Source organism: Candidatus Paracaedibacteraceae bacterium (assembly GCA_019636055.1).
GTDB lineage: Bacteria > Pseudomonadota > Alphaproteobacteria > Paracaedibacterales > Paracaedibacteraceae > Paracaedibacter.
The window spans coordinates 57,672-115,342 of the sequence record JAHBYH010000004.1 but is presented as its reverse complement, the minus strand read 5'-3'; the positions used below and the strand labels follow the sequence as shown (position 1 = coordinate 115,342).

Genomic DNA, 57,671 nt, shown 5'->3' with positions numbered 1-57,671 from the left:
GACAAAGTCGCAATTGTCTTTTTGATTTTCACATCAGGCAGCAAATCTAAAAATACTTCAAAGGCAACCACTGGGAAATCAACATCCATATCTTTGAGGACCCGAGGATGAAGCTCCCCGAAATAGCCCAAGATCCGATTCCCTTGACGGATCGTTCCACTACGCCCCGGATGATAATAAGATATGGCTGATTGCTCAATTTGCACAGAAGACTCAGATAAACCAAGAGATGCCATCACAGCAAAAGCATCGGCCTTTGCATCGAACGCATCAACATCACGAACGCTATCCTGCCAATGACGGTCATGGTTTTTGTGGCTACGAACACCTGTTGCCATCAAGAACTGACCTTTATCCGAAAATTGATTCGCAACTTCAAATAAACGACTATTTTTTAAATCTCGGTTATGATTGCGAAGCGCTGCTTCAACTAAGTTGGGTACGATACTCGGGCGCATGACTTTGAGTTCAACACTAATGGGATTTTCCAAGACCAAGTGATTCGCTTGGCCGCCAAATAAATCAGCCTTAGCATCCGAGACAAACGCCCATGTTTGGCATTCATTCAATCCCCGTGCAGCCAATGCGCGTTGCACCACATATCGCTTACTCGGCACCATTGGCTTTGAGGCAACTTGTGGTAATGGAACGGCCGGAATATTGTCATAACCAATAATTCTGAGAATTTCTTCGATCAAATCAGCACTACCGTCAACATCAGGACGCCAAGAGGGAGCTATTGCTTCCAAAGCATCTGTTTTTACGGACACAGAAAAGCCTAGAGATGTTAAAATATCAGCAGCTTGAGTCATCGGCACATCAAATCCAGCCAATGATTTTAGGCGACTTTGAGTCAGTTGAATCGTTGGTTGAGGTAAGGCTGCAGGCGCCCCATTCTTGTGAGTTGCCACCACACGATGACTAACCTCACCACCACACCAATCCAAGATCAAGGCAACCGCAGCATCAAGACCAAAGCCTTGACTCTCTGGATCTACTCCTCTTTCAAAGCGTGCACGAGCATCAGACAAAATCTGAAGTTCACGTCCTGTTGTGGCAACCCGAATTGGATTCCACAATGCACTTTCAATAAATAAATCAGTTGTTGATTCACTAGCACCGGACTCACGCCCCCCCATGATTGCCCCCAGGGAAACAACGTCCTTGCCAGATGCAATCACCGTCATACCTTGCGATAAAGTATAGTCTTTATCATTCAGGGCAGAAAATGACTCACCACCATTAGCCGCAGTTATAACAAGTTCTGATGCAATTTTTGACGCATCAAATACGTGAAGCGGGCGCCCTAAATCAAAAGTCAGATAGTTCGTCATATCAACGGCCGCATTAATACTACGTTGACCAATCGCATCGAGGCGACGACGAACCCAGTCAGGTGCTTGGGCATTCTTGATGCCACGCACATAGAAACCTTGAAAATCAGGACAAGATGCTGAATCTTCGATAACCACTGAAACCGGGCTATCAAATGTTCCCGTTGTTTTCTTATAGGTAAGGGGCTTTAATGTCCCTAAGCCCGCAGCAGCAAGATCTCGCGCAATGCCACGAACACCAAAACAATCTGAACGGTTTGGCGTGATCGACAGTTCAACAACCGGATCATTCAATCCTAAAGCTTCAGCTAGATCTTGGCCCGGGGCCAGATTCTCATCGAGCTCCATAATCCCTTCGCTGTCACCAGCTAGCATCAATTCACCCGCAGAACAAATCATTCCCGAACTTTCAACGTCGCGTATTACACCTTTTTTCAAGGCTTGTCCTGTAGATGGAATAACAGTACCCTCACGGGCAAAGGCAATCTTTAATCCCTGACGAACATTCGGTGCCCCGCAAACAACCTGCAACAGGTTTCCTGAGCCGTCATCAATTTTGCATAAACTCAATCGATCGGCATTCGGATGCTTATCCCGTTCTTTAACATAAGCGACGACAAATCCTTTTAGCTTAGCCGCCGGATCTTCTATTCCTTCGACTTCAAGCCCTAAATTGACCAAAGCATCACAGATCTCTGTTAGTGTTGCTGATGTATCTAAATGGTCTTTCAACCAGGAGAGTGTGAATTTCATTATTATTTACCTCCGAATGGGGAAAAACCATAGTGAGACAACCAACGATTATCTGATTCAAACATAGAACGCAGATCAGGAATACCATATTTCAACATAGCAAAACGATCGACGCCAAAGCCAAAGGCAAATCCTTGATATACTTCTGGATCAATACCGCAATTTCTTAAGACATTTGGGTGAACCATACCGCAGCCAAAAACTTCGAGCCAATCATCACCCTTACCAAACTTAATACCACCGCCACTGCGATCACAGCCGATATCCATTTCAGCAGACGGTTCTGTAAATGGAAAGAAACTAGGGCGGAAACGGATCTTTAGATCTGGAATCTCAAAAAAGTGACGGCAAAACTCAATAACCGTACTTTTCAGGTGGCCAAAATTAATATCTTTATCGATAACCAAGCCTTCAAGTTGATGGAACATGGGGGTGTGCGTCGCATCATAATCACAGCGAAAAACACGACCCGGCGCCAAGATACGAATCGGCGGCTGAGAATTGCGCATAGTGCGGATCTGAACCGTTGATGTATGAGTTCTCAGTAATTTACGAATTCCGGATTCATCCGGCATAAAATAAAATGTGTCATGGGATTGGCGTGCCGGGTGATGATCAGGCATATTCAAAGCCGCAAAGTTATGCTCTTCATCCTCAATTTCTGGCCCTGTCGCAATATCAAAACCAAACTTTGCAAAATAGGAAATGATCTCACCAAACACTTGGGTAATAGGATGAAGGGACCCAACGGCTTCTGGCCGTGCAGACAAGGTCACGTCAATCTTTTCTGACGCCAGTCGAGCTTCTAGCTCTTGCTCTTCCAAAAGAGACCGACGACTATCCATATGATCCGACACAACAAGTTTCAACTGGTTAATCTCGGCCCCTCGGTCTTTGCGTTCCTCTGGTGGCAATGTCCCTAGTGTCTTGAGCAAGGACGTAATTTCACCCGTCTTCCCCAAAAGCCTTACTTTCAGGTCATCCAAATCCCGAATGGATTGCGCGGCATCGATTTCCGACTGCCATTGTTGTAGTTGCTGCGACATCATTATTTTCCATGTGTTTTAGAGTTAGAAGAAGCTTACCATATCTTTGATAAAATCGAAAGTCCCCCATAAAAAAGGAGGGCAAACAACCCTCCTTTTTCTTTTTACTTGAGAAACCCTATCGATCCAACAACCGATGCAGTATATCTTCACGAATTTCGGGTTTAATTTTCTTCTTCAAGGCATCGATATACGATTCCTGGAAGTCCCGTTGAATCATCAATCGCAATGCCTTATCAAAGTTCTCATGCTTTTCTTTATTCTTAGCAATATCGAATGGAAGTGTTTTAACCGGCATCAGAACAACATAGCCGTCCTTAACAGGAGCAATTCCCGCTTGGGCGGGTGCTAGGGCAAAACCAACGCGCAACGCTTGCGGTGTTACTTTATCATCAACGTACTTTCCTTCTTCCAGACTTACGCGGCTAACGGGTGCCAATGTACGCACGGATAATCCATGGGACTTTGCTTGCGCCACAAAATCAGCTGCTGATTTTGTTTTAGCAACAATGTCCTGAGCCATCTTAGCAACAGCTTCGCGCTGGTGGTGTTCTCGCCATAGTTTTCCGACTTTTGTCTTTACGTCAGCAAAAGGCGGAATTGTCTTGGGTGTAATCTTGGTCACAACCACCGCAACACTGCGGCCGTCGGCTGTGTTGATCAGGGAACTTGCAACACCTTCATCTTGACTAAAGGCATTTTCCAGAACAACTTCTTTCAGTTTATCAGGAACTATTGATTTGCCGTCGGCATCAAAACCACCCGCATCAATCGACTTAAAGGTCATCGCTTCAAGATTATATTCCTTTGCCAATTCACTAGCAGGTGTTCCGCCAGCTAATCCATCTTCAATTTTATTCTGCAGTTCAGTCATTTGTGCCGAATAGATATCTGACTTTAGACCAGACTCAATTTGATCTTTAACCTTATCAAAAGGCAAAATTTCTGATGGTGTAACATCTGTTACTTTGAAAATAGTCCAACCAAAAGCGGATGACAAAACATCTGTAATACTACCTTTTGCCAAAGCAAAAATGGCCTTAGCATGGTCAGTCGAAAACTTATCCTCAGCTGCCTTTGCATAGGTCTTAACATCCCCTTTAACAGACTTGGCCACAGCAGACGGTGTCTGCCCCACCGCCAATTCAGCCTGAGCTTTTTCTGCATCAGACTTTGAGGTAAAGGTTAATTGAGTTACGTCTCTTAATTCTGGCGTACGGAAAGATTCGCGACGCGCTTCATATTCTTGCTGCAAACGTTCGGCAGGAACCTTAATAGATGCTTGAAGTTTCGCTGGATCGACAATAAGAATCGAAACCGTACGATATTCAGGTTGGGCAAATACTTCTTGCTGAGTTTGATACAACTGCTCTAACTCTTGATCTGTTGCCTTACCGTCAACTTTACCCGCATTCAAAGGAATATAAACAGCATCAAAAACTTTTTGCTGCTCTTGAGATTTAAAAACAAGGTCTTTGTACTGTTGTGGCAAACGAACACTGGCTGACAAAGTCCCAATCAACTGTTGCTTTAACAACCCTTCACGGCTTTCATGAATAAATCCGGCCTCTGACATTTCATTGCTATACAGCAAATAGCGGAATTGATTGCGATCAAATTGCCCTGCTTTATTTTGGAAGGCAGGAACAGACTTAATAAATTCCTCAAGAGCTATGTTACTAACGCGCAACCCCAAATGTTTAATTTCGTTGTCAAGAACAGCTGAGTTAACAAGATCATCCAAAACACGCTTATCAATTCCCATACGGCGAATATCATCAGTCTTTAATTTGCCCTTTGCAATTGTTTGCATACGGGTGACGATTTTTTGATAAGATCGCATAAAATCTTCTTGAGCAATGGAAATTTCACCAACTTTGGCTACAGGCTGCATCGCTGTATAACTGCTGAACATGTCGCCAATTCCCCAAAAGGCAAAGCTGGCAACTAGTAACCCAAACAAAACCTTAGCAAAAATACCACCAGAGTGTTTTCTAAATGTCTGTAACATAACCGTTCTTAAATCTTATAATAAAACTAACTTTTAGTGTATGGGGAAACGCCCAACAAATCAATAGCGACTGATATAAGGATATATTTTTCACGTAGTCCCTTGACTTATAGTCAACTATATTAACGATTAGATATCACAACTGCGTCGCTCACCTACTAAATGTAGGCTTCACTCTTAATTACTTGTCTAACCGACTATCCCTCAGGATTGTTTCTGCCCCATCCGCACGATTTCCCAATGCAGATCATAGCCAGATTTATCTTTGACCTTTTGACGGACACGTTCCCCCAACTCTTCTAGATCTGCAGCTGAGCAATGATCGGTATTCAAAAGAAAATTTGTATGCTTTTCTGAAACTTGAGCTTGCCCCACCATCAGGCCGCGACAGCCGGCCTCATCTATTAATTTCCAGGCACTTTGCCCAGCAGGATTACGAAATGTGCTCCCCCCCGTTCGCCCACGCACAGGCTGAGAAGCCTCGCGTTCTGCTAACAATTGATCTAAGCGGTTTAAGATCTGCGCTGAATCCCCCTCATCACAGCGGAATTGCGCTGCAATAACGATCTGGTCAGGGCGTAGATTGCTATGTCGATACGTCATCTCGAGTTGATCTTGCGTCAAATGGTGCAGCGTACCATCAAAACTAAGCACATCTGCCCAAACAAGGCGGTCTTTGGTCTCGGCCCCGTAACACCCCGCATTCATCTTAACGGCACCACCAATGGTTCCCGGCACACCAACAAGAAATTCGAGCCCCGACAACCCCCACTGCCCACAAGACATGGCAACTGTTCGATCCAAAGCCGCAGCTCCAACGGTAACCAAAAACCCATCGCGCTCTATTGAAGAGAATCCCCGCCCCAAACGGATAACAATACCGCGGACACCCCCGTCTCGGACAAGCAGGTTAGATCCTGCCCCCACAACATAAAGTGGCACCGATTCGGGGCGATTCTTTAAAAAATGAATAAGATCATCAAGATCCGCCGGTTTATACAGGACATCAGCTGGACCGCCGACCCGAAACCAGGTCTGATCTGACATAGCCGCATCAAAGCTATAACGCCCTCGCACCTCTGGCAGAGATTCTCTCAAACTCATGCAACACTCTCAGACACGAGGGCTTGATCTTTTCCCAAAGGAAGAATTTCATCCAACTGCCCCGGTAAAGCTGCCGCCCATTGAGTAATACTGCCCGCACCAAGGCAAATAACCATGTCACCAGCTTCAACTAATGTTGCAACAAGAGGCGCAATTTCTTCAGGTGCATTGACTGTCGCAACGGTCTTACCCTGTGCTCTTACAGCATCGGCCAGAGCGTCACTATGAATACCGTCCAATGGATTTTCGCCTGCCGAATAAACAGGTGTAATAATTACGTGGTCTGCATGGGCAAAGCATTCAGAAAATTCTTGAAATAAATGGTGTAGACGTGAATACCGATGGGGCTGCATCACCGCAATGATTTTACCACGGCTTGCTTGACGGCCTGCATCCAATACGGTGTTAATTTCAACAGGATGGTGTGCATAATCATCAATAACCGTGACACCATGGGAAATCCCAACCCGTGTAAAACGACGCTTAACCCCTTTGAACCCGGCAAATGCTTGACGTACGGCCTCGTCGTCAATCTCTAATTCTTGAGCGATCGAGATAACAGCCAAACTGTTTTGTACGTTATGTTTACCGACCATTGGCAAGAAAATGTCTTTAATACGACGAGGCAAAGCGCTCACTTGATCATCAGCCTGAGCAAAAGCAGAATTTGGTGTGATATCAACATCAAATGTTACACCGTCTTGGGATTCACGAATATTAACCGCACGAACATTAGCATCTTCGGCATAACCATATGTTACCAAACGACGATCTGTGATTTCCGGCAACAACGATCGAACAACCGGATGGTCAATACATAAAACCCCCAGACCATAAAACGGTGTACGTTCAATAAAGGTTACAAAGGCGTGACGCAGAGTGTCAAAATCCGGATAGAAATCCATATGATCCGCATCAATGTTTGTGACCACAGCAATGGTTGCAGGCAATCGTAAGAAACTTCCATCCGACTCATCCGCTTCGACCACGATCCAATCCCCCGACCCCAATCGCGCATTGGTACCATAGGAATTGATGATCCCGCCGTTAATAACTGTCGGATCTAAATTAGCGGCATCGAACAGTGCTGCTGTCATGGATGTTGTCGTGGTTTTGCCATGTGTTCCGCAAATAGCAACAGACTGTTTAAGGTGCATTAACTCTGCCAACATTTCAGCCCGGCGAATAACAGGGATACGTAACCGACGTGCCTCAATAACTTCAGGGTTATCCGCCTTCACCGCCGTTGATATCACCACAACTTGGGCGCCTACAACGTTTTCAGCCGCATGACCAATATGAATCTTTGCTCCCAAAGATCGCAAGCGTTGAACATTCGGGTTTTCCGAGACATCACTGCCTGTCACAGAATAACCAAGGTTAACTAAAACCTCAGCAATACCACTCATGCCGATACCACCGATTCCAACAAAATGAAGCTGACGCACTGTCTGAGGAGCTACGCGCATAACAATCCAATCAAAAAAATATTCGTTAATAAAGGATAACAAAACATATAACAAGACTCAAGGATGACGTTTATACTCAATCAAAACGACACGTTATTATTTATGTATAAATACAATTAAACACCATAAACTAGCCCTCGCAACAGCAACGATAAAAAGCTTTAATTTTTCCTTCTTTACTTTTCTGTCAAGTATAGCCTATAGTTCAAATTGTATCGTTGTGCGATAGGTGTTATAAAAGTCCGTTAGTGTTTTTGCCTTTTTTAAGCTTTGTTCTTAACCACTTTTTAACAGCCGATCAGACTACAATATAAAAGTGTGATACGGTTGCGTCATCGGAACTAAAAGGGTTTCTTTTGGTCTCCTTTTGTGCACCGGGCTTAATTTTAAAGGAGATTCATTGTGAACAATAAGCTATACATCAGCAACTTGCCTTACTCAGTAAACGACCAAACTCTTGAACAGCTTTTTGCTGATCACGGTGCTGTCGTTTCCGCTAAAGTCATCACAGACAAAATGAGCGGTCGCAGCAAGGGTTTTGGTTTCGTTGAAATGGAAAGCGAACAACAAGCATCAACAGCTATGGAAAAACTCAACGGCCAAGATCTAAACGGTCGCCGTATGAACGTTGCCATCGCACGACCAAAAGAAGAAAATTCTGATCGTCGTCCTGCTGCTCGCAGATAATGAGAGTTTCTCATTAATAAAAACCCTTCCAACTGGAAGGGTTTTTTAATAATAATTACTAGGAACATGTCCTACAGCAAATCCTACGGATTATCAAGTTTGCGCACGTCGTAATCTAAACTTACGCAGCCTCGTCCCTGAATTCATCCATATACTTATTCCTGATAACGACTTTTTCTGAAAGTTAATATCATTGAACCCCATCAGGCAATCGATAAGGCGAAACGATCAAATCACAGTCATCACACAAATGCCTGTGCTGGCGCCAAGAAAATCGTTGATTCAGCAAAGCCACATCTTGGTTATCAAACTCTGCCATCACTAAGTCCTCAGGCTCGTAACGAATGTCCGTTAGCCCGAGCTGACGCTGCAAAATCTCTTCAGTAAAATCATTATGCCTTGAATTAGCAAAGGTTGAAAGCCTCTGTCCGTCAAACCAATAAATCTGCCCCTCTGGTGCCTTCCAATAAAAGGGTTTTGGTTTTACCCATAAAAACCCCAAGGCTAAAACAACCGGAATCATCCCCAAGAACCGCAAGCGTGTCTGCCACAAACACAACCACAATCCACCCAAAACCATTAATACAATAAAAGCCTGAGGCGGTTTTGCCACCTGAATAGATGCCCCCGGCAGAGAGGCCGTCCATTGGGCTACGTCGGTCATCCATTGAATCGACTTATCCAAAATAGAAGGAATAAAAAAAGGCTCGCCAAAGGGCATCAACAATAGAACAAGCAATAACAATGGCATAATCAAAAACCCCATCAGCGGTATAGCTACAAGATTCCCGATAATTGCCTGCAAGGAAATGCGATTAAAGATATACAAAGTTATTGGCAAGGTCGCCAGTGTTGCAATCACAGTTGAGGCTATAATCCCAAGGCCATAAACAACTGCCCGTCGCCACTTCCCACCGTTGTTTGCCCAATCGGACAACGGCGACCACCCACCTTCATAGGCTGCAATCAACGCCATCACAGCAGCAAAAGATAAGGCAAAACTAGCAGAAGTTAGATTTTCAGGCTGAACCGCCAAAATAATGATAGCAGCTATAGCCAACGTTCGCATAGAAATAGCTTGGCGATCCGTCACCACACCGACAAGAATAATCCCGACCATAATAAAGGATCGAATAGCCGGTACCCCCTGGCCTGAGATCAATAGATACGCAATAAGAAATGGAATGGTTGCAACAGCGGCAATTTTCTTAAGATTATACCGCTCAACAAGGCGCATGTTAAGAGACAGCCCGCGACGGAAAATCATGAAAATCAATCCTGCAATCATACTTAGATGGAGCCCGGATATAGCCAAAACATGAGCAATCCCCGCATCGGCATAGGCTTGACGCGTTACATCTGATATTTTCCCCCGCTCGCCGGTAACTAATGCTGCGGCAATCGCTCCCGACTCACCAGGCAATATTCGCAGCAGCGTTTGAGTTATGCGGGATCGAATAACTTCAAAAGAAGTCATATCTTGGTGACGTAAAACACGCATGTCTGTCATCCGCCCTGTGCCTGATAATCCCTTATAAAAAGCAGCCTTTCCATAGTCAAAACCATTATCAAGTATGGGTTTAGAAAAGGGTAATAAGGTTGTTTTAAACCGAATATCATCACCAATATTAACTGCCTGTCCTCCAACATAGCTGAGACGAACACGTCGTCCGTCGGCAAGTTGAACAACAAACCGTCGCTTCTCTGTCAGGAATTCTTGTGACTGAATAGTGCCAATAAAAGTCCCTTTTTCTTTTTCATAAAGCTGATGAACCGTTTGGGATAATTGATGCGTCTTAACAGATAATGTCTCATAGCCGAGGCCCATAAAAACCAAAGCAATTGACATTATTTTATAAGGGGGCTTTAGAATAAATGAAGCAAGCAAACTAATGATCACCCCATACGATATTCCGCCAATGTCAGGATAAATCATATACAAAAAAACACCAGCCCCCATCAGGACCGGTATCCATAAAAACAGTCGGGATCTTTCCTGTCTTAGATCAAAGAACATCGCTAGTACATTTTTTAGTGGGTATAGCTGTTCAAGTTGATTTAGAAGCAGGAATGAAAATCGACGTGTACAATGAGCACAAGGGCGACGATGGGACGAACTTCCAAGTTCAAATAGAATAGCTTAAGTATACTGTACCTGAGATTATCCGTCTAATCTACGATAATTACTTTTTTGTGTTTCTTATGTTTATGATGTTTCTTACGTTCGTGCTTTAATTCGAATGAACCAAACCATTTTTTCCCAATCATTCGGGTATATTTACATATCCCTTTGTGATAACGGATATAAACCTTAGGTAATTTTGTTGATTCTATCCCATGCTTAACGGGTTTACGATTTTTGATCCGATACTCTTTTTCACCATAGACGATCTTACGATGATCGTTATTCAGAATTTCCCTGAATTCATCAGGATCGAACTTAGGACACTTTGCCTCGGCAAACCCAAGAAGACAAACGGTTAATAACACATAACGCATGGACAACCTCCCTACCGATGACGGTAATGACGATGATGGTGGCGATGACCTTCCTCAATAATAACAACATCCGGGCGGTCTCTTTCCACAATCACCATTTTATTTCGTTGTTTCTTTACTAAAGTAAAGGATCCGAAAACGATTTTACCGATCTTGCGAGTATAATGGCATTCACGTCCATTCTTACGAACTGAAATCCTAGGTTTTTTTGTCGATTCAACGGCAAAGTCTGGGATTTTGCGGTTTTCGACATGATAATCAGTCCCACCAAAAACCGTTATTTGTGCATGATTGCGCAAGATATCAGCAAAGGCATCAGGCCCAATATCTGGACATCTCGCACTAGCAACCCCTAATAACGCGATGGCAACACTATATTTACGCATGACCTTATCCTCACAATTATCGATACCATATAATCTAAACTGAACTCCTTAACATCTTGTTAATAAGTAACTTTTTTATCGAAGAAACAATTTTTTGCAGTGACATCATCCTTGAACTCAAGATAAAATGAGATATGGCACCCAAAAGAGCTTGGCATCCACTGGGCTTTCTGGCAAAGTAAGAGACTAGAAACCATTAAAGATATAGCTAGACTATTTTAATTCGGCTATAAAAACGAGGAACGACACGTACGGTCAGTACGAGAGTGACGCTGTTTTGCTAGCAGATTTATAAAAACTCGGTTATATAATCAAATTTGTTTAACGGTTTTTTAGGCTTTACTGTCCATACTTAAAATTATAGAGAACCTGTTGTTTTTTCACAGGTGCAAGTTTAGGAGTCGCAAATGAGTAAAACCACCGGAACAGATGTAAAGAACACACTGTATTGTTCTTTTTGTGGTAAAAGCCAACATGAAGTTCGCAAATTAATTGCCGGACCGACCGTCTTCATTTGTGATGAATGTGTTGAGCTTTGTACCGATATTATTCGTGAAGAATCCCGCACCAATTTTTCTAAAGATACAGATGGTGTCCCGTCCCCGATGGAAATCAGCAAAGTCCTTGATGATTACGTCATCGGACAAGAACAAGCCAAAAAAGTTCTGTCTGTTGCTGTTCACAACCATTATAAGCGCCTTAACAACGGTGGCAAAAATGCCGACATTGAAATCGCAAAGTCAAATATTTTGCTTGTTGGTCCTACCGGTAGCGGTAAGACCCTCCTCGCACAAACACTTGCCCGTATTATTGATGTTCCCTTTACCATGGCTGATGCAACGACATTGACCGAGGCTGGCTATGTTGGTGAAGATGTTGAAAACATCATTTTACGACTCTTGCAAGCGGCTGATTACAATGTGGAACGCGCCCAGCGCGGTATCGTTTACATTGACGAAGTTGATAAGATTTCCAGAAAATCGGACAATCCGTCCATTACACGTGACGTTTCTGGCGAAGGCGTTCAACAAGCTCTCCTCAAAATCATGGAAGGAACGGTTGCCTCTGTTCCGCCTCAAGGTGGGCGCAAACATCCACAACAAGAATTTTTGCAAGTTGACACAACAAATATCCTATTCATTTGCGGTGGCGCATTCGCAGGGATTGACCGCATTATTGCTAGCCGAGGTAAAGGTGTTGCTATTGGATTTGGCGCCGATGTTCGTGGCCCAGATGATCGTACTCCGGGCCAAATCTTACAAGATTTAGAGCCGGAAGACCTATTGAAATTTGGTTTGATCCCAGAGTTTATTGGTCGCCTACCCATTATCGCAACGCTGACTGATCTTACCTCTGATGTTCTAGTTGAAATCTTAACAAAACCAAAGAATGCCCTTGTCAAACAATACCAACGTTTATTTGAGATGGAAGATGTAAAACTCAGTTTTTCAGATGATGCTTTGCACGCTATTGCAGAAAAAGCGATTGAACGCAAGACAGGCGCTCGTGGGTTGAGATCAATCCTTGAGAGCGTTTTACTTGACACAATGTTCGAGCTTCCATCCTATGAAAATGTTGAAGAGATTGTTATCAATAAAGAAGTTATCGAAGGTAAAGGGCAACCTTTAAAGTCAATTTCAAAAAAACGTCCTGCTGATAAAACAGGATCAGACAACTAAATATAACAAGGTGAAAAATACAGATGAATGAAGGCGTGAAGTATCCAGTCCTACCGCTCAGAGATATTGTTGTATTTCCACACATGATTGTTCCTCTCTTCGTTGGTCGAGAGAAATCTGTTCGTGCTCTCGAAGATGTCATGCGCGGTCAAGATAAACAGATCTTACTTGTGACGCAAAAGAACCCGGCCTTAGATGATCCAAGCACGACAGATCTATACACAGTCGGGACAGTTGGCAATATCCTTCAGCTTTTAAAGCTCCCCGATGGGACAGTAAAAGTCTTGGTCGAGGGAACACAACGCGTTCGTCTGACAAAATTTTCCGACAATGAGGAATATTTCGAAGCCTATGCAGAATTATTATCTGACGATGATGATAAGACCGATGAGGAAATTGAGGCAATCACGCGGAGTCTAATAACACAATTCGAACAATACATCAAACTCAACAAAAAGATCCCGCCCGATGTTTTGGTCACCATCAATCAAATTGAGGACCCTGCTAAACTCGCAGACACAGTTGCATCCTACTTGTCGCTTAAAATCTCTGAAAAGCAATCTCTCTTAGAAATGGCTAATGCTGGTGATCGTTTAGAAGAATTGCTGATTATGATCGAAGGCGAAATTAGCGTCATGCAAGTTGAAAAACGCATTCGCACGCGCGTTAAAAAGCAAATGGAAAAGACTCAGCGCGATTATTACCTAAACGAACAAATGAAAGCCATCCAGAAAGAGCTTAATGATAACGAAGAAGCTAAGGATGAATTATCTGAGTTTGAACAAAAGATTCGAAAAACAAAACTCAGCAAAGAAGCCAACGAAAAATGTGTTTCCGAAATGAAAAAGCTACGCGCCATGAATCCCATGTCAGCCGAAGCAACAGTGATCCGAAACTACCTCGATTGGATGCTGACAATTCCGTGGAAACAGGCAACACGTGTTAAAAAGGATCTTGTTGAAGCTCGTAAAATCTTAGATCGGGATCACTTTGGCTTAGATAAAGTCAAAGAACGCATTCTCGAATATCTGGCAGTACAGGCCCGTGTTGGACGCGTGCGCGGACAAATCTTATGCTTAGTCGGCCCTCCGGGTGTCGGAAAAACATCGTTAGGAAAATCCATCGCTCAAGCCACAGGCAGACATTTTATTCGTGTCGCCCTTGGTGGTGTTAAAGATGAAGCTGAAATCCGTGGCCACAGACGAACCTATATTGGTTCCATGCCCGGGAAAATTGTTCAGGGGATGAAAAAAGCAAAATCAAGCAATCCTCTATTTCTTTTGGATGAAATTGACAAAATGGGTGCTGACTGGAGAGGCGACCCCGCTTCTGCTTTATTAGAAGTCTTAGACCCGGAACAAAATAGTACATTCAACGATCACTATCTTGAAGTTGATTATGATTTATCCGATGTTATGTTTGTGACAACGGCGAATACCCTAAAAATGTCACAGCCTTTGCTTGATCGTATGGAAATCATTCGTTTACCAGGGTATACTGAAGACGAAAAAATTCAAATCGCCAAGCAACATTTAGTTCCTAAAGAGATGGAAATTCATGGATTAAAATCAGGTGAATTGACTATTGATGATGATGTTTTGCGCGATCTCGTTCGTCTATACACCCGCGAATCCGGTGTTCGTAACTTAGAGCGCGAAATTGCGAATCTTTCTCGCAAAGCCATTAAAGAAATACTCGTTGATAAAGTCAAAACAGTACATCTGACCAGTAAAAACCTGCACAAATATGCAGGCGCACCTAAATTTCATTATGGTCAAGCAGAAGAACAAGATTCCGTAGGCGCCACAACCGGTCTTGCATGGACAGAAGTTGGCGGCGATCTATTGACCATTGAAGCTGTCGTTGTTCCGGGCAAAGGAAAAACGATGATAACGGGTAAACTGGGTGATGTCATGCAGGAATCCATTCAGGCTGCTGTCAGCTATATTCGTTCTCAAGCACCGCGCTTTGGCATAGACCCAGCCTTATTTGAACGCCGAGATATCCATATCCATGTTCCCGAAGGTGCTATTCCAAAAGATGGCCCCTCAGCGGGTGTTGCCATGTGCACGTCAATTGTCTCTGCGCTAACAGGCATTCCTGTTCGCAAAGACATTGCTATGACAGGTGAAATCACGCTTCGTGGTCGCGTTTTGCAAATCGGGGGCCTGAAAGAAAAACTTCTGGCGGCACATCGCGGTGGTATTAAGAAAGTATTGATTCCTGTAGATAATGAAAAGGATTTAGAAGAAATCCCTGATAATGTCAAAGCCGGTATATCAATTATTCCTGTGTCTGCGGCGGATGAAGTCTTGAAAGAAGCTCTTATCGAGCGTTTAAAACCCATTCAATGGGTGGAAAAAGATTTCTCGGCAAAAGAATCCTCTGCAGAACTACAATAGCCTTTGCCTGCAAATGAATCTCCTCTTAAAAGGGGTAAGGGCGGTTCCCCTTGGGAGAGAGAAAAGTGAATCAGCACAAGCGACTATGTACACAATAATAAAAAAGCCCAGAATACTCTGGGCTTAAATACAGCTCTGAACAGAGAAATTAATCTAAATTTTCTTCGCCTTCTGAAACGTTTAATTGTGATTCAACATCAGCTTCTAACATTTGAGATGTTACAATATCATCGTCTTCATCATCGTCCATCGAATCGAGGGAACCACTGATCGCATCCATAAATTCGTTTTCAAGTTCTTCATCACTTGCATCAGAAAATGATACACGTTGCAGTGAACGAACAAGACTATCTTGCAGATGATCAACGGAAACTGTCTGTTCTGCAATTTCACGCAAAGCCACAACAGGATTGCGATCATTCTTGCGCTCGATGGTCATAGAAGAACCTGCAGATAATTCGCGCGCACGACGCGCCGCGAGCATCACAAGCTCAAATCGATTAGGGACAACTTCAACGCAATCTTCAACTGTTACGCGGGCCATGGATCCTCACAAATTCTAGTAAATAGTTTTGGCGCGCCCAGGAGGATTCGAACCCCCGACCTGCGGCTTAGAAGGCCGTTGCTCTATCCAGCTGAGCTATGGGCGCACATATTATAAAATATATCACTTTCTATAATTAAACAAATTGATCGTCCAACGCAAGTATTTTCATAGTTGTCATCTGTGAAAATCTATATCATACTATGCGCATGAAACTTGATCCACGTCTTGAAAACACATCATCGTTTGTTTGCGACCTATCTTTATGTCAGGTACGACTGTCCCATAATGCAGCTTTCCCATGGATCCTGTTAATTCCAAAAACTGAGCATTGCATTGAAATAACAGATCTATCCTCTTCTGACCAGCACCTGCTCATGTCTGAAATAAATCAGGCTTCCCAAATTATGCAACGCATTTTTTCCCCAAACAAACTTAATATCGCAACACTTGGCAACGTTGTTCCACAAATGCACATCCATATTATTGCCCGCTATACCACTGACCCTGCTTGGCCTAACCCTGTATGGAATACCATCTCTAAAGATTATTCCGAACAAGATCTTAACCTATTAGTTCAGAAAATTAAAAGTGGTTTTAAGCATATCTTAAGTTATTAGCTTTATCTTAATCTCTAGCAAACCATCAGGAGCAAGAGTTCATACGGATGCCACCAAGGTGTTTTGTCTCAACTGATTACTCAAGAAAAAGCAGTTGTTGCAGCATTAAAGAGAGTAAGTAAAACCTTTAAATTAATACAGGAGATCAACATGTATTTAAAAAATATATTAGCGATATCAGCTATTATAATGTCAACCAGTTATGCAGCCGATACTCCCGGTCAAATCATCCCAATACCACCATCAAATGAGCAATCTGCCGATCTATTTCAAGGTGTTATAGAAGGCAATGCAAATAGTTTTGATCGGACTTTTTCTTCTCACCTTGGCGTCAACGTTAAGATTATAGCAACACCAAAAGATAAAACAGACGATTTAGGAACGATTGTATACTGGCATCCGGACAAAATACATATAGACAGTGGCATGGTTGTGCCAGGAACACACATCTTCTTTAACAAACTTTCCAATAGGAAGGTTGTTATCGGAGCGAATACAGACCCCTTAAAACTAATTTTAGGGAACCCAAGCTTGCAAGCAGCGCAAGATGTTGACACAGATGATACGCCATCACACCTATTAGGTACAGAATCAGATAACCATCCTCAACTTAATCTTGGTGAGCCTAATTAATTTGATTATACTTGGCCAACATTTTCGATTTTGGCGCTGGGGTGGATTTCGTTCTGCCCCATAACCATAACTGACGGACGGACACGTTCAATAATCGCCCTGACGAACGGTCTTAATGTTGGATTAACAACCAGAACGGCAGGATCGCCTGTCATAGCAATCCGATCAAATGTTGCTTTAAAATCATTGATGAATTCTTGAATCTGACTAGGGGACAAAGCAAGCTGCCTGACTTCACCCTCTCCGATCAAGGCATCATTCATTGCCTGATCCCACTTAACGGTCAACGGTACAATTTTCAGAATTCCGTGCTCATCTAAATTACTATGCGTAATTTGTCGAGCCAAACGTTGGCGCACATGTTCTGTTATAACAGATACATTTCGTGAATACCCACATCCTTCAGAGATTGCCTCAATAATCGTTGCCAAATCACGGATACTAACCCGTTCACTGACTAGATTCTGGAGGATTCGCTGAATACCGCCAAGACTAATTTGCGATGGAATCAAGTCATTAAGAAGCTTTTTATAAGTATCCCCCAACTCATCCAACATCTTTTGCGTTTCAACATAAGTGAGTAATTCAGCCAGATTATCTTTAACGATTTCCGTAAGATGCGTTGTCATAACGGTTGCTGCATCAACAACAGTAAGTCCTTGACGTTCCGCCTCTGCCCGTTTGTCTTCACGTATCCATCGCGCTGGCAAACCAAACGTTGGTTCAACCGTTGCTTCACCTTCAACAAGTATATCATGACCACTTGGACTCATCACCAACAGGTGATCCGGACGCAATTCACCCCGCCCTGCCTCAAGTTCTTTAACGCGGATCACATAAGACATACCATCTACTTGCAGATTATCCTGAATGCGAACAGACGGTAAGACAAAACCAACCTCTTGGGCAAGCTGTTTGCGTAAACTCTTGATTTGATCAGTCAGTTTTGTACCACGCTCCCCATTCAAAAGATTAAGAAGCCCATAACCAATTTCGATCCGCAAATGATCAATATGACCTGGTGTAATTTTTGCTTCTTCACCGATTGATACCTGCTCTTCGCCCGCTTTTTCCTTTTCAACTGCCGCAATCTGGGATTCAACAAGCTCTTTTTTCTGACGCTCAGTCACACGCCAAGCACCGACACCACATCCCAATGTCAGAATGAAGAACGGCAACCCCGGCATGCCTGGTGTTACAGCAAGAACAAACATAATAAACGCACTTAACCCAAGCACAGTCGGATTCGCACTTAATTGAGCAATTAACGCCTTATCCGCTGATCCTTCAACACCTGCTTTAGAAACCAACATACCGGCAGCAGTCGAAACAATTAGAGCAGGAACTTGTGAAACTAAACCGTCACCAACCGTCAAAATTGTATAGGTCTTCAAAGCCTCGGAAAAGCTAAGATCCATTTGCCCAACACCAATAATAATGCCACCAATAATATTGATGAATGTAATCAAAAGGGCAGCAATGGCATCGCCACGCACAAACTTGGCCGCACCATCCATCGATCCATAAAAATTGCTTTCATCCTCCAGCAATTTACGACGTTTTTTAGCTTCACCTTCATCGATAAGACCTGCACTCAAGTCCGCATCAACAGCCATTTGCTTACCCGGCATTGCATCTAAGCTAAACCTTGCAGATACTTCAGCAATACGCCCGGAACCTTTGGTAATAACCACAAAGTTCACGATAATCAAAATGGCAAAAACGATGATTCCAATAACGAAATTTCCCCCCATCAAGAATCGACCAAAGGCTTCGATAACTTTACCAGCCGAATGGGATCCTTCATGTCCATGAGTCAAGATCATACGAGTTGCCGCCACATCTAAGGCTAGACGAATCATTGTAGAGACCAACAGAATTGTTGGAAATGAACTAAATTCAAGGGGTTTTTCAATGAATAATGCAGTAAATAAAATCATAATGGAAAAGAGAATGGATAATGCCAGCGACATATCGAGCAAGATAGTCGAAACAGGCATAAATAAGAGAATCAAAACAGCAATTAACCCCAAAGCAAAGGCGATATCCGTTCGCTTTGTTAAGCTAGCAAAATCAATTCCTGTTGTTATTGCTGGTGCTGCCATTTAAATACCCCTTCTCATCCCGCCATGACGTCTTGCGTAGCATCGCCATATTCCTTGAGCTTATTACGCAATGTTCGTATTGAAATCCCGAGAATGTGAGCTGCGTGAGTGCGGTTTCCACTGCAATGATCCAACGTGTTCAAAATAAGGTCTTTTTCAACACTCGCAACTGTTCGTCCAATCAGCAATCTGTTCTCTACATCAGACTTAACAGTTACCTTTAGACTTTCCTGCGTTACTTCGTCAAACAGATCAGAAACGTCAATCACTGTTCCTGAAGACAGCAAAACAGCACGATGAATGGTATTTTCCAGTTCACGAACATTGCCTGGCCAAGCATAATTTACTAAGGCTTGACAAGCCAATGACGATAGTGTCTTTTTTGGAACCCCATTTAAATCAGAAAATTTATCAATAAAAAACTGAGACAGTGCTTCGATATCTTTCGGACGTTGACGAAGCGAGGGCAATTGCAAGTTAATAACATTTAAGCGATAGTACAAATCTTCCCGAAACTCACCTTTTTTACAGGATACCATTAAATCTCGATTTGACGTTGCAATAATTCGAATATCAACTTTAACAGGAGCTGTTCCGCCAACACGATCAATCACGCGTTCTTGAATTGCTCTTAAAAGTTTTGCCTGCAATCGAACATCCATTTCACTAATTTCGTCAAGCAATAGCGTTCCACCGTTGGCTTCTTCAAATTTCCCAACACGTCGCGCAACAGCACCAGTGAAGGCGCCCTTCTCATGTCCAAAAAGCTCTGATTCCAATAAATTCTCTGGAATAGCCGCACAGTTAACAGACACAAAGGGTTTCTTTGATCGATTAGATTTCCCGTGAATATACCGAGCAATAACTTCTTTACCCGTACCGGATTCCCCTGTAATTAAAATATTTGCTTCACTCGGGGCGACTTTATCCGCCATTTCAATCCAACGCATCATTGCCGGATCGCGTGCAATCATATCATCTTGTCTTTTTGTGATTGCTGATAAAATTGCTGCGATCATTTCAGCCTGGGGTGGAAATGGAATATAATCAATAGCACCGGCACGGATTGCTTGCGCTGCTTTTTCAGGATCAGCCTGAATACCACAGGCAACAACAGGAATATTAAAATGCTCTGACTTCAATTGCTTAATCACAGAATCAACGTCATGGATAATATCGATAAATAACAGATCAGCACTTTGACCTTTGCGTAGTAACTCTAATGCCTCTTTGGTTGAGGACGTCATTGTAACTTTTGCACCAGAATTCGTTGCCATTCTTGCTGCTTCAGAAACTTGGCCATCAAACGCACTTATAATCATTACACGCATTGGCTCTCTCCTTATCGATCGGATTTGATAATTTCAGTCATTGTGATTCCAAGACGCTCATCGACAATCACAACTTCGCCCCGAGCAACAAGGCGATTGTTCACAAAAATATCAACAGATTCACCAACACGCCGGTCTAATTCAACAACAGCCCCTCGCCCGAGTTTTAAGAGTTGGCTCACAGGTAATGTTGCCCGCCCTAAAACAGCAGAAATTGTTACAGGAACGTTATAGACTGCCGTTAAATCATTTGAATCGCCCAAGGTTTCTTCAAGGTTATCGATTGTTGGCTGAAGATCAGACTGTTCCGAAGGATTTTCTGCTCCCCCTTCAGATTCATTATTTTCATTGTTTTGTTCATCACTCATGGTCTAACTCCTTTGTTTGACTAATTTCATTGATAAGATGGTCAACATCATTCAAAATATTTTTTAATAAAACCTCAGCACCGCCTGCAGCCCATGAGAATGTGCAATCCATGGGATCGAGCGCATCATCTACCTGAACAACAATTTGGCCAGTCTCGATCAAATTTTGGACACGTTCTGTCAGAGTTTTTGCTATTTTTGGGCTGACGTTAATTGCCATCGTCGGTTTGCCCAAAAGGGTTTTCGTAATTCTGTCCATACACGTAATAACACGATCGACTGAATGTTTTTCCACCTCAGTCAAACAAATTTTCATAGCAACAGCCTTGGCTAATTGCGCAGCTTCAGTTTGAACAATCTGGCGCTTAGAAGCTTCGGCTTCAACAAACCTCACCAACTTATCTTCGAACCCGCCCATCGCTCGCATTAAATCAGCCTCAATAACAGTCTGTTGGATGCTTCGGCCTTCAGCAACCCCTTCTGCATGCGCTGCTTCTTTAATCAAAACAGCATCGTCTTCTGTATACTTAGGGGCATTAGGGTCGATCTGAACAGGTTTTTCAAAATCATAATTAAAGATAAATTTATTCATGTCCTCTACCCTATTCAATCAACGCATCTTCAGCATCATTACCCTTGCGGATAATAACTTCACCCTTGTTTGACAAGTCTTTTGTGGTAACAACAATGTAATTTTGTGCTTCATCCACATCCTTGACACGAACCATACCCATTGACTGCATATCTTCGCGCATCAACTTTGCAGCTCGTTCCGACATATTGCCAAAGAACTTTTCTTTGATTGAATCATTCGCACCCTTAAGAGCCAAGGCAAGTTTAGTCTTATCTGCAACACGGATAACTGTTTGAATTCCTTGGCTATCAAGTTTAAGCATGTCATCAAATGTAAACATAAGATTCTTGATTTTCTCAGCATCATCCGGGCTGCTTTCTTCCAGATTACCCAGCATCTTAGCCTCGGCCTGACGATCCAAATAGTTAAAGATTTCAGCAACAAGCTCGTATGAATCTCGTTTTGACGCCTTGGAAATATTGCTCATAAATTCTGTTCGTAATGTCCGCTCCACATCATCTAGAATCTCACGACGAACAGATTCCATCTTCAGCATACGCATAATAACTTCCATCACCAAAGCATCAGGCAATAACGTCATAACGCGTGCTGCATGTTCTGGTTTAATCCGTGTCAAAACCACACTGATGGTTTGCGGGTATTCATTCTTCAGATAATTCGCAAGTAATTCTTCATTGATATTGCTGAGTTTATCCCACATTGTACGCCCAGCAGGACCACTAATCTCATCCATAATCTGGGAAACTTTTTCCTGAGGCAAAGCCTTGATCAACAAACGCTTTGTACTCTCGGGTGTTCCAATCAAAGCACCGGTTGTTGACAGTTGATCAACAAAGTCACCGAACATCACTTCAACAACATTGGACGGGACTTTACCCAAAGCCGTCATCGTCAGAGCAATTTCACGAATTTCCGCTTCATCAAGATGCTTGAACAACTGTTGAACTTGCTCGTCCCCAAGGGCAAGAAGAAGCAACGAAACGCGTTCTACGCCTGATAGTCCTATGTAGTCTTTTCTTGTTTCCATGGCTCGTCATACATCCAGTTTCTAATAATTGTTACTGCTTCTTCAGGGTGTTTATCGATAATCTCTCCGATTTTCTTTAATGAGGATGCTTTGAGACGACCATCAATATTACTGACATCTAATAAATCGTCTTCTTCGCTATCGTCCATATGACCAATCATGTCAAATTGACCTTCATCAGGTTTTGAGAAATCAGGAAGAGCATAACTACTATGACCATTTGCACTAGCCAAAAGTGCTGCAACTTCGCTATCTTCATTAGCCACACCACTCGACTCAATCACACGCAATAAGACAGGGCGAACAATCATAATCAAAATCAAGACACCCACCGCAGCCAAAACAAGAAGCTCAATAATTTTGGTTATATCCATCGCCGGAATAAATGAATTTTTCTCAGGCAACGGAGTTTCATCAAAATCTGTCTTTGCAAACTGCATATTGACAACTTCAACTTTATCACCCCGTTCTTCTTTGAATCCAATAGCAGTTTTAACCAGTGTAGTAATTTGATCGAGTTCTTCTTTTGTACGAGGTTTATAAGTCTCTTTACCATCTTTGTCTTTTGTATAAGTCCCATCAATAAGAACAGCCACAGACATTGATTTTATATTACCCGATTCCTTTTTATGATTTTGGACAATCCGAGAAATTTCATACGTAGTATTCTCATCAGCACGATTGCTACGGTTATCATTTGTTCCTGTCGCCCTGTTATTCGCATCCGGCAACGCATTCGCAACAGAAACACTAGCATCACTACTGCTTTGTGTTGAGTCTTCTTTACTATTGGAAACACTCCGTGCAACTTGTCCTTCGGGATCATATTTTTCCGAGTTGGTGACAATTTGATCAAAATCAATATCCGCTGAGATTTCAGCACGAATCTTACCCGGGCCCAATGTTTTCTCAAGCAAGCTTTCTAATTGTTTTGCAGCCTTCATCTCATAAGACCGGGTTACTTCTTGTTGAGCTGTTAGCTGCTGAATACTATTGTCGCTATCTGATTCTTTTGCTAATAAATTACCTTTGTCATCAATAATTGATATCCGATCTACAGATAAATTAGGGACAGCAGAGGCAACAAGATACTGGATTGATTTAATTTGTTGCTCAGATAATTTCATCATGCCATTCATCTTAAGCATAATCGATGCTGACGGATCGACTTTATCACGGGAAAACAGTTCACGCTTTGGGATAACCAAATGCACCCTTGCCGCTGAAACGCCCTTGATGGTTTTAATGGATTTTGTCAACTCACCTTCAAGGGCTCGAAGTTTATTGATGTCAATCATACTCCCGGAAGTACTAAGGACGTCTCCACGATCAAAAATTTCATAACCAACGGTGCCACCAGAAATTAAGCCTTCTTGTGCAACATCCATTCGAAGGCGAGCAACTTTTTCAGCAGGAACATTAATCGTTGTTCCATCCGGACTAACCGTAACAGGAATGCCCATAGATTCAATCTTTTGCACAACACGGGACGCTTCGGCCGGTTCTAGTTGTGAGTATAAAACTGCCATATTACCAGTTGATGTTTGCGACATAAGATAAATAAAGAATCCGATAACGCCCAGCATGACGCTACCGATAGCAGCAAGCCTCACGGGACCAAGGTTACGGAGTATTTGCGAAAATCCGTCCAATTTACCTGACCTTTATTTAAAATTTTACTATTATATGGTCAGAATATGCCTAGTTTCGTAAATAATCCGTTAACAATAGGAATTTTTTTCCTAGTGACGATAATTTTTAAAACTCTTTAAAAATGTGTTAGTCTTGCAAAACGACCAAACAAAAAAGGTATACGAATGACATCTTCAAAAAAAATCCTATTTAGTTGTTTTGCCGGAAATTTATTGGAATGGTATGAATTTGCCATCTTTGGATTCATGACGCATATTATATCTCAGCAATTTTTCCCCTCTACATCAGCATTCCTAAGCATGATGATGACCTATGCTGTTTTTGCGATTGGTTTTATTATCCGCCCATTTGGTGCCATTCTAAGCGGTCATATTGGTGACCAGTATGGGCGCAAAAGCGGCCTAATGTTATCAATTGCCTTAATGGCCATGCCGACTTTCCTTATCGGATGCCTTCCTACATATGAACAAGCCGGCGTGATAGCCCCTTTATTATTGTTGCTCTGCCGTATGATTCAAGGAGTTTCTTTGGGAGGTGAATTTAGCGGCTCTGTGGTCTATCTTATAGAACATGCCCCTAAAGACAAGCCGGCCTACTTTGCCTCATGGGCAGATTTAGGCAGTTCTGTTGGCATGATTCTTGCCTCACTAACCTCCCTGCTCTTAACGATTTATTTATCCGATGAAAATCTTAAAAGTTTTGGATGGCGACTTCCTTTTCTCGGTGGTATCGTTTTTGGTATCTTAGGGTATTATCTACGTCGAGATTTAACTGAAACACCAGAATTTAAACCATCAACAGAAAAACTAGCTTTTGGAGCCTTAGTAAAAAAATCATTTACCGCATCCCCAAAGCTATTCATAATCGCAACAACATTTTTAGCGATCAATTCTGCCGGCTATTATTTCCTTGTAATTTACCTACCTAAACAAATTATGGTTGATGCCTTGCCTAGCTATGCGATGACTCTCTTACCATTAATTAGTATAACAGCCATGATGCCCGCAACATTTGTCAGTGCATTTTTATCTGATAAGATTGGACAAAAACCCATTCTATATATGGGGTATTTAACAAGTCTTGCCCTTGCTTATCCAACACTATTACACACAACAACCAGTCATAATCTTTCTTTAATCGCAACACTTCACATCTTATTTGCGATTAGTTTGGGCATGTGTTTTGGCCCTAGATCTGCCTTGATTACCAAGTTATTCCCAGCAGAACACCGATATACAGGGGTATCAATTACCTATAACATCGCTAATGCAACGTTCGGTGGTCTATCTCCCATGATTTGCGCGACCATGGCAAATAGTTGGGGCGTAACAAGCCCAGCTTTGTGGATCATTGGGTGCGCCATTGTGTCCCTAATATCGATAAAGCTCTTAGGACAGAGATATAAATCTCTTCAGCCCCTACAATAATATAAAATTTAAAATAAAATTAATATTTATTTTACATAATTGCTCTCAACATAAATAATCTCATAGACTTGTAAGTACGTCATAAAAATGACAAGACGAAATACTTACAGATTATGGGGTAATTTATGTTTAGATTTCCAAAGTTTATTATCGCTCTTTTAGCAACAGCTGCTCATTCTGCCGAGATCGACCCTACCGATTGTGGCTCAATAAACCCAGCATCAACAGAACTGGCGATCTTTCATAAAAAACCAGATCAATATAATCATAACCAACACGAAGTAAAACAGTTTCTAGAGAAATTGCGACAAACAAAAACACCGATTCGTAATGACTCAAAACATCCTGTAAAGATAAGATTAAGACTTATCGGTGATGGGGAAAACTATAAAGAAAAACACACGATATTACCAGGGCAAACATTTGTGACCTATAAAGGTGATATCCTTGTCGACATAAAACTTTATGACAAATCTATTTTCATAAACCTTGAACAAGGCCACAAAAAATATACCGTCTCCTTAAGTAATACAGAAATCCCCTACAGGCCAACCTTTGTTGAATATGCTGACTTTAGACCCGTTTTTTTCAAGCCTGACTCTGGGCGGAACCCACTCCTCTTTCCTTATAGCCCTGTGTACCGTGCAATTAATATCCCAACAAACCTATCACCAAACTTTCAAGAGCAATATGATGGGAACTTACGTTATATTATTGACTGCCAATTTAGGCACGAGGGTATTGACGGGATGGCATTCTTTGATCACCTAACCGATCTTTACAGAACGCATTATTTCCCAACACTATATAATCGCCTTGTTAGCAAAGGCGTGCCTTTAACTCTAGAGCATTCAAAAATCCCCGGAATCATTCATTCAATTTGGCTAACCCACAAAGACAAACCAATTGAGTTCCCAGAAGAATTTACTCAATACGCCTTAGACTCACTCAAAGCATGCCCCACAGAAGAGGGATATAAACATATCCTTTGGGTACAAAATAAAAAACGTTTACCGCATACGGTCAAACGGCTCAAAGACTCGGGAATAAAAGTCAAAGAATATAAAAAACTCGGTGATTTCAAACTTAAAGCCAAATTTAAAGAGGAACTTAAGAAAAAGAAATTTGGACGAGCTAGTGATATCTTAAGAGTTGAAATTCTGGAACGCATGGGGGGAATTTACCGAGATACAGACTATCGGATTCATCACTCTCTAACTCCACTTTTATTATCGTATAATTTCATTGCGGCACGCGAACCCATGTCATCATTTATCTGTAATGCGTTTATTGCTGCCAGTCCTAATCATCCGACTATTAGAACACTAAAAGATCTAATTGTTCGTAACTACGACCCCCATCGCGCCCCTGATTATATTAGACACATTCCCGATTCAGATGGCTTTGCAACCATCCTTATTACCGGACCAGGAGTCTTCACAACAGCTATCGCGAAAACAATCGGCCAAGGCGATGAGCGGGATGTTATTTTACCTCATCAATATATATATCCAACACCTGTTGATATATACCCCCAACTCACCGTTATCAAGCCCGGAAATTCTGTCCCGGCAACCGCCTTTGGAGCCCATTACTGGTTATCCTCGTGGACAACGCTCAGCACATTCGGCAGTGAAGGCTAATTTTTATTCTTAGGAGAACCAACATGAAAACACTATCGACACTAACTTTATCCCTATTTTTAGGTTTAGCCCCCCTACAAGCACAAGATCAATGGATTAATCTTGATAAAAAACCAGAAACTGAACTGACACAAGTCCGTGAGTCCATCAAAACAGACCCCAATTTAGTTATGGCTTTATATCAAATTACCTATGATGCAACTCAAATGCTTGAAAAGGCAGAGATCCCTTATTCATTTGGCTTTGGGACATTATTAGGGCAAGCACGTAACCAAGGGATTATCCCTCATGATGATGATGTTGATCTTATGATCGACACTGCTGACGGTGATAAACTTATGGCATTGAAATCCAAATTCTGGGAGTTGGGATATGATTTATTCAGGGAATCAGAGATCGTTGGTTTTAAACTTTACTCACGCATTAAAATTAAATTAACCACAGGCGAAGAGATACTCCCGTTCATTGATTTATTTGAGTTTGGCTATGATCATGATTGCAATGGCTATGTTGTCCTACCACCAAAAGGGCGTCAATTATTTCACAAAGCCATCATTCCAACAGAAGAATTTAAAGCAACACATCTGGTCCCATTTGGTAGCATAACAGCGCGATCCATGGTAAATCCCTCGGTATTCCTTGATCGTTTTTATGGAACAAACTGGCAAAACCTTATTGTCGTTTCCCATAAACACAGTACAAAATTAGATCATAATTACCTCTGGACAGCAACGGAATCAGACAGAAAACCTGCGCAACCGACCGGCCCCTTAAAAGAACGTGTCAGTCAATTCTATGAAACAGGAATCGCACCAGCGCCCCTTGCTGCAAACAACCATAGTTTTTGGAATGACTTCTACAGCAAACAAAATCTAACGGTTTCCCCATCAACATTTGCACAATTTCTTGCTGATGACGGGATTATTCAATCAGGCAAAACCATTGTCGACATTGCAACAGGCAATGGTCGCGATACACTATTCTTCTTAACACTCGGCATGAATGCGGTTGGTATTGATGCCTCAACAGAAGCAATTAAAATCAATAGAACAAAAGTATCGACACCTGAGTCATTTCAGGTCATTGATATCAATGATCAGCAAGCACTTGCACCGTATCTAACCTATGATTTTTTCTATGCTCGCTTCTTTATCCACTCCATTAGCGAGGTTGAGCAACATAAGTTCATGAATTTCCTAGCAACCATGAAACAAGGCGGAAAATTGTTACTCGAATTCAGAACAGATAAAGACCCAATGTTCCAACAATCATCGAAAGTTGGTAAAAATGAAGGGGTGACAAATCACTATCGCCGCTACATCAACTTTGCTGAATTTTGTAAATCATTAGAAAGTCTTGGGTTTAAAATCGACTTTCAACTCGAGGCAGATAATTTATCCGTTCGCGATTACGAAGACCCGATTCTTGGTCATGTTCATGATAATCCTTGGTTAGGACGTATAGTTGCAACAAAACTCTAATTTACAAAACAGGCTCTATGAGTTTTTTACTCACAGAGCCTGTACCCTTCATGCTATTATAAAAAAAACAATACTATTCCGTATTTCCCTATGAAACTTTTTATTTCTGCAGCTGAACCCTCTGGCGACATCATCGCCGCTGAAGTTATGCACCATTGCGCGAAAGACACTCATTACATTGGTATTGGTGGCGTTGAAATGCAAAAGTATGGGTTGAATTCTCTTTTTCCCATGGAAGAATTGAGTGTTATGGGTTTTTTGGAAATCATTCCTCGGGCCTTTAATATTCTAAAACGCATTAAAGAAACCGTTGACTATATTATCAAAGAACAACCAGATGTTGTTCTGACTATTGACGCGTACAGCTTTCATAGTCGCCTTGCCAAACGCCTACGCCATCTAGGATATTCAGGACAACTTCATCATTATGTCCCTCCAGCAGTTTGGGCCTGGAAAGAAGGGCGCGCTCAATCTCTTGCTCATCTGTATGACCGTGTCTATTGCATATTCCCCTTTGAGCCCCCCTATTTTTCTAAACATGGGATTCAAGCTGATTTTGTTGGCCACCCCGCAGCCTTTCGAGAAAGCGTCGCAGATTCAGCTTTTTTGGATAAACATAACCTTGACTCAAAGCCGATCCTTTTGTTGCTTCCCGGGAGTCGCATCCAAGAAATCAACAAGCTCCTACCTGATTTTTTAAAGGCCGCAAAAATCATTCAAACACAAACACCTGTTCAGGTTATTATTCCAACGCTTCCCCATCTTGAACCCCTCATTGATACCATTTGTTCTGCAGAGCAATTCACAGCCAAGATTTTAACGAAAACAGAGGATCGCTTTCAATCATTCAAACACGCTAAAGCAGCCATTGCAGCCAGTGGCACCGTTGCTATGGAATTAGCCTTAAACCAAGTCCCAACCGTCATTGGTTATAAAACATCTGCCATAACCTATTGGCTGGCCAAACGATTTGCCAAAGTAAACTATGCAACTGTTTTAAATATCATTGCAGATAAAGAAATCATCCCTGAATTTTTGCAAGATCGATGTACTGCTGAAAACCTAGCACAAGCAACCTTAAGTTTTTTCAATACCCAATATCAGTTACAAGATATTATAAAAATAACAGAACAATTAAAATCCCCCTTGGGGCTAAAACCTCAGGAAATTGTCGCTAGAGAGATTCTACAAATACGATAGTTTTGCTTGCCTAAGCGCCTATTTGTCCTATTTTATAGGGTGTAGAGGTGACTTGCCTCTATAAGGAGGTTACGATGAAAGACAAAGGTGAAACCAAATGTTCAATGGCATGTATGTGCCCTTGGCGAATGTGTATGTGTCACATGAAATCAGTATGGATGGCTATGGTTATGATGGCCATTTTAAATTTTGCCTTCCTGTGGGTTGTTCATGCAATCGTCATGCATTTTGCAGCCGGTCATGCGCATGTTCAAATGATCTTTTTTGCAACAGCAGCAATTCTTGGATCCCTCATAATGGGTTGGCATAAAAAATGCAGTTGTTGTAAAGGTGATAAAGAGGAATAAACATCCGACTATTTCGAACTCTAATTCGAATTGGTCGTGACTATTCCGAAATAGCCTTCGGTTTGGTCAGAGGCTTCTTTAGAGCAAGAAGCCTTTAGTAATTCGCGTAAGTCGTAAAAATATTTAAAATTCCCAGAAAGCATACGGACAATTTTCTGTCTGTTCGCACGTGTTGTATACACGAGCAAGTCGAATACATCCTGAGGAGCCATAAAAAATTCAATACTTATTAGCTTAAAGACATTAGAGGAAGACTTAACGCAACCCCCAAAACTACTGTATTGAAAGTTGCATCACGGCTCTCTTTTATTCCTATCGGACTAACGGCTTATATTTAATCCGTTGCGGCTGATCTGCTGCCACACCCAGACGACGACGGCGATCTTCTTCATAAGACTGATAGTTTCCTTCGAACCATTCAACATGACTGTCGCCTTCAAAGGCCAAGATGTGTGTTGCAATACGGTCTAAGAAAAAGCGATCGTGGGTAATCACAATGGCACATCCAGCAAAATCAAGTAGAGCTTCTTCCAAGGAACGCAGTGTTTCTACATCCAAGTCGTTAGTTGGCTCGTCGAGCATCAAGACGTTCGCTCCTGATTTCAACATGTTAGCCAAATGAACACGGTTACGCTCACCACCAGAAAGCTGACCAACTTTCTTTTGTTGATCGCCACCCTTAAAGTTAAACATAGCGCAGTAAGCGCGGCTTGGGATTTTATTCTTTCCCAATTGAATTTCGTCATGCCCTTTGGAAATTTCTTCCCAAATAGTTTTATTGCTATCTAATGAATCACGAGATTGATCAACATAGCCAAGAACAACCGTCTCACCAATTTTAATTTCCCCTGAGTCAGGTTGTTCAACCCCTGTAATCATCTTGAATAAGGTCGATTTTCCGGCACCATTCGCCCCAATAACCCCAACAATACCACCACGTGGCAAGTTGAAGTCCAGATCTTCGATCAGCAAACGATCACCAAACGCTTTATTCAAGCCACTTGCCTTAATGACAGTATCGCCCAAACGTGGCCCTGCAGGGATGACAATAGCGCCATCACCTTTGCCTTGGTCATAATCTTGCGCCAACAAGGTTTCATAGGCCTGAATACGAGCTTTACTCTTTGCCTGACGCGCTTTGGGCGATTGACGAATCCACTCTAACTCACGGGACAATTGCTTTTGACGGCTGGTTTCTTGCTTTTGCTCAACCTCGAGGCGTTTACGTTTTTGTTCTAACCAGCTGGAATAGTTACCCTCGTAAGGAATTCCTTGTCCACGGTCAAGCTCTAGAATCCAACCGACAACATTATCCAAGAAATAACGATCGTGGGTGATCAGAACGACGGTGCCGGGATAATCCTGCAAATAACGTTCCAACCAAGCAACAGATTCAGCATCCAAATGGTTGGTTGGTTCGTCTAACAGCAACATGTCCGGCTTTTGCATCAATAGACGACATAAAGCAACACGGCGACGTTCCCCACCTGATAATTTAGTCACATCAGAATCAGCCGGCGGGCAACGCAACGCATCCATAGCAATTTCAATCTTGCGGTTCAAATCCCAAGCATCAGCTGCATCAATCTTTTCTTGAAGATCTGCCTGCTCTGCGATCAGAGCATTCATTTCATCATCGGTCATTTCTTCGGCAAACTTGGCATTCACCGCATCAAAACGATCCATCAAATCTTTGATTTCGCCAAGACCGGACATGATGTTTTCCATAACAGTCTTGGTCTCATCAAGCTGAGGTTCTTGTTCAAGATAACCAATCTTTACACCGTCGGCTGCCCAAGCTTCACCGTTAAACTCCTTATCAATACCAGCCATAATCTTAAGGAGTGTCGATTTACCCGCACCGTTTGGCCCGATAATACCGATTTTTGCCCCTGGGAAAAAAGATAACCACACATCTTTTAGAATTTCGCGCCCACCCGGGAAAATTTTGGATAGGCTTTTCATGACATATACGTATTGATAGCTCGACATTAATAAATCTCAGTTAAATAATTTTGTTTGAGTATAGCATAAATTCCCATCAATACCTCAAGGGAAAATATGATTATAATCAGCTTAAACCAGCATTGACTTTGAGCAAAAAATATAACCATTATTAAAATATACATTAAACTAGAGAAATACACATGAACATCCTAAGAGTATTCCTCTTATCTCTATTATTGATCAAAACAGAATTAAGTTCCCTCGAACCTATCTCTAATGACTTAGGCATTATTGTATTCAGAGTAACAAACACAACTGAATTAGAACAACGCCAAGCACAACTCAGTGAGATACGACGCATCAAGGACTATACGTACTTTGAAAATAAAGCACCCGAGGCTCCGTTTGGAATATATATCCTCTTTGGAACAGAGGAAAATAAATCTCCTGCTGGGTTTGAAACAGAGGAAAATAAATCTCCTGCTGGGTTTGAAACAGAGGAAAATAAATCCCCTGTCGGCATCATGTCTATCATTAAAACGGATAGCACGGCTGAAACAATGACAGACATCGTAAAGTCTCACCAAGGAAAAGGATTAGGGACTAAACTAAGACAAGTGGTTCTTAGTGAAGTCTCAGCTCAATCAAAGTCCACTCAATATATTCAAAGTTTAAATGAATGGGATTGGGGAGACAATTTCGAATCCGTTCGATCAGCCTTGAAATGTGGCTTTAGCATCTACTCTATGTTTGAATTTGCCGGCGCACTCCACATGTTCTACCCTGTTAATAGTAGTCCTACAGATGAAATTTGGCCAATGACAAGAATGGATGCCTTCTTAGCGCTCTCTAATATCATTCGCAACCCCGATAAGTTTGATTGGAACAGTCAAACAGTCAAACGGCAACTCACAGACAATTTTAAAGCCCTTCTTTTAAGTTTGAATTTGTCCCTTCTTGTTGACCAACAAACTTTTCTCGTATTCTGCTCTAGAATATCAAGCCAACTTCATGAAAGTTCATTTGACTGGAAGACCATGTTCTCAGATAGCTTGCAAAGTTATATTCAAGACCAGGCTCTTTTCCATTTCAAAGAAACATCCAGCGCACAGACAATTGCAAAACACCTAAAGATTTCAGACAAAACGAACAAAGTTCAAAACATTCTTCGCTCTCCAGTCCCTGTTGCTGATAAAATTAGAAGACTAAGCTCACTTCTATACGAGCCTTCCCCCCAAGCCAACCCAGCATCATAAGTTAATTAATGCTAAAAAACAGGGTAATACATTGAATTTTCTATAAAAACACCTAACTGTACATTATACACAATGGACATCTAGAGTTATTATGAAATTTATCACCTTTCTATTTTTTGCTATAGCTTCATGCTTTGCTGCCGATCTTCCCGCAAACAATCGAGTGCTGACTATCTATAGAATTGAGAAAAAAGGCGAACTTGAAAAATATGCTAAACTATTTGAAGAAACGGGCCGATTTGACTCATATACCTATAAAGAGCTGATACCTAACGCCCCATTTGGGACGTATCTATTGTATGCAAACCATGGTCTTGCAGGAATAATATCAATTAATAAAAGGAACAGCCCAGATAATATTGCTGAAATTATGACGAATATCCTCGAGGCATACCAAGGCAAAGGGTTAGGTACAGAACTAAGACAGCACGTCCTGAGTGAAGTATCACGTAATCCTAGGTCAGTTCGTTTTGTTGAAAGTTTAAATGAGTGGGACTGGGGTCACAATCTCGAATCGCTCCGATCCGCGTTAAATTGTGGCTTTGGAATCTATTCTATGTTTGAATACGCAGGTAATCTATCTCTATTCTATCCGGTCAATAATACTCACACAGACGAAATATGGCCTCAAGAAAGAACAGATGCCTTATTAGCTCTATCCAATATTATTCGCAATCCAAACGAATATGACTGGAATAATACAGAAGTTAAGCAATTAATGAGAAGATATTTCAAAGATATCCTGATGAGTTTAAATTTGTCCCTTCGCGTTGATCAGCAAACGCTTTTTGTTCTATGTTGCAAAATCAATACCCCATATCACGGGGATTCACTAAACTGGACGTTTACCTTTAGTTATATTTTGCAGAACTATATTCAAAATCATGCCCTATCCGCTTTTAGTGGAACATCGAGCACGCAAGAGATTGCCCAAATACTCAAGATCCCAGACGAGACCAAAAGGATCCAAGCAATTCTTAGCTCTAAAACATCAGTGACAAATAAAATCAAAGAACTCGATGATTGCTTATGGAATGATTAATTAATGCTGCAAAAACCGTTCTGCCTCTAAAGCCGCCATACAGCCAAGACCTGCTGCAGTTACTGCTTGACGGAATACCTTATCTGCCACATCACCAGCAGCGAAGACACCAGAGATATTGGTCGCCGTACTTCCGGGAACAACCTTAATATAGCCCTCCTCATCCAACTCGACCTGCCCCTTAAAGATTTCACTCATGGGAGTATGACCAATGGCAACAAACACACCATCAGCAGCTAAATCTGTGACTTCATTCGTCTTGACATTTTTCAACTTAACACCATTCACTGACAACGGCGCCTCAGTCCCGACAATCTCCTCAATCACACTGTCCCAAATAACCTTAATCTTTGGATTCTTAAATAGACGATCTTGGGCAATCTTTTCCGCCCGCAAACTATCGCGGCGATGAACCAAAATAACTTCAGAAGCAAAATTCGTTAAATACATAGCCTCCTCAACCGCAGAGTTCCCCCCACCCACAACAACAACTTTTTTGTCACGATAGAAAAAGCCATCGCACGTTGCACAAGCCGACACCCCAAAACCACGGAATTTATCTTCAGTCGGAATACCTAACCAGCGTGCTTGTGCACCTGTTGAGATAATTACTGTTTCTGCTTCAATCACCTCACCACCATCTGTTTTACACACAAATGGACGCTTAGACAAATCCACAGATTCAATCATATCCATCAACATTTCTGTTCCAACATGTTCAGCCTGAAGGCGCATCTGTTCCATCAACCATGGCCCTTGGATCACATCAGCAAACCCCGGATAATTTTCCACATCCGTTGTAATCGTTAGCTGACCACCCGGTTGCAACCCCAACGCTTGTACAGGCTTAAGATTCGCACGTGCTGCATAAATAGCTGCTGTATACCCCGCAGGACCAGATCCAATAATGAGAACTTTCGTTTTTTTTGCCATGATACCCTCGAAAATAAAGACATGACCATAGTGTAGCACATTGTTTCATTTTAACAGATTTTTTTGTTTGCGAATTTGCTATTCTCCTCGTAACCTAAATATATAGTTATTCTATTTGAGCAACTATAGATCCTGTGGTGAGCTGATTTCAGCTCTTAAAAAGGAATTTGGTGAAACGCCAAAGCTGCCCCCGCAACTGTATGTGGAAACAAGGCAAAATCACACTGTCACTGGTACACACAATAAATGTACTGGGAAGACGATTTTGTTCCCACAAGCCAGGAGACTTGCCAAAGATCAACGATACGCTAAACATCGGGCGGGGTGCACCGGTTGAAAGCAAGAAGAATGTTTAGTGTTAGACCATTACTTCTACTTTCCCCAAAAAACCTAGCCCCTTATAACTTTATGAGGGCACTATGCTAGCAAGCAAACAAACGTTATCTTATGACTTTGATCACCAAGGGAATTTAGTTCCTTTCCCAACAAACATTGAAGAGCGCGATCTTTATCGAAAAAAAGCCAGCAAAACAACGTTTCAAAAGATTTCTCCAACATCAATTACAACTGATTCCTCCCGCGATAGCCTCCTTACTGATTTTGGCAAAGCAACTCTGGAAGATCGTTATTTACTAGAAGGTGAATCCTATCAAGATCTATTCGCCCGCGTTGCTTGTGCTTATGCTGATAACACCCATCACGCCCAAAGACTCTATGACTATATGTCAAAGCTTTGGTTTATGCCGGCCACCCCGATTCTTTCTAATGGCGGAGCCAATCGTGGCCTTCCGATCTCATGCTTCTTAAACTCAATGGATGATGACCTAAATAGCATTGTCGACAAATGGGTTGAGAATGTTTTTCTAGCCTCAAACGGCGGCGGCATTGGAACCTATTGGGGAAACATCCGTGGTCTGGGTGAGCCTGTCGGGAAAGCAGGAAAATCATCAGGAATTATCCCCTTCATTCGAGTCATGGATTCATTAACCCTAGCGATTAGCCAAGGCTCTTTACGCCGAGGATCTGCCGCTGTTTATCTAGATGTTCATCACCCAGAAATCGAAGAATTTCTTGATATTCGAAAACCATCTGGGGACTTTAACCGCAAAAGCCTGAATTTACACCACGGCATCAATATCTCCGACCAATTTATGCAAGCTGTCATGGACGACAAGCCTTTTGATTTATTAAGCCCCAAAACAAATAAACCGATTCGACATGTTAATGCACGCCAATTGTTTCAAAAAATCCTTGAGACTCGACTCCAAACAGGTGAGCCGTATCTTATATTCACAGATACCGCCAATAAAAAATTAGCGCCCCACCTCAAACGTCTTGGTCTTTTCGTCAAAATGTCAAACTTATGCAGTGAAATCTTACTTCCCACAGGCGTCGATCATTTGGGGAATGACCGGACAGCTGTTTGCTGTTTATCTTCCCTGAATGCTGAAACGTGGGACGAATGGCATGACCATCCCCTTCTCATCGAGGATATCCTTAGATTTTTAGACAATGTGCTGCAAGACTTTATCAAAAATGCACCAGATACCATGGAATCTGCAAAATATTCTGCCATGCGCGAACGCTCTGTCGGATTGGGTGTGATGGGATTCCATTCCTTATTACAATCAAAAAACATTCCTTTCGAAAGTGCTTTAGCCAAATCTTGGAATTATAGAATCTTTAAACACATAAAAAAATCAGCAGATGCCGCGGCTGTTACTTTAGCAGAAGAACGAGGAGCCTGCCCTGATGCCGACGAGTTTGGTTTTAAAACACGCTTTAGTCACAAACTTGCGATTGCTCCAACAGCCTCCATCAGCATCATTTGCGGCGGAACAAGCGCCTGCATTGAACCGATCCCGGCCAACATTTATAATCACAAAACCTTGTCCGGTAATTTCATTGTAAAAAACAAATACCTTGTTCAATTGCTCAATCAAAAGGATCAAAACACAGATGCTGTCTGGCAATCCATCATCGAACATGAAGGGTCCGTCCAACATCTTGATTTTCTAAGCAACACTGAAAAATCCACATTCAAAACAGCCTTTGAAATCGACCAACGTTGGTTAATTGAGTTTGCAGGAGACCGAGCCCCCTATATTTGCCAAGGACAATCTCTAAACTTATTTTTAAAATCCGACATTAACAAGTGGGATTTGTTGATGCTCCATTGGACAGCCTGGAAAAAAGGCGTCAAAAGCCTTTATTACTGTCGATCCAAATCAATCCAACGGGCTGAATTTGCTGGGACAAACAAACAGGCCAGCATCACCCCAACTCAGACGACAAACTATGAAGAATGCTTATCTTGCCAATAACGGAGTCTATTATGTCCCTAAGCTTAAGTTCTACAAACCCTTTTGATTTAATCAATACAGGCCAAGTTGGTCTTTTAGAATCCACAGGAACCTATGATATCGACCGATACAGTTGGGCCTATCAAGCGTGGAAAAAACAACAACAAATCCACTGGATTGGTGAAGAAGTCCCCCTTGGCGAGGATTTGAAAGACTGGAATTCTGATCGCTTATCACCACAAGAACATAATCTTCTTACTCAAATTTTTCGATTTTTCACCCAATCCGATATTGAAGTCAGCGACAACTATTTCAAACGCTATATTCCAATTTTCCAACCCCTAGAAATTCAGATGATGATGGCAGCATTCACCAATATGGAAACTGTCCACATCGATGCCTATGCCTTACTTTTAAAGACACTCGGCATGCCAAAAACAGAATTTTCTGCTTTCAAGGAATATTCAGCCATGACAGCCAAGGCAGATTACATGCACAGTTTTGGCACAAAAACCTGCGCTGATGTGACCCGTACGCTTGCCATGTTTGGTGCGTTTACCGAAGGATTAAGCTTATTTGCCAGTTTTGCCATGTTAATGAACTTCCCTCGTTTTAACAAAATGAAAGGTATGGGACAAGTGGTATCATGGTCTGTCAGAGATGAAAGCTTACATTGCGAAAGCATGATCCGCCTTTATCATGAATGGGGTAAAGAAACAGGCACTCTCACCCGCGCAGTAAAAGACGATATCGTCGATGTTGCAAAAACAATCGTGTCCCTTGAAGATCGCTTCATTGAGCTTGCCTTTAGCCTGGGTGACATTAACGGTCTTAGTCTGACAGATATGCAACAGTATATTCGCTATATCTGTGACTGGCGCCTCGTTCAACTCAAACTCCCCCCACTCCATGGCTACTTTTCTTATGACGGAACAGATCACAAACAACTGAAGGAACATCCCCTTCCCTGGTTACCCTTAGTCCTCAATGGCGTTGAGCATACAAACTTTTTTGAAAACCGAGCCACAGAATATTCTAAAGCAGCAACACAAGGTGATTGGCACGGAACAGATGGAGTTTGGTCAAAATTTGATCAGGTTATACCAAACATTGTTTAAGGAGGCTCCTAAATCATAGTGCAATCATCACAAAAAATATCTTGCAATAATCAAGATAGTTCTGGTAACAATAGAATTATCTTGATTAGCCGGTTTAGCTCAGCTGGTAGAGCAACTGATTTGTAATCAGTAGGTCGTTGGTTCAAGTCCGACAACCGGCACCATTTTCCAGAAAAACAAAATAGTTCTAGCCAATCTAGCATACTCTAGAAGGTAAAAAATGAGCTTTGTAATAAATGATCCTGAAATTGACAAACGTCATGAGACTGGTTCTTTTGACATCATTGGTGATGTTCATGGCTGCTATGATGAGTTAATCGCCTTACTCAAAAAACTCGGTTATATGGTTGATATATCAAAAAATAAAATATCCCACCCTAATAATCGACGGCTCATTTTTGTCGGCGACTTGGTCGATCGTGGCCCAAAATCCCCCGAAGTATTGCGATTGGTAACGAACGCTGTTTCAGGCAAAACAGCCTTCTGTGTTTGCGGGAATCATGACGATAAACTCAAGCGCAAGCTCAAAGGAAATAATGTTCAACTAAAACACGGACTGTTAGAAACGATACAGCAACTTGAAAATGAACCCGACGTTTTTAAGTCTGATATCATTGCGTTTATCGATAGCCTTGCTCCCTATTATCTATTAGACCATGGAAAATTAGTTGTCGTTCATGCCGGGATCCGAGAAGATTTTTTTGGAAAACTTTCCCCAAAAATTCGAGCCTATTGTCTTTATGGCCCAACAACAGGAGAGTTTGACTCAACAGGCCTACCTATTCGCTATCCTTGGGCTAATGACTATCATGGAGACCCCTTAATTGTTTATGGGCACTCAGTTGTTGACGAACCTCTGTGGGTTAACAATACAATCAACATTGATACAGGCTGTGTCTTTGGCGGTAAGCTCACAGCTCTGCGTTATCCCGAGCTTGAAATCATCAGTATTCAGGCAAAACAAATGTATTATGTATACCATAATTCAATATAAGAAGAGAAAGATTTCCACACCAAAATTATTAAGGTGGCTTGCAAACGGTGGATCCCAAAACATCTCATCTAAGAGGAAGAGATGATTCTTACGCCAAACTCACGTTAAATTATATTAATTATTAGGATATCGTTTAAACAATCTCTCCTTCTTGATTACTTTTTCTGATTAAGTCTAAACTAAAATAAAAAGGGGGAATAATTATGTTTGTTACGTTAATAGTCCTGATGAATGTTCTTTTTGCATCTGATATAGAAGATCAAATAGAAGTTGCAGCCTCGTCTTCCCAATCTCAGGAAGTTGAAGTCGTCTATCACACACTTTCTGAACTTTTAACTGACCTGAGGAAAACTCAGCGCCAAGCATTAAATCGCCCATCCTCGCAAGATGAAGACTCTGACGGTTGCTGCTGCGCCCCTGCACAAAGCTGTCATACTTGTTGTTGTAACGAATTGAAGGTTGTTACACGCATCTTTTGGACCGTTGCGGCCAATACAACATGGACCATCACAGCTTTATCTGACTATGTCCGCCGATCCATGATCCCCCTTGCAGCCTTAGGGCAATATGATAAAAACACACGAGAAAAACTATTAACATGGATCGGTATATTGCAGGTTATATCGGAAACCTGTGAAACCATCCATGATTTCAGTTCAGAACGCTTAACGGCCCGTGAAAGAAAATTAATGGCAATGCATGAGCAACGAAAAAGAGAAAAAGAATACGCCCGAACAAAAGCACTGAGAAAATGTACAGATGGAACATTATCAAAGTTAGGCCTAGAACAAGGTAAAATTTCCGGACTCCAGGCAAGACAGTTAAGGAAATTATATGAACCAACATCTCATGCTCTGACGGCAGTCGAAGAAGAACTTGCCGATGAAATGGACCTTACCGGATGTGAGAGATGGTATAACAAAACAAGACAGTGCTTTTGGAAAAAAAGCTACCCCGTTTTCTGGGTTCTAGGGATTGGGTTATCTATGGCGCAAATGCTTGTTATTGCCACTGATTTGGTCAAGTCTGAAGACCTCCTTGCCTTATCCATATTGATTATTTCAGTTGAAGCATTGCAATACTTTAGCAAAAGGATGAAGCATATTGGTCAGGATGAAACCTATCAAACAACAAAACTCAGAAAAGATTACAGTCTGGATGAAGATAGTATTGTATAGCCAAGCCCAATAACTTGAACAAATTCAACCGGAACAACTATATTAGTGAGTCTGCATTGATCGGATCATATCCTGTAAAGCGGTATTGAGTTTCGCGGATGTCAATGGGGCAGACACAATGTGATCAAAATTTGACAAATCCATTCCCGGAACATCCTCGCGAGAAATCCCCAAAATAGGGATTGGAATTCGCCCTTGCATCGCCGCCTTAATAAGTGCGGGGGAAAAATCCCCGTGCAAATCATTATTTTCGGGAAGTGAAATCAGAATCGCATCGTAATTTTTCTGCAAGATACGATCAGCCGCAACCGCAACATTACTGACTGTTTCAATTTGACTTCCATGTCGTTCAAGTAAGTTGTAAGCCATTGATCCTTCGGGTGCATCCTCTTCAACTAAAAGAATATCAAGCTTATGGCCATGGATTGGCTGAGGGTTAACAATCGGAACTTCTATAAGAGAGCTCATTGATGCCTCGTGTACCCCATTCGCCTTTGTAATCGATTCAACATCCAATTGGAACCAGAACATACTTCCTTGTCCCAGTTTACTTTCAATCCCAACTTTTGCCCCCAAAAGTGAAACAATGTTTTTCACAATACTAAGTCCAAGACCAGCCCCATCCTGCCCACGGCTTTTACTACCGTCGACTTGGAAGAAATCTTGGAATAGTGTTTCTTTGATCCCATCCGGAATACCAATCCCCGTATCGGCAACTTGGATAATAAGGTCATATTTATTATGGCCAAGATCCGTTCCCCCGACATTGATTTTAACAGAACCAACTTTTGTAAATTTCAGGGCGTTAGTGACTAAGTGTAATAAGACTTGTCGGATTCGAATCGCATCAGATCGAATTGTTAGGGGGACACTCTCATCAAAATTAATCTCAAACTTAATTTTCTTTTGGATACTAATCGGATATAACAAACCATGAACTTCAGCAACCATTTCGCGCAAATTAAATGTACTAAAGACAGTACTAACCTCTCCGCTCTCAAGTTTACTGAACTCCAAAATATTATCGACTAGTTTTAATAAGGACTCTGTTGAATATTGCATTGTATTAACATATTCCGTTTGGATCTCATTCAACTCGGTATCCTTCAGCAAGGTAATCATCCCCATAATACCATTCATAGGCGTTTTTATTTCATGGCTCATCATCGATAAAAATTTTGTCTTTGCCTCGCTTGACGCATCAGATTTTTCTTTGGCCTTTTGCAACGCTTTTGCTGACGAAGAAAGTTCTTCCAAGATTTGCGTATAGCCAATATTAGCTGAGACGATTTTTCGAGTAACCATAAAACCAATCATGATGAGAACAAGAATGACGACAAATCCCATCGGCATTAAAATCTTTAATACCCCACTAGCACTATCACTGGCTGACCAAACAAGATAGGAGATGACTGTATCTTTTTGTTTCAGTGCAATTGACGGATGATTCCCAACACTAAAAGCACCAACATCTGTGACCAAATGGATTGAGGTAATCGAATAGTCTTTAGAAAGCTGCTCGAGATAATCCTTTGATATTGGTTTAGCAATAACGAGAAGTCCACCAACAGAGGACTGATCAGGTAAAGCAATTTTACTAACGCTCACCATAAAAACATTATTCCCATTCTTAGCAAAGTAGCTACGAGAGGCAGACTTGCCTGCCGTGTCCTTAAAGAGCATAATTTGCTCACTGACAAATGAAGGCGCTGTTTTACCAACAGTCCCTAAGTCATCGTAAGTTGAATATAGAGTTGAATAATTTGTATCATTTTTGTAAAGACCAACATACGGAATCGTAAAATCACGTTTTAAGTCTTCGGCTATATTAGCGTCTACCCACTTTTTATCAAAGTTGGTCACAACATGATCATATGTTTGTTCCCACATACCATAGGACTCAACAATACTCGCCATCTTTTTTTGCTCAGTGATAATCGCCCCATTAATTGCTGAGGAAGATGACTCAATAGCAGTATTATATATGGTGACATAGCTATAATATGCTGTAAAAAACAGCGCCACAAAACTGATAAAGAAACCGACAAGAAAATAACTAAAGATATCTTTGAAAAATATTTTACTTCTAGAAAACTTAGCCATAAATAATCTCCGTCCGTTGCTTTAGAGAAATTTCAATTAAAGTTAGATCATCAGAAAATACAGTTTCCCCCGACTCGAGAATCTTTTTTTTAGCAAAACCAATCATGCTTGCCCCTTCCATATTCCGGACTAACTCGGGCAAATCGTCGGGAAGAAAAGACATATTTGGAATATTCCCTTCTTCTTCCCACATCAAATCACTGTAAAGGACGATACTATCCCCTGCCTTTATTGGCATGCTTCGCATTTCATAATTTGCATCCTTGGATATCCCCAATGGCATCCCCGTACCATCACCAAGGTTAAAGGATTGTTCATTGGGGTGGTAGATAATAGGATGCGGAGCACTCGCCGAAAGATAATCAAACTGCATACGGTTTAGATCAATCACACCAACCAAAAATGTACAAAAATGACCGATACGAACCATCTCGACAACTCTTTGGTTAATAAAATGAATCAGGGTAACCGGATCTTTTAGCCTGTTTTTATTTTCATTAATGAGCGTATATAGTCGTTGAGTATAGAGTGACGCCCCAATCCCTTTACCTGAAAAATCACAAATCCAAACCATAATGCGACCTTCATCAAGCTCACATAATCCCCATATGTCACCGCTCAGGAATCTCGACGGGATATAAATTGAATTAATGCAAATGCCGTATTTGTCTTCCAAAGACGCAATTAAATCACCAGACGGTAGCAAAGATTTCTGTAATTCGAGGGCCTTAGATACTTCCTGATCAGCTGTTTTTTGATAATTTCCTAATTCTTTCAACAAATAACTGTTTTCAAGATGAACTTTTACTCTGGCTAAAAGCTCTAATCTATTGATGGGTTTGGTGATAATATCTGTCGCCCCATACATCCAAGCGTCAGCCCGTTCCTCCGGATCAGAAATAGCGGTCTGAACTAAAATTGGTAATTGCTTTAACTCGTCGTTTGCTCGGACAGTTTTAATCACGTCCATGCCATTCATATTAGGCATTAAAAGATCTAAGATCATTAAATCAACGTCTTTATCTTCTAATTTAGCCATCGCATCAAGACCATCAACAGCAAACTCAATATTGCTATATCCTGCACTTTTCAAAAAGCCTGAGATTATTTCGCGATTGATTGCCGCATCATCGACAACCAATATTTTATTATCTATTATTGATTTTTGAATCGGATTTTCATGGTTATAATACATGTTCTCTCGCTAACTCAAAAAATACAAACGTATAACTTTTCCGGTTGAATCAATCACAACTTTATCCGTCAAATTAAGAATTAAATTAATGCCACGAAATTTATCTTGTGAAGGCGTTTCCGGCCAAACAATAGGAACGCCCTCAACGTAAATTGATACCTCGAGGGCACTGGGGTACTTTGCTAAACAGATCCCCATATAACGATCTGCATAAGTCGGATTTTGTAGTTTTTCTTCAATTTTCTTGAAAAATTCAATAGGACGAACACCTTTAACCGAATCTAAATCTAAGCTACTCCACAAAAAAGCATTAGCATATGCTTCCTGTGAAGCTGTAAGAATTTGATCTTTCAAAACAGGATGATAATTATTACAATCCAGCACATGATTTAATATGTCGACAAATTCTATGGCATAAATATCGCTATTTTTAAAACAAAAAGCCATTTGAGCGGGAACTTTTTTACTCAGGATTTCCTGAAAGACAGGTTTAGATAAATTTTTACGAGAGTCAGTAAAAATTGATTTTCCGTCATTAAGACAAGAGATTATGCGATCAGAGCTTACTGGTGACCGTAATATTGCTATCTTTAAATCATTGCTCAAGAAATTTTTCTTTGAATTGTCCACAACTTGACGTGGCAACACAGCATCACGCTTGACCATTGTCCCCCCCGCACCGATAATAGCTAAATCAACAGATTATTCGACACGGAACAAACTTCCAAAGTGGCCCAGATCAAGCATTTTCTTGACTTGTCCTTGAGCGCCTCTTAGAGTAACTTCGCCATCTTGCATCCGCATTTTATCACGGGCAATCAACAACATCCCTAATCCGGCAGAATCAATAAACTCTAGATCACCCAAATTCATTTGACACTCACGGGATTTGTTTTCTGTAAATAACTCTGTCAATTCACGGAACTGGCTATAATCAGCAAAGGTTAAACGCCCCTTTAGATCAATAACAACAGCATCACCAACTGTTTTGCAAGTGTAGTTCATAATTTCCTCTTGAAACAACGATTTGTTATGTTACAATTATGAGTCAGGTATTATTAATATAAAGTTAAGTTGAATAATAATTAGGAAAAATAATGAAAACAATCTTCTCCATATTGACAATGATACTTTTCGCGCATAGCAGCGAAGAATCCTCAACAAGTCCAATAACCGTTACCTCAAACTGTCCGGGAACAACAAATATTGTCATATTTGGCTTGTCTCCGGAAAACCCTTTTATAATTGATAATGTGATAGATACCGGAGCCTGCTCAAAGACATCACAGGAATCACCGGCAGCGACCTATACATCAAAACCCATCCAAGATGATTTTATTTATCTAAGTATTGAACACAATGATAATCATCTCGTCTCTCAACCCATGACACGTCATGCTGATTTTTCTATCATGGGCAATGGAGATTTTGTGTGTCATTTTAAGCCAAGCAATATTGATGTCCCAGAGTGGGTCTTGGATAGGATCCAAGTCATCCCTTACGACTGGAAAAGCTATGTCGAAATGGTAAAGTTAAATTGGCTAGATGCACAAGAATGGGCAAAACAAAGTAACGTTTCAACCGAGGATATCGCTGCAAAATATCCAGCAGCTATGTATCCTAATCCACTTCAATACAGAGAAAGAACAGCTTTAGAAGATTTATTCCCTAGTTGCTTACACGTAATACTCCGAGAGCCCGACGTAAGGTTTTCCATTTCTTCTAGCGAAAACTATTATCCGCCTATGTCACTTAACTGGCATAACATTCAAAATTATTGGATGAAGAAATACCCCGAGTTTAAGGCATACCCGACTGAGAAAGACATTCAAACAGCGGAGAAAGAATTAATTTCTCTGGGTTACCCTGTTTATATTCACTAAATGATTGCTCTTGATATATTTGTGGTCATCCCCATTTCTGCATTAAGGAGATAAAGATGACCACAAAGTATATCACGATCCACCGCCTTAAAATAACATCAACTAATATCTTAAAAGCTATGAAAAATGGCCATCTAAGTTGTTTTAATCCATACCAATTGTCCATGGATAAATTCATCATTCGCGATATAGACTGGCATTTATTCCTGTTTAAATCAGCTAATTAATACCCCAAAAGTCACTTTATTGTTTACCAAAGATGCAATAAACAATCCCCCTATCAGACGCCATTACTTCATGATATCCTAGTTATTATTATAGCTTCTAAAGGATCAACGCATGACGTCATCCCTTCAACAAAAACTAAATTCATTTTATCGCATAGCTGAAAATGATATTGTTCCCCAACTTTTAGTAAAAACTGCCCCTATCGAAACTGATTCACCGACAATTAGGTCAACAGCTGAAAAATTGGTTTCAGGCGTACGATCCCAAAAACTAAAAGCTATAAGCATTGAAAATTTTCTACAAACCTATGACTTGGGCAGCCAAGAAGGTTTGGCATTAATGTGCTTAGCCGAAGCCTATCTCCGCGTCCCGGATCTAGACACACAAACAGCCTTAATTAAAGACAAAGTTGGTTCTGTGGATTGGGCGCAGAACATTGGCAAGGCAAACTCACTTTTAGTTAATTTAGCAACCCTTGGTCTTTCAACAACGGATTCTGTCTTGCATTGGGGACTTGATAAAAATGGGTTTACAGCCGCAATTGGATCAGTCACACGAAAACTATCAGAGCCTGTTATTAGAACTGCAGTTGGTCAAGCCATGAAGATCCTTGGACATCAATTTGTCCTTGGGGAATCGATTAACGATGCCCTTAAAAAAGCTGCTTCTGCTGAACGGCGTGGCTATCGCCACTCTTATGATATGCTTGGTGAAGGCGCAAAAACCGCTGCAGATGCGGAACGTTATTTTCAATCCTATCAAGCAGCACTCGAAGCGATTGCAACCTGTCGCAATGGCCACGATATTTATGGCCAGCCCAGCATTTCGGTCAAATTATCTGCGATCCATCCCCGTTATGAGCTATTACAAAAAGATCGCGTCTTTGCTGAACTCTACCCCAAGGTTTTAGCCCTTTGTTTGGCAGCTAAAAAACATGATATTGCCCTAACTATTGATGCAGAAGAATCAGATCGTCTTGAGATTTCACTCGAAATCATAGATAAACTTTCCCAAGAACCAGAACTTAAGGAATGGAATGGATTAGGTTTAGCTGTCCAAGCCTACCAAAAGCGAGCTTATGCCGTTATTGAATACTTAATTGATCTGGGAAAAACCCATAACCGTCGCCTCTGTGTCCGGCTAGTCAAAGGTGCCTACTGGGATATGGAAATCAAGAAGACACAAGAACGTGGTCTCAGTGACTACCCTGTCTTTACGCGTAAGGTCAATACAGATGTATCTTATTTTGCCTGTGCTGACCTCATGTTAAAACACACGAAAGAAATCTATCCGCAATTTGCCACCCACAATGCCTATACAGCTGCTGCTATTATGCAACTAGCAAAAAAATACAATGCAGATTTTGAATTCCAACGGTTACATGGCATGGGAGAAAAACTTTATGCACAAATCGTCAACCAAGGAATTCCTTGTCGCATCTACGCACCTGTTGGCGAACATAAAGATTTGTTGGCCTATTTAGTTCGGCGTCTATTGGAAAACGGGGCAAACAGTTCTTTTGTCAATAAAATTCATGACCCTGCCACACCTATCGAGGAACTTTTAATGGATCCACTAACACAAGCAAAAAATCATGATGCCCATCACAATGATGCCATTCCTTATCCAAAAGACATGCTACAACCATCACGGGTAAATTCACGAGGGTTCGACTTAGGTGATTCGGTTGTCGTCGCTGCCCTTGAAGAGTATGTAGCGAAGTTTGCCAATACCCTGCCTTTAACGAATTCAATAACCCCTGCTGGAGGTAAAGTTATAAAGATCAATGATCCTGCTAATCCGGAGCAAGACGTTTCGATCACCCCGCAACTCAACGAACAAGACCTCAAAAACTGTCTGGATCTAGCAAGTGCCGCTTACCCTTCATGGAGCAAAACAACACCTTCGTTCAGAGCAAAGATTCTAGAAACACTCGCAAAAAAGCTTGATGAAAACTACGAAGAACTTATGGCTATCTTAATTTATGAGGGCGGAAAAACTTATGCAGACACTATCGCAGAAATTCGCGAAGCCATCGATTTCTGTACGTACTATGCCAATCAAGCTCGTTCCTTGATGGGAATGGCCATCCCCTTACCGGGACCAACGGGAGAGCGCAACGAATTATCTCTCCATGGCCGAGGTGTTGTTGCTTGTATTAGCCCGTGGAACTTCCCGCTTGCTATTTTCTTAGGGCAAATTGCGGCCGCGCTGGTAACAGGTAATACAGTCCTAGCGAAACCTGCCCAACAAACACCAACTATTGCCCGCCGAGCCATTGAACTTGCCTATGAGGCAGGTGTCCCTCGAGATGTTTTGCATTATTGTCCATCATCCGGCAAAACTGTCGGAGACATTGTTCTAACAGATTCCCGTATTGCCGGCGTAGCCTTTACAGGATCGACGGATGTCGCGTGGACAATCAACCAAACCTTGGCGGCACGACGTAGCGCAATCACTCCGCTTATCGCCGAAACAGGGGGAATTAATGCGATGATCGTTGACTCCTCTGCTCTAACCGAACAGGTCGTTAGTGATATTATCATTTCAGCATTTCAAAGTGCAGGACAACGCTGTTCTGCTCTTAGATTACTCTTTCTCCAAGACGATATTGCCGATAAAACCATCGAAATGCTCAAAGGTGCCGTGGCTGAACTTAAACTGGGACATACATCTCAAGCATCCTCTGATATTGGTTGTGTTATTGACGCGAATGCTCAAAAGGAACTGCAAGATCATGTCGATTGGCTCAAAGATAATGCTCAACTTTTAATTGAAGCAAAACTTCCCCCATCAAAAGGATCATTTTTTGCCCCTCAAGCTTGGTTGCTTTCTGATGCCTCTCAATTAAATAAAGAGGTTTTTGGTCCTATAGTGCATATCGTTAGATTCAAAGCCAACGAACTCGCCAATGTTATCGACACCATTAATAATAAAGGGTTCGGTTTAACCCTTGGATTACATAGTCGGATCGAAGAAACGGTAGATTTTGTCAGACAACATGCGCATGTCGGTAACTTCTACGTCAATCGCAGCATGATTGGTGCTGTCGTTGGTGTCCAACCTTTTGGTGGAGAAGGACTATCCGGCACAGGACCAAAAGCCGGTGGCCCGCACTATCTTTTGCGTTTTGTCCATGAAAGAACATTCACCCAAGACACCACAGCCGCCGGTGGCAATGCGACCTTGTTGGCGAGTGTGGGATAATACCCCGTCCTTCACCACAGGATACTTTCTGAGAATTGAGCCTAAGTTGTTCAAGTTGGTATTGATACAAGTTAAATGAAAGTTAAATGAGAAGCAAAGCCTAGGTTGACTAGGTGAGCGACGAATTTCGCTGTATCAATGCCCAATGGAGTGACTATAGCTAAGTAATTTTAATTCGGCTACCACAATAAGGAACGAAGTGTACACTAAGTACGTGAGTGACACTGTTTTGCATAGCCGATTTATAAAGAATCGGCTATATACGTCGAACCTTATCATCATTCATAACGTCCAACTCACATTATATAACGTCAGTTCGATATAAGAAACGCCAGGCACGTTCGTCATCTCCGGCTAGCAAAGCTTAGTTTTCGTCAGAAAACCTTAGCTTTGCTTGATTGGAGAGATGGAGCCATAGACCCTATTACGTCGAACTCACCTTAAATAGGGGGATCTATTATTGAGTTCACATCATATTTACTGAGTTTTCTTTTTCGTAAATGCGTATATACGCATTTCCATTCTGCCTGTGTCAAGATCTATCTCACCAAATCCATCGGTTGAATCAATTATTCTCTCATTAAATAGACCTGATTCTCTGTTGGCATTGACAAGGTTCCTTAACATCCAAACATCAGAATGTGCATAAAAAACACCATCATCTTTTAGTAACTTATAGATGGCTTGTAGCGTGGTGTTACAGTTTGAAATTTCATTCCCTGCTGAATCCGACAACCCTGCAACATAATATTCCCATATCATAACATCCATACTTTTTGGGGCTAAGCCAGAATTCTCAACCATCTCATTAATGATAATATCGGCGTCATCCGAGATATATCCAAATTTTTTCCCCTCACTTATTCCTTCACTATCTGGCTCAATAATAGTCATTCTTTCATCAATATCGCCTATGATATTTTTTAAGAAACTTACTTCGTGCCCGGTAGCAGCACCTACAAAAGCAATTTTTTTCCTCAGAAAATCACCATGATTTTCCTGAAAATCATTGACGATTTTTTCAGTCATACTGTGGCGTTCCCTATGTGCATACGCCAAATATTCAGCAGAAAAATAACCTTCAAGCACGTCAGCACCATGAACACTATCTAAACATAAACAGTTGATGATCATACTAAACACTAAAATCCAATTTCTCATTACGAATACCTTTCTATCAATTTAAATATACATTGCTCCTTAGTGAAAAATCAGCAAGAGCACCTATCAAGGGTTATAGGAAGATATTAAAAATGATCAAGCTTTTATACTCAACTTAACTAAAGATATAGAATTCTCCCTGCGCATCTTTGGTCTCATTTTTTCAATTCGCCTCCTCAAAGAGGGCCTACTACTATTATCGTCAGCGAATTGTGAAAGTCGCCACAAATCTGCTGGGTATAATCCCAAACCTTCAACTAAGATGAGTATATTTTTACAGTTTGCAAATACCATCAAAAGCGATTAACGACTGTCATTGCCAATCAGGCTTTCCTCGCCCTTCATAATGCGACGAATATTATCACGGTGAGTCCAACAGATCAGGACGTACAGTGCAATACAAAGAATTGTTGATTCAATGGAAATACTGACAATGACGGTATAGATGGGCGCCATGAAAAGAGCGATCAGCGCCGACAAGGATGAGATTCTAAACAGTTTGGCAACGACAATCCATGTAACTAAAACCATAGCACCTAAAATTGGATTTAGGGCAAAATATACCCCAAGAGCCGTTGCAACACCCTTGCCGCCTTTAAACATCAACCAAACAGGGAAAATATGAGCCGCCACAACAATAAAACCCGTGATCGCAACATCAACATTTGATAAATCAAAATACCGCGCCATCATGACAGCAGCGATGCCTTTGCCGGCATCCGCTAGCAAAGTCCCAACCGCGAGCAGTTTACTGCCTGTCCGCAAAACATTTGTCGTCCCAATATTGCCAGACCCAATATCACGAATATCACCCTTTCCGGCTAATCTCACGAATAATAACCCAAAGGGGATTGACCCTAAAATATAGGAAATAGCAAAGATAAGAGTGTTTGGCATCAATTATCCCCTAAACAAATACCAAGACCACGAGCTGTTGTAACCAAAACATCATCAATAGACAAAGCCTGATATCCCTCAATAGCATCTGCAATCGGCACGTCAACTACACGACGATTTTGCCAAGCAACCATTCGATCTGTCTTGCCTTCGGCAATCAAATCAACAGCATGAACGCCAAAAGCAGATGCAATAATCCGGTCAAGTGCATTGGGTTGCCCTCCTCGTTGGATGTGCCCCAAAGACGTAACACGGACATCAGCACCAATACGTTCAGCGATTTTATCACCAATATAATGGCCAATCCCCCCATAACGAATGCGTTCAAATTTTTGAGAGACAATGACAGGTTCACCGTTTTCATCTTTAACAGCCTCGGCAACAATCACTAAGGCAAAATTTCTACCTTGTGTCTCTGCCAAAGAGCGAATTTTAGCGCAAATATTATCAATCCGATAGGATATTTCAGGAACAAGAATAACATCGGCACCCCCAGCAATCCCAGCAGCCATTGCAATATGCCCAGCATCACGCCCCATCACTTCAAGGATCATAACCCGTTGATGACTCGCTGCTGTTGGCTGTAAATGATCCAAAGCTACCATAGCAACTTCAACCGCCGTAGAATAGCCAATCGCATTTTCCGTGAGCCCTAAATCATTATCAATAGTCTTGGGGATAGCCACAAGATCAAATTCCCCTTTGTCGGCCAGTCGCTTAAGGATATCAAGGCTACCATCACCACCAATCCCAATCAGAGCGTCTAAGCCTAGCTCACGATAGCCATCGATAAACTCCTGAGAACGATCTATAGCACCATCTGTCGTTGGAAATGCAAACGGATTAGCTTTATTGGTTGTCCCAAGGCGCGTACCGCCACTGCGCAACATTGCCGTATCACACATTTCACGAGTAAGCTTTGTATATTGCAACGGACGATTAATCAGACCCGTTGTTCCATTGGTAATACCGTAAACATCCCAGCCATATTCCTCAATGGCTCGATAAACAATAGCGCGAACTGCGGCATTCAACCCTGCACAATCACCACCACTTGTTAAAACACCAATTTTTTTTGTCAATTTTACCTCGGTGAACTAAAGACACTTGGATATAATCATACCGCATTTTCTAATTCTCTTCCAAGATGAAATATGATCAACTTCGTTTTACATAAATAGTCAAATTTTTCCCTTGATTAAATCCTCAACCACTGTCGGATCAAGCAGGGTTGACAAGTCGCCCAGACTATCAGTCTCACCGGCTGCAATCTTCCTCAAGATTCGACGCATGACTTTACCGGATCGTGTCTTTGGCAAATGACCTGCAAATTGCACCTTGTCTAAGCTTGCAATTGCCCCAACACACTTGCGAACCCAATCATTAATCTGCTTGTCTGTAACTGGGTCGTTACAATGAGGGTCCAATACCACATACGCATAAATGCCCTGCCCTTTAATTTCATGAGGAAACCCCACAACTGCTGACTCGACAATCGCAGGATGTTCATCAAGAACCGCCTCAATTTCTGCTGTCCCGATACGGTGTCCTGACACATTAATCACATCATCAACACGACCTGTAATCCAGTAATATCCATCCTTATCCCTGTGGCAACCATCCCCTGTGAAATACGTTCCAGGATAGGTTGAAAAATAAGTCTCAATAAATCGCGAATGATTTTGATACAGTGTCCGAGCTTGCCCCGGCCATGGACGTTTAATGACGAGATTGCCTGATCCTTCCCCCTTAATCTCTTGTCCTTCGGCATTGACAAGTGCTGGCTCAACCCCATAAAACGGAAATGTTGCCGACCCTGGTTTTAGAGATGTTACACCCGCCAACGGTGTAATCATGAGACCACCCGTTTCAGTCTGCCACCACGTATCAACAATCGGACAACGTCCCAAACCAACTTTATCGAAATACCATTGCCACGATGCAGGATCAATAGGCTCCCCCACACTTCCCAAGACTTTCAGACTTGTACGCTTTGTTGTGTGAAGATAATCATCTCCTGCCCGAATCAATGATCGGATCGCCGTGGGCGCTGTATAGAAATGCGTTACTTTGTGTTTATCCACAACTTGCCAAAACCGATCTGACTCTGGATAATTAGGGACTCCCTCGAACATTAATGTCGTACACCCATTACTTAAGGCACCATAAACCACATAGGAATGCCCTGTGATCCAACCGATATCCGCCGTGCACCAAAAGATTGAATCAGATTCTGGTGCAAACACATGATCAAAAGTCATATTTGCATGGAGTAAATACCCCCCGGTCGTATGAAGGACCCCCTTAGGTTTCCCCGTCGATCCGGACGTATACAGAACAAACAATGGATCCTCGGATGCCATGTCTTCGGCAGGACAATATGAACTAGCCGTCTGCATTAAGTCATGATACCAACGATCACGTTCCCCCCAAGAAACAGCATCACCCGTTCGCTGCACCACAATCACACGTTGAACACATTCTGTACCAGAGAAGGTCATTGCTTGATCCACACTATCCTTCAAAGGAATAACTTTACCGCCACGAAGGCTAACGTTTGAGGTGACAACAATTTTTGCCTGGCAATCTTCGATCCGGCTCGCCAAGGATTCAGGCGAAAAACCACCAAACACAACTGAATGCACAGCACCAATTCGAGTGCAAGCCAGCATGGCTACAGCAGCCTCGGGGATCATCGGCAAATACAAAACAACCCTGTCTCCCTTTTGTATTCCTTGATTTTTCAGGACATGAGCAAACTTACAGACTTGTTCATACAGCTCTTTGAATGAAAGTGTCTTAGATTCTGTGGGATTATCCCCCTCCCAGATAATCGCTGGCCTATCGGACAAATGACGATCCAAGCAGTTGACACTGACATTAAGGGCTCCGCCAACAAACCAATTTAAATGATGGTTCTGGGGATCAAATGATGCATCCATAGCCTTTGAATAGGGCTGAGACCAAGTCAAGCGCTTACCTTCTTCGAACCAAAAAGATTCGGGATTCTCTAGAGATCTCTTATAATTACCTAGATATTCCGTATGATTCTGAGCGCGCGAAATTGGCATGAGCCCCTCCGTATTTAATTTTACAGCAACTATCAGAAATAAGTCATACGGATGGATTCAAGGACGAGGCTACGCAAGTTTACATTAGTAAGTGCGTAAAGCCGATGTTCCGCAGAATTCGCCGCAGGACCATTTCTGATAGTTGATATTATTTCTGCACAATTTTAGGAAACTTGCAAGCGTTCACCCTTGCTGAGAAAGCGAACATCTGCTACAAATTTAGGTAAAGCCATCCTATGAATAAGATCGATGCAAACTATTGCCGAACATTTACAAGAATCAGAACGACTTGAAGATTATGTTTCCTTGCTAAAACCTCGCGTTATGTCTTTGGTCATATTCACGGCCGCCTGCGGTTTATTAATGGCTCAAAGCCAGCAACATTGGTTCTTATCTATCCTTGCCATCGTTTGTATTTCACTGGGGGCCGGTGCATCCGGCGCCCTTAATATGTGGTATGATCGAGACATTGATGCGGTCATGTCCCGCACCAAAAACCGCCCCCTGCCTGACAATCGCCTTAATCCAGAAAATGCTTTATCTTTTGGCATAATCACATCCATTTTATCTGTTCTAACTATGGGAGTCGCCGTTAATTGGATCGCCGCAGGATGGTTAGCCTTTACCATTTTCTTTTATGCTGTCATCTATACCATGTGGCTAAAACGCTCGACTCCGCAAAACATCGTCATTGGTGGAGCCGCCGGCGCCTTACCCCCTGTCGTTGGTTGGGCAGCAACAACGGGAACAACACCTATTGAGGCATGGCTCCTGTTTGCCATCATCTTTTTCTGGACTCCCCCCCATTTCTGGGCATTGTCTCTTCATAAAAACCAAGACTATGTTGAGGCAAAAGTACCCATGATGCCGATCATAGCAGGTGTTCAGTCAACCAAAAGACAAATCATTTTGTATACCGTTATTACGGTTGCGTTAACTCTCTTACCTGTCTATATGGAACAAGCCTCACTTATTTATGGTGCAGTCGCCAGCATGTTAGGGCTTATCTTTTTAGGGTTGACGGTTCAGGTTTATCGCGCCAAAGATACGGTTATTGCGATGCGACTATTTGCCTATTCCATTGCTTATTTATTTTTCATATTCTTAAGTCTAACACTAGATACACTTCTGAGGTAACTATGGATTCTAATCTTCGCAAACGCAATAAAGCTATGTTAGTTACTCTATTAACCCTGTCAATTGTGTTTTATATCGTCGCGTTCATTCGTTATCCCGGTTTGAATTAGGGAATTAATGAACTCCACCCCTTCGAATAAACGCAATAACCTTGGAATTATACTCGCCTTTCTGGCTTTTGGTATGCTGGGACTTGCCTTTGCCTCAGTCCCACTCTACAAGATGTTTTGTCAAGTCACAGGATTCGGTGGCACAACCAAAAAAGCCGTAGCCCCATCTCCCGGGGCCAGAGATCGTCAAATCACCGTCAGATTTAATGCCAATATTGACCCAAAGCTCCCTTGGACCTTTCGCCCTAAGCAGCTCAAGATCAAGGTTAATATTGGGCAAAATGCTATGGCCTTTTATGAATCCTATAACACAGCCTCAATACCAATCACAGGGATGGCAATCTATAACGTTACCCCAGATAAAGCAGGAAAATATTTCTTGAAGGTTGCCTGCTTTTGTTTTGATGAGCAAACCCTACAACCCCGCCAACGGGTTGACATGCCGGTTATGTTCTATATTGACCCCGAATTTGCCGATGACCCTGCCATGAACGATGTTCAGACAATAACCTTGTCTTATACGTTCTATCGATTTGATTGATAGTATGATATGGGCTATGAAGTTTTATTAATGTCGTCTGCTTTCTCAGATTAACTTCCCCGCTTTGATCTCGATAATTCGATCCATGCGTTTAGCTAAATCTGGGTTGTGCGTGGCAATCAAAGCTGACATCCCTGTATCGCGCACCAACTGCATCATCTCAGCAAAAACCACGTCAGATGTGGCATAATCCAAATTCCCTGTTGGCTCATCCGCCAATAAAATCTTAGGGGAATTAGCTAAAGCTCGCGCAATAGCGACTCGCTGCTGCTCACCGCCCGATAATTTTTTTGGGCGATGATCAACACGGTGAGACAGCCCCAATTTCGTCAATAAGTCACGGGCTCTGACTTCAGCATCTCCTATTGAAACACCCCCGATAAGTTGGGGCATCATCACATTTTCAAGAGCGGAAAACTCGGGCAATAGATGATGAAATTGATAGACAAACCCTACATATTGATTACGTAACGCTGTCCGCTCATCCTCGCTCATACCAGCAGTATCTCGCCCTGACATAATGACTTGCCCTGTAGTTGGCGGCTCGAGAAGCCCTGCAATCTGAAGCAAGGTCGATTTCCCTGCCCCACTATGTCCAACTAATGCCACGATTTCACCGGGGTTGATATCAAATGAAATGCCATGCAAGATTTGCAATACTTCATCCCCTTGTTGAAAGCTGCGGGTAATTTCTTTAATAGATAGAGTCGTCATTGACGTAAAGCCTCCACTGGATCCAAACGGGCCGCCCGCCAAGATGGATAAATTGTCGATAGGAATGTTAGAATCAAAGCAACAGAAACTGTAACAATTACATCAAAAGAATCAATCTTGCACGGTAACTGTGTCAGAAAATAAATCTCTTCATTAAAAAGGTTCGCGCCGGTCAATGACTGTAAGAATTGACGGATTGATTCAATATTGATAGCAAAAGCCAACCCCAAAGTAACACCCAAAGCCGTCCCAACAACACCAAGTGTTGAGCCCGTTAAAAAGAATACACGCATCATGCTGCTTTGGCTG

Annotated in this window: 48 protein-coding genes, 2 tRNA genes and 1 riboswitch (2 of these 51 cut by a window edge); of the genes, 22 read left to right on the top strand and 28 right to left on the bottom strand. The window is 41.9% G+C overall.

All coding sequences use genetic code 11. The annotated features are described in order from the left end of the window. The 5 genes from pheT to KF820_07790 all read right to left on the bottom strand — a co-directional run. On the bottom strand, window positions 1–2,087 hold the 5' portion of the coding sequence (gene pheT, locus KF820_07810; GenBank protein ID MBX3458242.1) for a phenylalanine--tRNA ligase subunit beta. It extends 286 nt beyond the left edge of the window; only the first 2,087 of its 2,373 coding nucleotides appear in the window; its start codon is at window positions 2,085–2,087; its stop codon lies beyond the left edge, outside the window. A gap of 2 nt (window positions 2,088–2,089) precedes the next feature. Then, window positions 2,090–3,133, bottom strand: a complete 1,044-nt coding sequence (pheS, locus tag KF820_07805; GenBank protein MBX3458241.1) for a phenylalanine--tRNA ligase subunit alpha — start codon at window positions 3,131–3,133, stop codon at window positions 2,090–2,092. Between the two features lie 118 nt (window positions 3,134–3,251). After that, a complete protein-coding gene (locus KF820_07800; GenBank protein MBX3458240.1) occupies window positions 3,252–5,144 on the bottom strand; it encodes a SurA N-terminal domain-containing protein in 1,893 nt (630 codons plus the stop codon). Window positions 5,145–5,348: 204 nt separating this feature from the next. Further along, complete coding sequence (gene murB, locus KF820_07795) at window positions 5,349–6,248, bottom strand: UDP-N-acetylmuramate dehydrogenase (protein ID MBX3458239.1); 900 nt, start codon at window positions 6,246–6,248, stop codon at window positions 5,349–5,351. Then, complete coding sequence (locus KF820_07790; protein ID MBX3458238.1) at window positions 6,245–7,717, bottom strand: UDP-N-acetylmuramate--L-alanine ligase; 1,473 nt, start codon at window positions 7,715–7,717, stop codon at window positions 6,245–6,247. The genes murB and KF820_07790 overlap by 4 nt, the downstream gene beginning before the upstream one ends. A gap of 402 nt (window positions 7,718–8,119) precedes the next feature. On the opposite strand from KF820_07790, the gene KF820_07785 reads away from it, so the two are divergent. Then, window positions 8,120–8,404, top strand: a complete 285-nt coding sequence (locus KF820_07785) for an RNA-binding protein (protein MBX3458237.1) — start codon at window positions 8,120–8,122, stop codon at window positions 8,402–8,404. A 190-nt stretch (window positions 8,405–8,594) separates the two neighbouring features. Here KF820_07785 and KF820_07780 read toward each other — a convergent pair whose 3' ends face one another. The 3 genes from KF820_07780 to KF820_07770 all read right to left on the bottom strand — a co-directional run bounded on the left by KF820_07780 (window position 8,595) and on the right by KF820_07770 (window position 11,289). Beyond that, window positions 8,595–10,340, bottom strand: a complete 1,746-nt coding sequence (locus KF820_07780; protein MBX3458236.1) for a ComEC/Rec2 family competence protein — start codon at window positions 10,338–10,340, stop codon at window positions 8,595–8,597. Between the two features lie 233 nt (window positions 10,341–10,573). Then, on the bottom strand, window positions 10,574–10,903 hold the full coding sequence (locus KF820_07775) for a hypothetical protein (protein MBX3458235.1): 330 nt from the start codon (window positions 10,901–10,903) through the stop codon (window positions 10,574–10,576). 11 nt (window positions 10,904–10,914) lie between these two features. After that, a complete protein-coding gene (locus KF820_07770) occupies window positions 10,915–11,289 on the bottom strand; it encodes a hypothetical protein (GenBank protein ID MBX3458234.1) in 375 nt (124 codons plus the stop codon). A 407-nt stretch (window positions 11,290–11,696) separates the two neighbouring features. Between KF820_07770 and clpX the strand changes: the two genes are divergently transcribed. Both clpX and lon read left to right on the top strand, forming a co-directional pair. After that, window positions 11,697–12,968 (top strand): ATP-dependent Clp protease ATP-binding subunit ClpX, encoded by a 1,272-nt coding sequence (gene clpX, locus KF820_07765; protein MBX3458233.1) that lies wholly within the window; start codon window positions 11,697–11,699, stop codon window positions 12,966–12,968. A gap of 23 nt (window positions 12,969–12,991) precedes the next feature. Continuing rightward, window positions 12,992–15,370: an endopeptidase La gene (gene lon, locus KF820_07760; protein ID MBX3458232.1), complete on the top strand. Its 2,379-nt coding sequence runs from the start codon at window positions 12,992–12,994 to the stop codon at window positions 15,368–15,370. Window positions 15,371–15,518: 148 nt separating this feature from the next. Here the strand turns inward: lon and rpoZ are convergent, their stop codons facing one another. Together rpoZ and KF820_07750 are read right to left on the bottom strand one after the other, a co-directional pair. After that, entirely contained in the window at window positions 15,519–15,914 is a 396-nt protein-coding gene (rpoZ, locus tag KF820_07755) for a DNA-directed RNA polymerase subunit omega (protein ID MBX3458231.1), read from the bottom strand. 29 nt (window positions 15,915–15,943) lie between these two features. Then, window positions 15,944–16,020, bottom strand: a tRNA-Arg gene (locus KF820_07750). 103 nt (window positions 16,021–16,123) lie between these two features. On the opposite strand from KF820_07750, the gene KF820_07745 reads away from it, so the two are divergent. Continuing rightward, complete coding sequence (locus KF820_07745; protein MBX3458230.1) at window positions 16,124–16,534, top strand: HIT family protein; 411 nt, start codon at window positions 16,124–16,126, stop codon at window positions 16,532–16,534. Window positions 16,535–16,684: 150 nt separating this feature from the next. Beyond that, window positions 16,685–17,167: a hypothetical protein gene (locus tag KF820_07740; protein MBX3458229.1), complete on the top strand. Its 483-nt coding sequence runs from the start codon at window positions 16,685–16,687 to the stop codon at window positions 17,165–17,167. A gap of 5 nt (window positions 17,168–17,172) precedes the next feature. Here the strand turns inward: KF820_07740 and flhA are convergent, their stop codons facing one another. From flhA to fliF, 6 genes are read right to left on the bottom strand one after another with little or no spacing between them, the layout of a single operon-like run. Next, complete coding sequence (gene flhA / locus KF820_07735; GenBank protein ID MBX3458228.1) at window positions 17,173–19,272, bottom strand: flagellar biosynthesis protein FlhA; 2,100 nt, start codon at window positions 19,270–19,272, stop codon at window positions 17,173–17,175. A 14-nt stretch (window positions 19,273–19,286) separates the two neighbouring features. Beyond that, window positions 19,287–20,603: a sigma-54-dependent Fis family transcriptional regulator gene (locus KF820_07730; GenBank protein ID MBX3458227.1), complete on the bottom strand. Its 1,317-nt coding sequence runs from the start codon at window positions 20,601–20,603 to the stop codon at window positions 19,287–19,289. Window positions 20,604–20,614: 11 nt separating this feature from the next. After that, window positions 20,615–20,971, bottom strand: a complete 357-nt coding sequence (gene fliN, locus KF820_07725) for a flagellar motor switch protein FliN (protein ID MBX3458226.1) — start codon at window positions 20,969–20,971, stop codon at window positions 20,615–20,617. Continuing rightward, entirely contained in the window at window positions 20,964–21,563 is a 600-nt protein-coding gene (locus KF820_07720; protein MBX3458225.1) for a hypothetical protein, read from the bottom strand. The genes fliN and KF820_07720 overlap by 8 nt, the downstream gene beginning before the upstream one ends. A 10-nt stretch (window positions 21,564–21,573) precedes the next feature. Then, entirely contained in the window at window positions 21,574–22,593 is a 1,020-nt protein-coding gene (gene fliG / locus KF820_07715) for a flagellar motor switch protein FliG (GenBank protein ID MBX3458224.1), read from the bottom strand. After that, window positions 22,569–24,245 (bottom strand): flagellar M-ring protein FliF, encoded by a 1,677-nt coding sequence (gene fliF, locus KF820_07710; protein MBX3458223.1) that lies wholly within the window; start codon window positions 24,243–24,245, stop codon window positions 22,569–22,571. The genes fliG and fliF overlap by 25 nt, the downstream gene beginning before the upstream one ends. A 165-nt stretch (window positions 24,246–24,410) precedes the next feature. On the opposite strand from fliF, the gene KF820_07705 reads away from it, so the two are divergent. The 5 genes from KF820_07705 (at window position 24,411) to KF820_07685 (ending at window position 30,344) form a co-directional block, all read left to right on the top strand. Further along, the gene (locus KF820_07705) at window positions 24,411–25,673 is read left to right on the top strand and encodes an MFS transporter (GenBank protein ID MBX3458222.1); all 1,263 of its coding nucleotides are present in this window, start codon (window positions 24,411–24,413) and stop codon (window positions 25,671–25,673) included. A 125-nt stretch (window positions 25,674–25,798) separates the two neighbouring features. Continuing rightward, window positions 25,799–27,316: a hypothetical protein gene (locus KF820_07700; protein ID MBX3458221.1), complete on the top strand. Its 1,518-nt coding sequence runs from the start codon at window positions 25,799–25,801 to the stop codon at window positions 27,314–27,316. A 23-nt stretch (window positions 27,317–27,339) separates the two neighbouring features. Continuing rightward, entirely contained in the window at window positions 27,340–28,797 is a 1,458-nt protein-coding gene (locus KF820_07695; GenBank protein MBX3458220.1) for a LicD family protein, read from the top strand. Window positions 28,798–28,887: 90 nt separating this feature from the next. Beyond that, the gene (gene lpxB, locus KF820_07690) at window positions 28,888–29,997 is read left to right on the top strand and encodes a lipid-A-disaccharide synthase (GenBank protein ID MBX3458219.1); all 1,110 of its coding nucleotides are present in this window, start codon (window positions 28,888–28,890) and stop codon (window positions 29,995–29,997) included. Between the two features lie 74 nt (window positions 29,998–30,071). Continuing rightward, window positions 30,072–30,344: a hypothetical protein gene (locus KF820_07685; protein MBX3458218.1), complete on the top strand. Its 273-nt coding sequence runs from the start codon at window positions 30,072–30,074 to the stop codon at window positions 30,342–30,344. A 312-nt stretch (window positions 30,345–30,656) separates the two neighbouring features. Here KF820_07685 and ettA read toward each other — a convergent pair whose 3' ends face one another. Further along, window positions 30,657–32,336 carry an energy-dependent translational throttle protein EttA gene (ettA, locus tag KF820_07680; GenBank protein ID MBX3458217.1) on the bottom strand — a complete coding sequence of 560 codons (1,680 nt, stop codon included), beginning with the start codon at window positions 32,334–32,336 and terminating at the stop codon, window positions 30,657–30,659. A gap of 155 nt (window positions 32,337–32,491) precedes the next feature. On the opposite strand from ettA, the gene KF820_07675 reads away from it, so the two are divergent. Further along, window positions 32,492–33,547, top strand: a complete 1,056-nt coding sequence (locus tag KF820_07675; protein MBX3458216.1) for a hypothetical protein — start codon at window positions 32,492–32,494, stop codon at window positions 33,545–33,547. A 91-nt stretch (window positions 33,548–33,638) separates the two neighbouring features. After that, the gene (locus tag KF820_07670) at window positions 33,639–34,589 is read left to right on the top strand and encodes a GNAT family N-acetyltransferase (GenBank protein ID MBX3458215.1); all 951 of its coding nucleotides are present in this window, start codon (window positions 33,639–33,641) and stop codon (window positions 34,587–34,589) included. Here KF820_07670 and trxB read toward each other — a convergent pair whose 3' ends face one another. Next, a complete protein-coding gene (trxB, locus tag KF820_07665; GenBank protein ID MBX3458214.1) occupies window positions 34,590–35,522 on the bottom strand; it encodes a thioredoxin-disulfide reductase in 933 nt (310 codons plus the stop codon). Between the two features lie 118 nt (window positions 35,523–35,640). After that, a riboswitch (cobalamin riboswitch) is annotated at window positions 35,641–35,832 on the top strand. A 109-nt stretch (window positions 35,833–35,941) separates the two neighbouring features. On the opposite strand from trxB, the gene KF820_07660 reads away from it, so the two are divergent. From KF820_07660 to KF820_07640, 5 genes are all read left to right on the top strand, one after another. Then, window positions 35,942–37,846: a ribonucleoside-diphosphate reductase subunit alpha gene (locus tag KF820_07660; protein MBX3458213.1), complete on the top strand. Its 1,905-nt coding sequence runs from the start codon at window positions 35,942–35,944 to the stop codon at window positions 37,844–37,846. 11 nt (window positions 37,847–37,857) lie between these two features. Beyond that, window positions 37,858–38,943, top strand: coding sequence for a ribonucleotide-diphosphate reductase subunit beta (locus KF820_07655; GenBank protein ID MBX3458212.1), 1,086 nt, complete (start codon window positions 37,858–37,860; stop codon window positions 38,941–38,943). A gap of 88 nt (window positions 38,944–39,031) precedes the next feature. After that, a tRNA-Thr gene (locus tag KF820_07650) sits at window positions 39,032–39,107 on the top strand. Window positions 39,108–39,163: 56 nt separating this feature from the next. After that, a complete protein-coding gene (locus tag KF820_07645; GenBank protein ID MBX3458211.1) occupies window positions 39,164–39,937 on the top strand; it encodes a metallophosphoesterase in 774 nt (257 codons plus the stop codon). Between the two features lie 203 nt (window positions 39,938–40,140). Continuing rightward, the gene (locus KF820_07640) at window positions 40,141–41,115 is read left to right on the top strand and encodes a hypothetical protein (protein MBX3458210.1); all 975 of its coding nucleotides are present in this window, start codon (window positions 40,141–40,143) and stop codon (window positions 41,113–41,115) included. 42 nt (window positions 41,116–41,157) lie between these two features. Here KF820_07640 and KF820_07635 read toward each other — a convergent pair whose 3' ends face one another. Genes KF820_07635 through KF820_07620 form a run of 4 tightly spaced genes read right to left on the bottom strand, consistent with a single transcriptional unit; the run spans window position 41,158 to window position 45,418 of the window. Next, window positions 41,158–43,218, bottom strand: a complete 2,061-nt coding sequence (locus KF820_07635; GenBank protein MBX3458209.1) for a hypothetical protein — start codon at window positions 43,216–43,218, stop codon at window positions 41,158–41,160. Continuing rightward, on the bottom strand, window positions 43,211–44,413 hold the full coding sequence (locus KF820_07630; protein ID MBX3458208.1) for a SpoIIE family protein phosphatase: 1,203 nt from the start codon (window positions 44,411–44,413) through the stop codon (window positions 43,211–43,213). Before KF820_07630 ends, KF820_07635 begins: the two co-directional genes overlap by 8 nt. Window positions 44,414–44,422: 9 nt before the next feature. After that, window positions 44,423–45,079, bottom strand: a complete 657-nt coding sequence (locus KF820_07625) for a hypothetical protein (GenBank protein MBX3458207.1) — start codon at window positions 45,077–45,079, stop codon at window positions 44,423–44,425. Between the two features lie 36 nt (window positions 45,080–45,115). Beyond that, window positions 45,116–45,418 carry an STAS domain-containing protein gene (locus KF820_07620; GenBank protein ID MBX3458206.1) on the bottom strand — a complete coding sequence of 101 codons (303 nt, stop codon included), beginning with the start codon at window positions 45,416–45,418 and terminating at the stop codon, window positions 45,116–45,118. Window positions 45,419–45,510: 92 nt separating this feature from the next. On the opposite strand from KF820_07620, the gene KF820_07615 reads away from it, so the two are divergent. The 3 genes from KF820_07615 (at window position 45,511) to putA (ending at window position 49,731) form a co-directional block, all read left to right on the top strand. Beyond that, a complete protein-coding gene (locus tag KF820_07615) occupies window positions 45,511–46,296 on the top strand; it encodes a hypothetical protein (GenBank protein MBX3458205.1) in 786 nt (261 codons plus the stop codon). A gap of 56 nt (window positions 46,297–46,352) precedes the next feature. Next, the gene (locus KF820_07610; GenBank protein ID MBX3458204.1) at window positions 46,353–46,523 is read left to right on the top strand and encodes a hypothetical protein; all 171 of its coding nucleotides are present in this window, start codon (window positions 46,353–46,355) and stop codon (window positions 46,521–46,523) included. Window positions 46,524–46,635: 112 nt separating this feature from the next. After that, the gene (gene putA / locus KF820_07605; protein MBX3458203.1) at window positions 46,636–49,731 is read left to right on the top strand and encodes a bifunctional proline dehydrogenase/L-glutamate gamma-semialdehyde dehydrogenase PutA; all 3,096 of its coding nucleotides are present in this window, start codon (window positions 46,636–46,638) and stop codon (window positions 49,729–49,731) included. A 477-nt stretch (window positions 49,732–50,208) separates the two neighbouring features. On the opposite strand, the gene KF820_07600 is transcribed toward putA, so the two are convergent. The 4 genes from KF820_07600 to acs form a co-directional block, all read right to left on the bottom strand. Beyond that, window positions 50,209–50,865, bottom strand: a complete 657-nt coding sequence (locus KF820_07600) for a hypothetical protein (protein ID MBX3458202.1) — start codon at window positions 50,863–50,865, stop codon at window positions 50,209–50,211. Between the two features lie 330 nt (window positions 50,866–51,195). Beyond that, complete coding sequence (gene plsY / locus KF820_07595) at window positions 51,196–51,789, bottom strand: glycerol-3-phosphate 1-O-acyltransferase PlsY (GenBank protein MBX3458201.1); 594 nt, start codon at window positions 51,787–51,789, stop codon at window positions 51,196–51,198. Continuing rightward, window positions 51,789–52,871, bottom strand: a complete 1,083-nt coding sequence (locus KF820_07590; GenBank protein ID MBX3458200.1) for an ATP-dependent 6-phosphofructokinase — start codon at window positions 52,869–52,871, stop codon at window positions 51,789–51,791. Before KF820_07590 ends, plsY begins: the two co-directional genes overlap by 1 nt. Window positions 52,872–52,970: 99 nt before the next feature. Beyond that, on the bottom strand, window positions 52,971–54,860 hold the full coding sequence (acs, locus tag KF820_07585; protein ID MBX3458199.1) for an acetate--CoA ligase: 1,890 nt from the start codon (window positions 54,858–54,860) through the stop codon (window positions 52,971–52,973). A gap of 249 nt (window positions 54,861–55,109) precedes the next feature. On the opposite strand from acs, the gene KF820_07580 reads away from it, so the two are divergent. Further along, window positions 55,110–55,997 carry a heme o synthase gene (locus tag KF820_07580; GenBank protein ID MBX3458198.1) on the top strand — a complete coding sequence of 296 codons (888 nt, stop codon included), beginning with the start codon at window positions 55,110–55,112 and terminating at the stop codon, window positions 55,995–55,997. 117 nt (window positions 55,998–56,114) lie between these two features. Beyond that, window positions 56,115–56,648 carry a cytochrome c oxidase assembly protein gene (locus tag KF820_07575; GenBank protein MBX3458197.1) on the top strand — a complete coding sequence of 178 codons (534 nt, stop codon included), beginning with the start codon at window positions 56,115–56,117 and terminating at the stop codon, window positions 56,646–56,648. 45 nt (window positions 56,649–56,693) lie between these two features. Here KF820_07575 and KF820_07570 read toward each other — a convergent pair whose 3' ends face one another. Both KF820_07570 and KF820_07565 read right to left on the bottom strand, forming a co-directional pair. Next, a complete protein-coding gene (locus tag KF820_07570; protein MBX3458196.1) occupies window positions 56,694–57,362 on the bottom strand; it encodes an ABC transporter ATP-binding protein in 669 nt (222 codons plus the stop codon). Next, a protein-coding gene (locus KF820_07565; GenBank protein ID MBX3458195.1) for a lipoprotein-releasing ABC transporter permease subunit crosses the window boundary here: on the bottom strand, window positions 57,359–57,671 show its end. The gene runs 929 nt beyond the window's last position; the window shows 313 of its 1,242 coding nt (coding positions 930–1,242); its start codon lies beyond the right edge, outside the window; its stop codon occupies window positions 57,359–57,361. Before KF820_07565 ends, KF820_07570 begins: the two co-directional genes overlap by 4 nt.

What these genes read in the sequence shown, in the direction of transcription:
- trxB (MBX3458214.1), bottom strand. Translation starts at nt 35,522, where the DNA reads ATGGCAAAAAAAACGAAAGTTCTCATTATTGGATCTGGTCCTGCGGGG.
- flhA (MBX3458228.1), bottom strand. Translation starts at nt 19,272, where the DNA reads ATGGCAGCACCAGCAATAACAACAGGAATTGATTTTGCTAGCTTAACA.
- KF820_07575 (MBX3458197.1), top strand. Translation starts at nt 56,115, where the DNA reads ATGAACTCCACCCCTTCGAATAAACGCAATAACCTTGGAATTATACTC.
- fliN (MBX3458226.1), bottom strand. Translation starts at nt 20,971, where the DNA reads ATGAGTGATGAACAAAACAATGAAAATAATGAATCTGAAGGGGGAGCA.
- KF820_07610 (MBX3458204.1), top strand. Translation starts at nt 46,353, where the DNA reads ATGACCACAAAGTATATCACGATCCACCGCCTTAAAATAACATCAACT.
- KF820_07635 (MBX3458209.1), bottom strand. Translation starts at nt 43,218, where the DNA reads ATGGCTAAGTTTTCTAGAAGTAAAATATTTTTCAAAGATATCTTTAGT.
- KF820_07720 (MBX3458225.1), bottom strand. Translation starts at nt 21,563, where the DNA reads ATGAATAAATTTATCTTTAATTATGATTTTGAAAAACCTGTTCAGATC.
- KF820_07780 (MBX3458236.1), bottom strand. Translation starts at nt 10,340, where the DNA reads ATGATTTATCCTGACATTGGCGGAATATCGTATGGGGTGATCATTAGT.
- acs (MBX3458199.1), bottom strand. Translation starts at nt 54,860, where the DNA reads ATGCCAATTTCGCGCGCTCAGAATCATACGGAATATCTAGGTAATTAT.
- KF820_07645 (MBX3458211.1), top strand. Translation starts at nt 39,164, where the DNA reads ATGAGCTTTGTAATAAATGATCCTGAAATTGACAAACGTCATGAGACT.
- KF820_07625 (MBX3458207.1), bottom strand. Translation starts at nt 45,079, where the DNA reads ATGGTCAAGCGTGATGCTGTGTTGCCACGTCAAGTTGTGGACAATTCA.
- KF820_07580 (MBX3458198.1), top strand. Translation starts at nt 55,110, where the DNA reads ATGCAAACTATTGCCGAACATTTACAAGAATCAGAACGACTTGAAGAT.
- KF820_07630 (MBX3458208.1), bottom strand. Translation starts at nt 44,413, where the DNA reads ATGTATTATAACCATGAAAATCCGATTCAAAAATCAATAATAGATAAT.
- KF820_07670 (MBX3458215.1), top strand. Translation starts at nt 33,639, where the DNA reads ATGAAATTTATCACCTTTCTATTTTTTGCTATAGCTTCATGCTTTGCT.
- KF820_07730 (MBX3458227.1), bottom strand. Translation starts at nt 20,603, where the DNA reads ATGCGTGTAATGATTATAAGTGCGTTTGATGGCCAAGTTTCTGAAGCA.
- KF820_07740 (MBX3458229.1), top strand. Translation starts at nt 16,685, where the DNA reads ATGTATTTAAAAAATATATTAGCGATATCAGCTATTATAATGTCAACC.
- ettA (MBX3458217.1), bottom strand. Translation starts at nt 32,336, where the DNA reads ATGTCGAGCTATCAATACGTATATGTCATGAAAAGCCTATCCAAAATT.
- fliG (MBX3458224.1), bottom strand. Translation starts at nt 22,593, where the DNA reads ATGGAAACAAGAAAAGACTACATAGGACTATCAGGCGTAGAACGCGTT.
- KF820_07620 (MBX3458206.1), bottom strand. Translation starts at nt 45,418, where the DNA reads ATGAACTACACTTGCAAAACAGTTGGTGATGCTGTTGTTATTGATCTA.
- KF820_07660 (MBX3458213.1), top strand. Translation starts at nt 35,942, where the DNA reads ATGCTAGCAAGCAAACAAACGTTATCTTATGACTTTGATCACCAAGGG.
- KF820_07775 (MBX3458235.1), bottom strand. Translation starts at nt 10,903, where the DNA reads ATGCGTTATGTGTTATTAACCGTTTGTCTTCTTGGGTTTGCCGAGGCA.
- pheS (MBX3458241.1), bottom strand. Translation starts at nt 3,133, where the DNA reads ATGTCGCAGCAACTACAACAATGGCAGTCGGAAATCGATGCCGCGCAA.
- clpX (MBX3458233.1), top strand. Translation starts at nt 11,697, where the DNA reads ATGAGTAAAACCACCGGAACAGATGTAAAGAACACACTGTATTGTTCT.
- lpxB (MBX3458219.1), top strand. Translation starts at nt 28,888, where the DNA reads ATGAAACTTTTTATTTCTGCAGCTGAACCCTCTGGCGACATCATCGCC.
- murB (MBX3458239.1), bottom strand. Translation starts at nt 6,248, where the DNA reads ATGAGTTTGAGAGAATCTCTGCCAGAGGTGCGAGGGCGTTATAGCTTT.
- KF820_07600 (MBX3458202.1), bottom strand. Translation starts at nt 50,865, where the DNA reads ATGATCATCAACTGTTTATGTTTAGATAGTGTTCATGGTGCTGACGTG.
- KF820_07800 (MBX3458240.1), bottom strand. Translation starts at nt 5,144, where the DNA reads ATGTTACAGACATTTAGAAAACACTCTGGTGGTATTTTTGCTAAGGTT.
- KF820_07655 (MBX3458212.1), top strand. Translation starts at nt 37,858, where the DNA reads ATGTCCCTAAGCTTAAGTTCTACAAACCCTTTTGATTTAATCAATACA.
- lon (MBX3458232.1), top strand. Translation starts at nt 12,992, where the DNA reads ATGAATGAAGGCGTGAAGTATCCAGTCCTACCGCTCAGAGATATTGTT.
- KF820_07570 (MBX3458196.1), bottom strand. Translation starts at nt 57,362, where the DNA reads ATGACGACTCTATCTATTAAAGAAATTACCCGCAGCTTTCAACAAGGG.
- plsY (MBX3458201.1), bottom strand. Translation starts at nt 51,789, where the DNA reads ATGCCAAACACTCTTATCTTTGCTATTTCCTATATTTTAGGGTCAATC.
- KF820_07685 (MBX3458218.1), top strand. Translation starts at nt 30,072, where the DNA reads ATGAAAGACAAAGGTGAAACCAAATGTTCAATGGCATGTATGTGCCCT.
- rpoZ (MBX3458231.1), bottom strand. Translation starts at nt 15,914, where the DNA reads ATGGCCCGCGTAACAGTTGAAGATTGCGTTGAAGTTGTCCCTAATCGA.
- KF820_07615 (MBX3458205.1), top strand. Translation starts at nt 45,511, where the DNA reads ATGAAAACAATCTTCTCCATATTGACAATGATACTTTTCGCGCATAGC.
- putA (MBX3458203.1), top strand. Translation starts at nt 46,636, where the DNA reads ATGACGTCATCCCTTCAACAAAAACTAAATTCATTTTATCGCATAGCT.
- KF820_07640 (MBX3458210.1), top strand. Translation starts at nt 40,141, where the DNA reads ATGTTTGTTACGTTAATAGTCCTGATGAATGTTCTTTTTGCATCTGAT.
- KF820_07770 (MBX3458234.1), bottom strand. Translation starts at nt 11,289, where the DNA reads ATGCGTAAATATAGTGTTGCCATCGCGTTATTAGGGGTTGCTAGTGCG.
- KF820_07790 (MBX3458238.1), bottom strand. Translation starts at nt 7,717, where the DNA reads ATGCGCGTAGCTCCTCAGACAGTGCGTCAGCTTCATTTTGTTGGAATC.
- KF820_07700 (MBX3458221.1), top strand. Translation starts at nt 25,799, where the DNA reads ATGTTTAGATTTCCAAAGTTTATTATCGCTCTTTTAGCAACAGCTGCT.
- KF820_07675 (MBX3458216.1), top strand. Translation starts at nt 32,492, where the DNA reads ATGAACATCCTAAGAGTATTCCTCTTATCTCTATTATTGATCAAAACA.
- KF820_07705 (MBX3458222.1), top strand. Translation starts at nt 24,411, where the DNA reads ATGACATCTTCAAAAAAAATCCTATTTAGTTGTTTTGCCGGAAATTTA.
- KF820_07745 (MBX3458230.1), top strand. Translation starts at nt 16,124, where the DNA reads ATGAAACTTGATCCACGTCTTGAAAACACATCATCGTTTGTTTGCGAC.
- KF820_07695 (MBX3458220.1), top strand. Translation starts at nt 27,340, where the DNA reads ATGAAAACACTATCGACACTAACTTTATCCCTATTTTTAGGTTTAGCC.